Annotated in this window: 47 protein-coding genes (2 of these 47 only partly in view); 26 read left to right on the top strand and 21 right to left on the bottom strand. The window is 48.6% G+C overall.

Annotated elements, in window-relative coordinates; all coding sequences use genetic code 11:
- The 8 genes from AC1RJL_RS04985 to AC1RJL_RS04950 all read right to left on the bottom strand — a co-directional run.
- Positions 1-2,011 carry part of the coding region annotated (locus tag AC1RJL_RS04985) for a beta strand repeat-containing protein (protein WP_492911637.1) on the bottom strand (this coding region is incomplete at its 3' end). The annotated region extends 1,802 nt beyond the left edge of the window, so 2,011 of the 3,813 annotated nt are shown.
- 121 nt (positions 2,012-2,132) lie between these two features.
- A complete protein-coding gene (locus tag AC1RJL_RS04980; RefSeq protein WP_492911636.1) occupies positions 2,133-2,768 on the bottom strand; it encodes a phage tail protein in 636 nt (211 codons plus the stop codon).
- A gap of 271 nt (positions 2,769-3,039) precedes the next feature.
- Positions 3,040-3,525, bottom strand: a complete 486-nt coding sequence (locus AC1RJL_RS04975) for a GNAT family N-acetyltransferase (protein ID WP_492911635.1) — start codon at positions 3,523-3,525, stop codon at positions 3,040-3,042.
- Positions 3,515-4,681, bottom strand: coding sequence for a sulfotransferase family protein (locus AC1RJL_RS04970; RefSeq protein ID WP_492911634.1), 1,167 nt, complete (start codon positions 4,679-4,681; stop codon positions 3,515-3,517). The genes AC1RJL_RS04975 and AC1RJL_RS04970 overlap by 11 nt, the downstream gene beginning before the upstream one ends.
- Positions 4,674-5,318: an aspartyl/asparaginyl beta-hydroxylase domain-containing protein gene (locus tag AC1RJL_RS04965; RefSeq protein WP_492911633.1), complete on the bottom strand. Its 645-nt coding sequence runs from the start codon at positions 5,316-5,318 to the stop codon at positions 4,674-4,676. The genes AC1RJL_RS04970 and AC1RJL_RS04965 overlap by 8 nt, the downstream gene beginning before the upstream one ends.
- 321 nt (positions 5,319-5,639) lie before the next feature.
- The gene (locus AC1RJL_RS04960; protein ID WP_492911632.1) at positions 5,640-12,947 is read right to left on the bottom strand and encodes a fibronectin type III domain-containing protein; all 7,308 of its coding nucleotides are present in this window, start codon (positions 12,945-12,947) and stop codon (positions 5,640-5,642) included.
- An 18-nt stretch (positions 12,948-12,965) separates the two neighbouring features.
- A complete protein-coding gene (locus tag AC1RJL_RS04955) occupies positions 12,966-14,210 on the bottom strand; it encodes a TIGR03032 family protein (protein ID WP_492911631.1) in 1,245 nt (414 codons plus the stop codon).
- Positions 14,210-15,391 carry a S8 family peptidase gene (locus tag AC1RJL_RS04950; protein ID WP_492911630.1) on the bottom strand — a complete coding sequence of 394 codons (1,182 nt, stop codon included), beginning with the start codon at positions 15,389-15,391 and terminating at the stop codon, positions 14,210-14,212. Before AC1RJL_RS04950 ends, AC1RJL_RS04955 begins: the two co-directional genes overlap by 1 nt.
- A 536-nt stretch (positions 15,392-15,927) precedes the next feature.
- Here AC1RJL_RS04950 and cysC point away from each other — a divergent pair.
- Complete coding sequence (gene cysC / locus AC1RJL_RS04945) at positions 15,928-16,524, top strand: adenylyl-sulfate kinase (protein ID WP_492911629.1); 597 nt, start codon at positions 15,928-15,930, stop codon at positions 16,522-16,524.
- Here the strand turns inward: cysC and AC1RJL_RS04940 are convergent.
- Positions 16,508-17,398 (bottom strand): AEC family transporter, encoded by an 891-nt coding sequence (locus tag AC1RJL_RS04940; protein ID WP_492911628.1) that lies wholly within the window; start codon positions 17,396-17,398, stop codon positions 16,508-16,510. The genes cysC and AC1RJL_RS04940 overlap by 17 nt on opposite strands.
- Positions 17,399-17,535: 137 nt before the next feature.
- Here AC1RJL_RS04940 and AC1RJL_RS04935 point away from each other — a divergent pair, with 137 nt between their 5' ends.
- The 15 genes from AC1RJL_RS04935 to AC1RJL_RS04865 all read left to right on the top strand — a co-directional run bounded on the left by AC1RJL_RS04935 (position 17,536) and on the right by AC1RJL_RS04865 (position 38,655).
- Positions 17,536-18,555, top strand: coding sequence for a DUF72 domain-containing protein (locus AC1RJL_RS04935; RefSeq protein WP_492911627.1), 1,020 nt, complete (start codon positions 17,536-17,538; stop codon positions 18,553-18,555).
- 291 nt (positions 18,556-18,846) lie between these two features.
- Positions 18,847-20,874 (top strand): hypothetical protein, encoded by a 2,028-nt coding sequence (locus AC1RJL_RS04930; protein ID WP_492911626.1) that lies wholly within the window; start codon positions 18,847-18,849, stop codon positions 20,872-20,874.
- A gap of 141 nt (positions 20,875-21,015) precedes the next feature.
- Positions 21,016-22,143: an ABC transporter ATP-binding protein gene (locus tag AC1RJL_RS04925; protein ID WP_492911625.1), complete on the top strand. Its 1,128-nt coding sequence runs from the start codon at positions 21,016-21,018 to the stop codon at positions 22,141-22,143.
- Positions 22,144-22,428: 285 nt separating this feature from the next.
- Positions 22,429-23,376, top strand: a complete 948-nt coding sequence (locus tag AC1RJL_RS04920; protein WP_492911624.1) for an ABC transporter substrate-binding protein — start codon at positions 22,429-22,431, stop codon at positions 23,374-23,376.
- Positions 23,377-25,095, top strand: coding sequence for an ABC transporter permease (locus tag AC1RJL_RS04915; protein ID WP_492911623.1), 1,719 nt, complete (start codon positions 23,377-23,379; stop codon positions 25,093-25,095). It abuts the gene before it with no gap.
- Between the two features lie 199 nt (positions 25,096-25,294).
- Positions 25,295-25,585, top strand: coding sequence for a NadS family protein (gene nadS / locus AC1RJL_RS04910; RefSeq protein WP_492911622.1), 291 nt, complete (start codon positions 25,295-25,297; stop codon positions 25,583-25,585).
- A 96-nt stretch (positions 25,586-25,681) separates the two neighbouring features.
- Entirely contained in the window at positions 25,682-28,660 is a 2,979-nt protein-coding gene (locus AC1RJL_RS04905; protein WP_492911621.1) for a type I restriction endonuclease subunit R, read from the top strand.
- 73 nt (positions 28,661-28,733) lie between these two features.
- Positions 28,734-30,833: a RecQ family ATP-dependent DNA helicase gene (locus AC1RJL_RS04900; RefSeq protein ID WP_492911620.1), complete on the top strand. Its 2,100-nt coding sequence runs from the start codon at positions 28,734-28,736 to the stop codon at positions 30,831-30,833.
- The gene (locus AC1RJL_RS04895; RefSeq protein WP_492911619.1) at positions 30,830-32,146 is read left to right on the top strand and encodes a DNA-processing protein DprA; all 1,317 of its coding nucleotides are present in this window, start codon (positions 30,830-30,832) and stop codon (positions 32,144-32,146) included. Before AC1RJL_RS04900 ends, AC1RJL_RS04895 begins: the two co-directional genes overlap by 4 nt.
- A gap of 92 nt (positions 32,147-32,238) precedes the next feature.
- Positions 32,239-33,537, top strand: coding sequence for a restriction endonuclease subunit S (locus tag AC1RJL_RS04890; RefSeq protein ID WP_492911618.1), 1,299 nt, complete (start codon positions 32,239-32,241; stop codon positions 33,535-33,537).
- A 3-nt stretch (positions 33,538-33,540) separates the two neighbouring features.
- On the top strand, positions 33,541-34,401 hold the full coding sequence (locus AC1RJL_RS04885) for a hypothetical protein (protein ID WP_492911617.1): 861 nt from the start codon (positions 33,541-33,543) through the stop codon (positions 34,399-34,401).
- Positions 34,398-35,519 carry an AAA family ATPase gene (locus tag AC1RJL_RS04880; RefSeq protein WP_492911616.1) on the top strand — a complete coding sequence of 374 codons (1,122 nt, stop codon included), beginning with the start codon at positions 34,398-34,400 and terminating at the stop codon, positions 35,517-35,519. Before AC1RJL_RS04885 ends, AC1RJL_RS04880 begins: the two co-directional genes overlap by 4 nt.
- Positions 35,516-37,150, top strand: a complete 1,635-nt coding sequence (locus AC1RJL_RS04875) for a type I restriction-modification system subunit M (protein WP_492911615.1) — start codon at positions 35,516-35,518, stop codon at positions 37,148-37,150. The genes AC1RJL_RS04880 and AC1RJL_RS04875 overlap by 4 nt, the downstream gene beginning before the upstream one ends.
- An 82-nt stretch (positions 37,151-37,232) precedes the next feature.
- Positions 37,233-37,838 (top strand): H-type lectin domain-containing protein, encoded by a 606-nt coding sequence (locus AC1RJL_RS04870; protein ID WP_492911614.1) that lies wholly within the window; start codon positions 37,233-37,235, stop codon positions 37,836-37,838.
- A gap of 166 nt (positions 37,839-38,004) precedes the next feature.
- The gene (locus tag AC1RJL_RS04865) at positions 38,005-38,655 is read left to right on the top strand and encodes a hypothetical protein (protein WP_492911613.1); all 651 of its coding nucleotides are present in this window, start codon (positions 38,005-38,007) and stop codon (positions 38,653-38,655) included.
- Between the two features lie 378 nt (positions 38,656-39,033).
- Here AC1RJL_RS04865 and AC1RJL_RS04860 read toward each other — a convergent pair whose 3' ends face one another.
- Both AC1RJL_RS04860 and AC1RJL_RS04855 read right to left on the bottom strand, forming a co-directional pair.
- A complete protein-coding gene (locus tag AC1RJL_RS04860) occupies positions 39,034-39,810 on the bottom strand; it encodes a hypothetical protein (RefSeq protein WP_492911612.1) in 777 nt (258 codons plus the stop codon).
- Complete coding sequence (locus AC1RJL_RS04855) at positions 39,789-40,898, bottom strand: MarR family winged helix-turn-helix transcriptional regulator (protein WP_492911611.1); 1,110 nt, start codon at positions 40,896-40,898, stop codon at positions 39,789-39,791. The genes AC1RJL_RS04860 and AC1RJL_RS04855 overlap by 22 nt, the downstream gene beginning before the upstream one ends.
- A 177-nt stretch (positions 40,899-41,075) precedes the next feature.
- On the opposite strand from AC1RJL_RS04855, the gene AC1RJL_RS04850 reads away from it, so the two are divergent.
- Positions 41,076-42,026 (top strand): helix-turn-helix domain-containing protein, encoded by a 951-nt coding sequence (locus AC1RJL_RS04850; protein WP_492911610.1) that lies wholly within the window; start codon positions 41,076-41,078, stop codon positions 42,024-42,026.
- A 260-nt stretch (positions 42,027-42,286) separates the two neighbouring features.
- On the opposite strand, the gene fic is transcribed toward AC1RJL_RS04850, so the two are convergent.
- The gene (fic, locus tag AC1RJL_RS04845; RefSeq protein ID WP_492911609.1) at positions 42,287-43,402 is read right to left on the bottom strand and encodes a protein adenylyltransferase Fic; all 1,116 of its coding nucleotides are present in this window, start codon (positions 43,400-43,402) and stop codon (positions 42,287-42,289) included.
- Between the two features lie 481 nt (positions 43,403-43,883).
- On the opposite strand from fic, the gene AC1RJL_RS04840 reads away from it, so the two are divergent.
- The 8 genes from AC1RJL_RS04840 (at position 43,884) to AC1RJL_RS04805 (ending at position 48,551) form a co-directional block, all read left to right on the top strand.
- The gene (locus AC1RJL_RS04840; RefSeq protein ID WP_492911608.1) at positions 43,884-44,156 is read left to right on the top strand and encodes a type II toxin-antitoxin system prevent-host-death family antitoxin; all 273 of its coding nucleotides are present in this window, start codon (positions 43,884-43,886) and stop codon (positions 44,154-44,156) included.
- Positions 44,156-44,569, top strand: a complete 414-nt coding sequence (locus AC1RJL_RS04835; protein WP_492911607.1) for a putative toxin-antitoxin system toxin component, PIN family — start codon at positions 44,156-44,158, stop codon at positions 44,567-44,569. The genes AC1RJL_RS04840 and AC1RJL_RS04835 overlap by 1 nt, the downstream gene beginning before the upstream one ends.
- A 280-nt stretch (positions 44,570-44,849) precedes the next feature.
- Positions 44,850-45,218, top strand: a complete 369-nt coding sequence (locus tag AC1RJL_RS04830; RefSeq protein ID WP_492911606.1) for a glyoxalase superfamily protein — start codon at positions 44,850-44,852, stop codon at positions 45,216-45,218.
- 51 nt (positions 45,219-45,269) lie between these two features.
- Entirely contained in the window at positions 45,270-45,920 is a 651-nt protein-coding gene (locus tag AC1RJL_RS04825; protein WP_492911605.1) for an HNH endonuclease, read from the top strand.
- A gap of 101 nt (positions 45,921-46,021) precedes the next feature.
- Entirely contained in the window at positions 46,022-46,339 is a 318-nt protein-coding gene (locus tag AC1RJL_RS04820) for a hypothetical protein (protein WP_492911604.1), read from the top strand.
- Positions 46,333-47,223 (top strand): hypothetical protein, encoded by an 891-nt coding sequence (locus AC1RJL_RS04815; RefSeq protein ID WP_492911603.1) that lies wholly within the window; start codon positions 46,333-46,335, stop codon positions 47,221-47,223. The genes AC1RJL_RS04820 and AC1RJL_RS04815 overlap by 7 nt, the downstream gene beginning before the upstream one ends.
- A 78-nt stretch (positions 47,224-47,301) precedes the next feature.
- A complete protein-coding gene (locus tag AC1RJL_RS04810) occupies positions 47,302-48,024 on the top strand; it encodes a hypothetical protein (RefSeq protein ID WP_492911602.1) in 723 nt (240 codons plus the stop codon).
- 269 nt (positions 48,025-48,293) lie between these two features.
- On the top strand, positions 48,294-48,551 hold the full coding sequence (locus AC1RJL_RS04805; RefSeq protein WP_492911601.1) for a SymE family type I addiction module toxin: 258 nt from the start codon (positions 48,294-48,296) through the stop codon (positions 48,549-48,551).
- A 167-nt stretch (positions 48,552-48,718) separates the two neighbouring features.
- Here the strand turns inward: AC1RJL_RS04805 and AC1RJL_RS04800 are convergent, their stop codons facing one another.
- Together AC1RJL_RS04800 and AC1RJL_RS04795 are read right to left on the bottom strand one after the other, a co-directional pair.
- Complete coding sequence (locus AC1RJL_RS04800) at positions 48,719-49,111, bottom strand: type II toxin-antitoxin system VapC family toxin (RefSeq protein ID WP_492911600.1); 393 nt, start codon at positions 49,109-49,111, stop codon at positions 48,719-48,721.
- Positions 49,112-49,342 carry a CopG family transcriptional regulator gene (locus tag AC1RJL_RS04795; RefSeq protein WP_492911599.1) on the bottom strand — a complete coding sequence of 77 codons (231 nt, stop codon included), beginning with the start codon at positions 49,340-49,342 and terminating at the stop codon, positions 49,112-49,114. It abuts the gene before it with no gap.
- A gap of 254 nt (positions 49,343-49,596) precedes the next feature.
- Here AC1RJL_RS04795 and ppk2 point away from each other — a divergent pair, with 254 nt between their 5' ends.
- Positions 49,597-50,526, top strand: coding sequence for a polyphosphate kinase 2 (gene ppk2 / locus AC1RJL_RS04790; RefSeq protein ID WP_492911598.1), 930 nt, complete (start codon positions 49,597-49,599; stop codon positions 50,524-50,526).
- Positions 50,527-50,582: 56 nt separating this feature from the next.
- Here ppk2 and AC1RJL_RS04785 read toward each other — a convergent pair whose 3' ends face one another.
- The 7 genes from AC1RJL_RS04785 to AC1RJL_RS04755 form a co-directional block, all read right to left on the bottom strand.
- Positions 50,583-51,281 (bottom strand): glycosyltransferase family 32 protein, encoded by a 699-nt coding sequence (locus tag AC1RJL_RS04785; protein WP_492911597.1) that lies wholly within the window; start codon positions 51,279-51,281, stop codon positions 50,583-50,585.
- The gene (locus tag AC1RJL_RS04780) at positions 51,278-52,438 is read right to left on the bottom strand and encodes a hypothetical protein (protein ID WP_492911596.1); all 1,161 of its coding nucleotides are present in this window, start codon (positions 52,436-52,438) and stop codon (positions 51,278-51,280) included. The genes AC1RJL_RS04785 and AC1RJL_RS04780 overlap by 4 nt, the downstream gene beginning before the upstream one ends.
- Before the next feature lie 153 nt (positions 52,439-52,591).
- Positions 52,592-53,686 (bottom strand): hypothetical protein, encoded by a 1,095-nt coding sequence (locus AC1RJL_RS04775; RefSeq protein ID WP_492911595.1) that lies wholly within the window; start codon positions 53,684-53,686, stop codon positions 52,592-52,594.
- 26 nt (positions 53,687-53,712) lie between these two features.
- A complete protein-coding gene (locus AC1RJL_RS04770; RefSeq protein WP_492911594.1) occupies positions 53,713-54,789 on the bottom strand; it encodes a polysaccharide deacetylase family protein in 1,077 nt (358 codons plus the stop codon).
- A 45-nt stretch (positions 54,790-54,834) separates the two neighbouring features.
- Positions 54,835-56,418, bottom strand: a complete 1,584-nt coding sequence (locus tag AC1RJL_RS04765; protein ID WP_492911593.1) for a carbamoyltransferase C-terminal domain-containing protein — start codon at positions 56,416-56,418, stop codon at positions 54,835-54,837.
- 31 nt (positions 56,419-56,449) lie between these two features.
- The gene (locus tag AC1RJL_RS04760; protein WP_492911592.1) at positions 56,450-57,319 is read right to left on the bottom strand and encodes a phytanoyl-CoA dioxygenase family protein; all 870 of its coding nucleotides are present in this window, start codon (positions 57,317-57,319) and stop codon (positions 56,450-56,452) included.
- A gap of 72 nt (positions 57,320-57,391) precedes the next feature.
- Positions 57,392-57,671: the final stretch of a peptidase domain-containing ABC transporter gene (locus AC1RJL_RS04755; RefSeq protein ID WP_492911591.1), read on the bottom strand. It continues 1,949 nt past the right edge of the window; 280 of the gene's 2,229 nt are visible here — the last part of the coding sequence; its start codon lies beyond the right edge, outside the window; it ends in the stop codon at positions 57,392-57,394.

The raw sequence follows: 57,671 nt of genomic DNA, 5'->3' as shown, positions 1-57,671 counted from the left end.
TTGGTGTGGTAGCGAAGTTTTGTGCACCCGGATTGGTGAAGTTAATAGTTTGATTGCCTTTGGGTGTTACAGAAACAGTTGCTCCCGAAGTCGCACTGGTACCCACGGCATTGGTTGCAATTACCGTAAAGGTGTACGGAGTACCGTTGGTAAGGCCGGTCACAACAATCGGTGAAGTGGTAAAACCATTACCACCGGCAGTAATGCCGCCGGGGTTAGATGTCACGGTATAACCAGTAATCGCTGAGCCACCATTATTAACCGGTGCAGTGAATGCGACTGAAACCTGGCCGTCCCCCGCTGTGGCGGCGCCGATAGTTGGTGCATCAGGTGCAGTTGGAATTGCGACGGTATGGGTTGTACCGCTGGTATAAGCCGCTGGACCTGAGTTACCTGCCGCATCAGCGATATTCGTGGATGCATTCAGGTTTAATTTAATTGTCCCGTTACCAGTGATACCACTCACGGCGACGGTCACACTAGAGCCAGAAGAAGTTGACACACTGGCAATTGTGCCTGCCGCACTTCCGGTAGTTCCCAAAGCAAAGTCGTCGGTAGAGATATTGTTAACCGATTCACTGAAGGTGACAGTAAAGTCCACGCTGGTAGAAGCCGCAGCCGGACTACCGCTTACCACAATACTGGATACCGCAGGCACAACACCGTCAATAACCAGGGCTTTATTGTTGCCTAACGAATTTGCTGCACCCGGTGCTGCCAGGATCAAGATAGCGTTGTTACCGGCAGCATCGCGTATGGCGCCGCCGTTCAGTGCGAGGGAGTTGGTAGCGACATAATCCAGGTCGTTGGAGATATCGCCGGATTGCACGGTATACGTAAAGGTCAAGGTACTGGTGCCAGTGCCGCCGGCATAGTTGACGGCCCTGTCGATTGCCCCGGTTTCCAGGGTTAACTGGGGTGTGCCCGTTACAGTGACAGCTTCACTGAAGTTGACCTGTACGCTGATGACATCACCGATCTTGTAGGTTCCATTGGTTGTACTGGAATTCACCGAGGTGACTGTAGGCACTACGCCATCAATCACAATATTCTTGTTGGCTCCCAAAGAATTTGCAGCGCCGGGGCTGGCAAGGGTCAGGATGGCATTATTATTGGCCGCATCCCTGATAGTGCCGCCGTTCAACGTCAGCGCATTGGTGGCAGTGTAATCCAGGTCTGCGCTGGTATCCCCGGCTTGTACGGTATAAGTGAACGTCAGGGCACTGGAGTTGCTGCCGCCGGTGTAATTAATTGTTCTATCGGTGGCACCGGTTTCCAGTGTTAACTGTGGTGTACCTGTGACGATGACTACTTCATCAAAATTGACTTGAATACTAACAGTATCGCCAAGCTTGTAAGTGCCATTGGCGGTGCTGGAGTTGACTGACGTTATTGTTGGGGGAGTAGTATCGGGTGCTCTCACATCGGTCAGAATGAGCTGTTGCAAATCCATATTTGCAAGTGAAGTTGCTCCATTAAGATTAGTAACTCGCACCTTAAAAGCACTGACGTCATTAAATAAGGTTTCATTGATATTAATGGTCAGTGGGCCTTGAGCACCGCTATAAGTGAAAGATTCAGAAACCGGTGAACCACCGGAGGTCGCACTAAAATCCAGGCGGTAATTTCCACCAAAACTTTGAATGACTAAACCATCCAAATCAAAAGTGCCCAAATCGCTAGCATCAGCAGTCCAGGTCAACTCATAGTAATAATTACTAGAACCATCCGCCACAACACCCGTGCTGTAATAAATGGAATTGGCAGAGCTGGCTCGGGTAGCGCCAGTAGACTCTGTGATCGTAAAGCCATCCACCGTATTACCACCGGTGTTGTTCGCCCAGTAAATATTGCCAAATGACTGTGTAGCCGATGGTAATGCGGCATAAGTATTTTGAGTCGTTGCGACAAGCACTGCACTGCAAAACAGTAATGACCAATGCAGATATTTTTTGAATAACCGTACTAGTCTACTGCTGGCATAAATTCTACTGTGCTTGAACTGCAACATAGTATTTCCCCAATATATAAATTAAAAACTGAATCCCGGTTTTTCGTTTTTATACAAAAAGTACTTTGCTAAACGAAAGGCACATTCCTTTGCGCCCACACAAAACCAACAAAACAATAGTTTAATTACGTGATGGAAATATTCCTTCCAACGCAATAATAAAAGACAACCCCAAATAAGGTTGGGAAACAGGAAGCGGCTGGCTGCCGCCTACCGGTGCAACTGTCACTGTCCCTGTTACTGTAGCCGTTGCTGTCACACCCCCCAAATGCGCAGGGGTGGCAGGTGCGGTACCGGTATAAACCCCATTGAGGGAAACAGCATCCCTACCATAAGCAGCGCTTGCCGCCGTGAGATAGGAAGTTCCGCCCGCAACTGGCTCAACTATCGAAGCACTACTGTCAGTTCCTACAGGAATACTCACAGAAGCATTGGTAACCGTACCTTGAAATGTGGCTGTAGGAGTGTGAATTGGTAATTGGGTAACATTCAATGTTGTTGTTGGAGTACCTGCAACTTCACCCAGAACAACAGCAGGAAGTCCTGGCCCTTGCCCTTGCCCTGTCGGTACACGGCCACGCAAATCCGGTAACGCAAAAGTTGTTTGCCCATTGCCGCCATAGGTAGTACCCAGAATTGAAAAGAGCGCGGAATTTTGTGCAATAGGCAATATTTGCCCCTGGCAAAAAGCCCAGCCACGGGGTGCGAAGTTGCCAGCAAACATACGAATTTCGCCAAGAAACGGTTCAGACATCATTTTTCTCCTTAATAGTTTTTAAGATTAACCTCACATACGCAAATAATCCTTACGCTTCAAAAAGCCTGACAATCCAAGCCAATCAAAACAGCACCACTCCTAGCTATCACCTGCCCTCCAACAAAAAAACATTACTCAACTTTAGGTGATATTTTTCAAAACACCAGCTGGTTGTTTTTCGCACTAAACAGATTAGCAAGATGATCCCGATTCCAGTCTATAAAGACTTGCAAGGGAAACCAATTACGTCTCATAACAGGAAAGGAACAGCCTAACTCCACAATAAAGTATCGTGAGTTGATGATGATTCAATGAGAGTGAAACCGAGTGAGAGGTATAATTTTTTTGCCCGATAATTTTGCTGATCAACCGCCAGGCGCAACGACTGCGCCTGTTGCACGGCAATTTTTTTCAATGCGTGCAATATCGCCGAACCAAAACCTTTGCCACGCATATCATTTATCAAAGCCACATCAATAATATGCAGGCTGGTATTCGTGTTATTCAGAATAATCTTGCCGACAGGCTTGGAATACAGTTCAACAATAAAGGTTTCAGCGGATGGGAATGAACCTGCATAGGAAGCCTGTTGCATCAAATATTGTTGCCTGATTAAAAAATCGACCTGGATTTTTGGTATCGGCATTTGGTAGAGATAATCGCGCGTCGAACCAAATAATATCTCCGCAAATTCCTGATCTTGTGGCCGCATTACACGCAGCGCCAATCCAAAGGGCAAAGAAATATCAGTAAACATTTATAACTTCCGAATAGGGCTTATGCGCCAATTGCATTAGTTGATTATATGCAGGTGCTAATTTTGCTCGAATGCTCTTCTGCTCATCGGCGGCAATACTCTGCTGTTTTTTTAAACTATCCGCAACAAATACCTGCCGGGGTGCTTTTGAATGAAACTGCATCCGGGCTTGTATTTTTAAAAAACCAGGATCATCCACTGCACCCCCTAAAAAAGCCAAAATCGATATAAGATTTTTGGTAGATAACTGGCAGTAATCAACCAACATAATATTTTGATCTGTGCATTTTTCGGTCATCGCTTGCAGTAGAGCATTGAGGACCCGGATACGTTTGTCTAATAGGCGCTGACCGGATGATTGAGCTGAAAATACGGGATGAAAATCAGAAAGTGCCGGATCACCACTCATATGCCGCCCCGCTAAGCGTTGATGTGACGCGAGGATCTCCACCGGATCACGCACCAGAAAAACCGTCGGTACTTGCGGATAAACCTCACGAATTAAATCCCAGCGAAAAATATCCCAGGCATTCCATTTAATAATTATTTTAGGACGATCGGGAAAGGTAGCTGCTTGCAAATTAATAAACCTGCGCAAACAGGATTGCTGCTCATCGGCTGATAAATTTCCATCTAACAACAATTCAGTGAGCAGCGGCGATTCGGAAAATACACAAGTCGTTTCCACTTCGGAAAGACATCCGGACACGAGGGTCGAACCACAGCGGGAGAGATGAAAAATAAATCCGGCCGGCTTTACATCAATAAGATTTGATGCCTGCTGTTGCGCAATGTCCAATGAAGTACAAGGCTGGATAATTTGATTCAGTAATAATTGCTGGCGATAGCGGGAAATCGTTTCATCCTGAAAAGGTTCAGTAGCATGACCTACCGGCAACAACCAATTTACCAAGCGATGTTTAGGTTGATAGCGATATGGCAGCCAGTTGCCCGCTAGCTGGACAAGCGGTGTTGTTATGGGATTTTGGTTTAGGCGAGAAATTTCACCGAGCAATTCATCATCAGCAAGTTGGTTACACTTCCACAAATGTTTAATGCGCGAAAGCAAGCCACTTGGCGATTGCGCCTGTCGACAATAATCAAGCTGATCAGCTGAACTTATCAATGCACAGTAGTGTGAAGCATAGCTATTCATGCACAACACCGGCGATAATTTTTTCGCGCAGCCAATCATTTACTACGCAGTCAATTACCAGATTAACCCGGTCTTCGCTTCCACGGTTATAGACTTCATGAATCTGGTCGGCATTGAAATACCAAAGTTCACCTGCCTGCATCGGAATAGTTTTATTATTGACGATAAAACTGACTGCGTCGCTGGTGTGAATAGGAAGATGTAAACGAGCTTCGCCAAATTCCATCCCCAAACCCTGATCGCGATGTGGTTTGATTTCTGCGCCCGCCGCTAAACGCATCAGGCGTGCCGCTTTTATCGAACAGTGTAGCTGTTTGAAAAGCGATCGTATTTGTGGACAATGTTCCAACACCGGTAAATCTTCCCAGTCGTTACCCGTTTCGATAGCAAAGCTTTGCAGGATGGGATGCGCATTTACATGTTGTTTCTGGCAGCGCAGGGGTAAAACATCCCAGCTACCGGAATAATCATTGCGATTAACATGATCGACCCAGACTGGCTGTTGTAAAGTAGTGACTTCTTCTTGCAGTTGTTTGTATTCCGGAAAACACAACAGGCGCGCAAATGAAATCGTACTGATGTGATTTATTTCACTTGTAGTAATACCTTTCACATCAAAGTTCGCTTCAACCATCATTCCGTGTACCTGCCCGCTAAAATTATTATTCTCTGAAAGGGTTGAGCCTAGCGGGTCATCGCTAAAATTCAAGCAAACCCTGAATTTGATTATCCGTTAATCCGCTGGAGCTTAGCGTTTCACACTAATACGATGCGCACGAATAATCCATGACACGGAATAACCGCATTCTGTATCGTTGTTGAAAGATGGTTAGATAAGAAGTGCGTTAAATGACAAACGCATTGAAATGAGAAAACTAAACGGTTAACTCAAACTGCCCTTTCCCGCCGCCTGATACTTACACATAAGTGCGCAGCGGGAAAGAGACGCGGGTTTTTGTCAGAAGCTGATGCGCCCGGAGAGACCCCAAATTTCAACATTCTGATCATTGAAACGAATAGCGCGCACTCCCACCCCCAAACCAAAATGTTGACTGAGTTGATAATCGAGCCGCAAACCAACCAGCAGATCGGTATTGTTGTCGTAGTCCAATTCAAATTGCGCACCATTGACTTCAATGTCGCCTTGCCAAATAAAAACGCCCACCTCCGGTGAAATACTCCAGTGCTCTGTGAGGGGCAACCGCAAGCCTTGCACCAGGGTAGCACCATCGGCTGAACGCGGATAATGGCGTGCCATGGCTTCACCAAATGCTGTTTGGTCCTCGTCCCCGGCGAGACTGAGATTCACCCGGACATCACCCAAATCGAGATAACCCAATTCGGTATACGCATACTCATTCCACTGGTAGCCAAGGGACACCTGGTACCCTGTGCGCTTGACGTCGTACTTGGTCAGGGTAAAGTCATATCCTTCCATTATCATGTGTCGGTTGAAAGCGTTGGCTTCCTGATTACCTTCAACTTGATACACGTCTACCCGCAAATAGGTTTTTTCCAGTGTATCGGCCTGGGCAACCGACGTGCCCAGTACCAATACCATTACCGCTACCGGTTTTCTGACATAACGGAACATCAGTAATCCTCCCAGCAACGCGAGTATCAATGCTTCTGTACTACCGCCACTGCCTTTGGTTTTTATATCCGTCGGTGGTGTTGGCGGTTGTGGAGGCTCGGGTGGTTCGGGCGGTTCGGGCGGTTCCGGAGTATCAGCTGCGGCACTGACTGCACCGGGATCGACTACCGCTGCGTTCACGATACGATCCGCATCATTAGGGCCACCGTCTTCAATGGTGAGCTGGACGCAGAGATAGCCTTCGATCAAGCCCATCTCCCAATCTTCATCACCGGGTGGTGGGCAGTAACCTTCATTACCTGAGGTAGAGCGCAAAACGTTACTGCCGTTTTCCACAAAGTTAACCCACTGGCCGCTTTGGAATTTGCGATAAACCGCATTGGCCGGAATGGGCGCTTGTTGTGGAATAACGATGTTGACGGATTGACCCGCTGTAGGTAGATCGTTAATCACAAAGTCGAAGATTCCACCGACCGGTGTGAATGCAGCATCAGCAGTAATAGTTCCTTCTGCACCGATTTCTTCCTCAAAGATCTGCACACCACCAGAGTTGCCGCCCAGCACATATTGGCCAAGACCACAACGCACTCCCGGATCACACTCAATGAGGAAGGATTGGGTATTAATGATGATCTGCGGCAATACATTGCTGGAGGGCATATTATCCAGATAATCGGGAATGCCGTTGCCATTGGTATCAGCGGTGCCTTCGGTCAGGTCATCAATACCGTCTTCATCGGTATCAACCCCCGCCTCCAATACTGGCAATGCGGCAACAATCAGGAAGTAAATATCCGCCGTATCGCTGGCACCGGCTGAATCGGTGGTGACTACTTTGACGTAGCGCAAACCGGCTTGCCCCGCCGGATCAAAGACGAAGGTATTGTTGGTCGCATTACCGTCAGAGTCGATCAAGCGTGCATCGCGACCAGACCAGTCGAAGCTGTGGGTATCGGCAGTATTCGGATCAACCACGTTGGCGTTGACCGTGACTGGTCCGCCGCTTGCGGCAACCAGAATCGTATTCGCACCACCCTGGTTCAGCACAAGCCTGGTTTTGGGCGCGACATTGCCTTGCATGATGCTGATGCGATGATGGTTGGCAGCACCGGCGTTAATGTCGTGGATATCCGGATTAACCGCATCGTAGCCGGTCAAAGGTTCACGGTTGGCGGGCGACTGGTCATCAAGTGCAACGACCAGCTCCGTATCCCCGGTAGTACCGGTGCTATTGAAGGCCACATTCAATGTGACTTCGGCCTGACCCTCGTTAAAGGTCGCCGTGCCATTCACCAAATTGTGGTCGCTTGCCGCTGCAGTGCTGGAAGGATCAATGATGTAGGGCACTTGCAGCGGGTAGAACGGCGATGGCCCATTCAGGATGATTCGCACCGGTGCAGTATTGCCTTTGACGGTTACCTGGTTTTTGCTGAAAGATACTAATGGACGCACATTGACGATCTGCACATCCGAACCGGTCAGCCCTGCCCTGTTAGTGGCAGTCCAGGTAACTTCATGGCGGCCGGGGCGCAACAGAATACGGTCACCGTTCACCAATCCTTGGGGACGTGGCGTACAACAACCGGTGCCGTCCCCCGCATCGCTGGCCAATTGCGCAGCCGCAGCCTCGATATCCGCCGGACTGGTGCCAGTCGCAAGGCTCATCAACTGCCGCAAACTGATCGGCGTATAGAGCGCGGAGGCATTGATGGTGATGTCCGCCGGTGCATTCACTACCGGTGTTGCCGGATCAACTGCGGGCGTCACCTTGAGGGTAAACGACGGCAATGAAACGGAAGCAGTGCCATCATCCACGCTCAACACAATGGTCGATATGCTATTCACGGATGCCGCATCCGGTGTGCCGCTTAACTGGCCGGTAATCGGATCCAATACCAGCCATGCGGGCAGCCCGGTTGCACTGAAGGTCAGCGGATTATTTTCTGCATCCGTTGCTGTCGGCGTAAAGCTGTAAAGCGCATTGACAACCGCCGTTAGCGGCGGTGTACCGCTGATCACCGGCGCTGTATTGGCGGCCGAATTCACCGCAAAGGAATAAGTCACTGTCGGTGCCGCAGCCACACTGGCGCTGCCCGGCTGATCAATGTGCAATGTACACATACCGGCGGTGATAAAGGTGACTACTCCGACATCGCTGATGCTGCACACACCCGATGTTGAAGAGCTGTAAATCACCGTCAAACCCGATGAAGACGACGCCGTTAACGTCAGGGGCACGCCCACTTGTTGGGTCGGCGGGTTGGGATTAGCAACCACAATACTTTGTGCTTCCAGCGGAGTGACGGGAGCGGACGCTGCCGACGCGATACTGGTGCCTGCTGCATTAGTCGCTGTTACGGTAAAGGTGTAAGCCACTCCGTTGCCCAAGCCCGCAACGATTATGGGAGAACTGGAGCCGGTTCCGGTTGCACCACCGGGGCTTGCCGTGACGGTATAAGCGGTAATCGCCCCGCCACCATTAAACACAGGCGGTACAAAGCTAACCGATGCCGAAGCCGCATCGGGTGTTGCGATACCAATGGTCGGTGCCGATGGCACAACTGCAGCCACGGTAAAGGATTGGCTGATCGGGCTAGCGGGCAGGAAATTACCATTCCCCGCCTGGCTGGCGGTGACTGTACAGGTTCCGGCCATATTAAACGTCAGTACACCGCCGCTGGTGATCGTACATACACTTGGCGTAGATGAGGTAAAGGTTGCGGCTAAACTTGAATCTGATGTCGCTATCAAGGTTGGTGTAGAACCGAAATTAAAGCTACCGGGATTAACAAAGGTGATCGTTTGCGCTGACGCAGGCGTTATCGAATTGGATGCTGGCGATGCAGAGCTTGTACCAGCTGAATTCGTCGCTGTCACGGTAAAGGTGTAGGCCACGCCGTTGGTTAGTCCGGTCACGGTAATCGGTGAACCCGTACCCGTTGCAGTAGCACCGCCCGGGCTAGCCGTGACGGTATAACCGGTAATCGTGGTACCACCGGTAAATGCAGGCGCGGTAAATACAATTGTCGCTGATGTATCACCCGCGACCGCTGTGCCGATTGTTGGAGCCGCAGGAACAACTGGCGCTACGGTAAAGGACTGGCTTACCGGATTGGCCGCCAGGTAACTGCCGTTGCCTGCCTGATTCGCCGTCACCGTACAGGTTCCGGCACTGATAAATGTCAGCACACCTTCACTGGTGATAGTACAGACAGCAGGCGTAGTAGCGGTAAACGTCGGCGCCAAACTGGAATCAGCAGTAGCCGTCAGCGTCGGCGTAGTGCCGAAATTCTGCGCCCCCGGATTCGCAAAGGTAATGGTTTGAGCCGCTGCCGGGGTAATAGCATTAGACGCGGCCGACGCAACGCCAGTACCAGCCGAATTAGTCGCAGTCACGGTAAAGGTGTAAGCCACCCCGTTCGTTAAACCGGTCACAGTAATAGGTGAGCTTGATCCAGTCGCTGTGGCGCCACCAGGACTGGCAGTAACGGTGTATCCCGTAATGCTTGCCCCGCCACTGCTGGCAGGAGCAGTGAAGCCCACCGTCGCCTGGGTATCGCCGGCCGCCGCAGTGCCAATCGTTGGCGCGTCGGGTACGACCGCACTCACGGTAAATGACTGGCTAATACTAGTGGCTGCGTTGTACACAGAGTCCCCTGCCTGGTCTGCATTTATCGTACAGGTACCTGCCGTCACAAATGTCAAAGTACCACCGGCGCTCACCGTACAAACACCGGTCGTGGATGAAGTAAAGGTCGGTAGCAACGTAGATGTTGAAGTCGCGGTCAGTGTGGGACTGGTTCCAAAGCTCTGCGTACCGGGATTGGTAAATGAAATTGTCTGTACGCCCTTGGGGATAGCTACACCAGACACCGTGGAAGCAACGCTCGTCCCCACGGCATTAGTCGCGGTCACCGTAAAGGTGTAGGAGATGCCGTTATTCAAACCGGTAACGGTAATCGGCGAGGTGGTACCGCTGCCAGTCGCTCCGCCGGGACTTGCCGTTACCGTATAACCGGTAATCACCGAACCGCCGTTATTTCCCGGTGCAGTAAACGCAATGGAAACTTGCCCATCGCCAGGGGTTACACCAGTAATTGCGGGGGCAGCCGGCGCAGTGGGAACAGCGACTGTATGGACAGATCCTCCACTATACGCGGCCACATACCCATTAACGTTGTTACCGTTGCCGGCCAAATCCACAATGTCAGTATTGGCTTTTAAATCCAGCCGTAATGTACCGCTGCCGGCAATCGTATTGACCGTCACTGTGTAGGTAGCGCCTGAGCCGGAAATACCCGCAATTGTGCCGGTGGCTGCACCGGTCCCCGTCACCAGGAAATCATCCGCCGTAACATTGTTAACGCTTTCATTAAAGGTCACGGTGAAATCAATACTTGTATCTGCAGCGGTAGGTGTACCGACTAAAACAACACTACCAATCGCAGCCGGCACATCGTCAACAATGGCAATGGTAAATACTTTTTCGTAAGTGCCGCCTGCACTGTCGGTCGTGCGCACCCGAATGCTGTATACGCCTCCCGCAAGTGTAGCTGCATCGTTAACACGCAACGAATCGCCGCTAATATTAAAGCTCGCGTTATTAGTATCACCAATACCGGAAACCAATGTGTAAGTGTGGGTGTTGCCGGAATCTGCATCGATACTCGCCAAGGTTCCTACTACTGCATTAACACCGGCGCTTTGGTTTACTGATACAGCGGTCAGTGAAATATCGGTGGGCAAATTATTAGGCGCTGCCGGTGTGAGATAACCAGCAACTACACCTGAGTGATAATAAATAGAATAATTAGTACTGAGTTCTGAAATAAACATGACTCGATCTGCAACAGTATTTATTGCAAAGCGATCATTCATCCACCCTGTCATTTTAAAATCGAAACCATCGATCCAGGTAGTGCCATCATAAGAGGACATAAAATAATTATTGTTACCATAGCTGGCAAAATAATTCGTAGTTCCAACCTGTTCAAAACCTTCAACCATTATCTCGGTATGTATACCTTTGCTGATCGGCATCTCTACCCAGGAACCGGAAGCATTAGTAACGTAATAGGACGTTTTATCAGTTAAATTAGCATAGGCATAATGAAGCTTAGTATTGGAATCCAATGCCACGCCGGCTAACCGATATTGTTTCAAATCAACACTGCCATGCTTCAAAATAGTTGGATTGGCAAAATTGTTAGTTGACGACGCAATGTAATAATTATCATTGCCAACATTCTGATTGTCTTCCCTTCGATAAATCACTGTTGCGACTCCCGCAGCATCAGCAACAACGTAACTATCGATGATCTCATCTTGCCCGCCACCTGCAGAGGTAACTGGCGTTATGACCCAGGAGCCCGATTTATTAGTCGCATAATAGAAGACCTCTCCATTGTTACGCTTCATAAACGAGGAGTGGACAAAACCATTCGCATCAACAAAAACGTCGATGTAATCCACACTGCTTCCTGTTTCGGCGATTTTAGTAAAAGTCCAGGCAGTTCCATTGTAATAAGCGTAATACGGGTCACCATCAACATCCCACTGAGATGTGTATCCATTGATTACTGCATAGATTCTTCCGGCGGAGTCGACCTCAAAATCCACACGCCCTTCATTCCCCCAACCAGTGTGGTGCAATCCAGGAATATTGCTAATAGAGGTGTAGTCACTGAAGCCCGCGCCATTCCATTTTTGGAAGCGAATAACACTGTAATTTGCATCTGATTGAGCTGAATAAAAATCGCCAACGCTGTTGGTGCGAATCTTCGGAAACTTCCAGGAGCTGCCAGTACCCGCTATGCTACCGGATTCAAAGGCGGGATTAACTTGCACAGGTATCGGGCTGATTTCCATTGAGGAATCGCGCGCGACAACATATACAATATAATTACCCGCACCCAATCCAGTAAATGAAAGGGTGCCACTATTACTGACGGCCAGGTTTTTTGTTTGTAGAGCTACATTCCCACTCCCATCAGTGCCTGAAATAACCTGTGCACTTGAAGGAGCGACTGCTGAAGTACTCAGCAGGACGGCATATACTGTTGCAGCTTCGCTTGCAGTTACCTGCACATCAAAACTGGTTGGGGTTTTATTCTGCACTGACGCAGAATTAATAAAAGGTTTTGTAGAAGCATCAAACCAAATTCCGGCGTAATTGCTGGTACAAACTGTTTGATCAAGGCCGGACCAACTGCTTACATAATAAGTGCCGAAAGACATATGACAATGCGCTGCTGCCGCCTCATGCGCAAATATTTTTCGCCCTGCAATTTCACCGGAAATATCTGCTGCAATTTCTTTATCGGCTTTTAATAAATCATTTTTTCTCAAAAACTCCAGCGCCGCATTATCAGGCTCTGCTTTTGTGACTTGCATTTTCCGTTGCGACTTCCCGAAGCTGGAAAATGCCTGACGTTTTTCCTTTGCGGGTTGCGTAATACCAACCGGGGAAACCTGTGTATTTTCGGCCACATAGACCACCGCATCCCTGGTCGCCCGTCGGCTAATCGATTGGCTCCCGACAGGCGCAGCTACCGCAGCGCCGCCGCCCAACATCGCAAGCAGTCCGCAATTAATAGCTTTTGAAAAAAGTTTTCCGGAAGACGATTTTGCAGGAATTCCTGAATCATTTACTGGCTTGGATTTATCGAACATATACGTAAACCTCGTTTGCTAGTCCTGTAACGGTGGGTAACAAAAATGATTGCGCATCCGGGGATGCGTAGGCTCAATAATTTCGGGAAAGCTACAACCGGCAAGTACTGCTACGTCGTAAATTTGATCGACATTACCGGTAAAGCTCACAAGACCAACAATGCTGTTGTCATCCAGGTTGACTAACCAAACTCCGGAAAAAGTTTCCGGGTATTTTTTTGCGAGCGGCGCAGGGCGAGTTACATCGCTCGCGCGGACTTTAGATAAGCCAACCAACAGGAACCGGCCATAAAAGGCCATGCCGCGGGTAAAACCGGGAACTTCAATAATGGTCTCGACTTTTTTGGTTAGCGGATCATAACTGCACACCTGCCCATGACCGGAGTTACAAAAGTACACTTTATTGCGATACCAGCGCGGTGAATGCGGCATCGCCAAACCATCAACAAGAATTTCATTGGCTGCCACGTCCATTAAGGTGCCGTTAAAGTCCTTGCTCTTGCGCCACATGCCAACTTCGTTAAAAGTAGAGAAGGTAGTAACGTAGGCGGGTTTGCCATCGCGCAATGTCATTCCGTTTAAATGGCAGCGATCTTCCGGTTTAAGTTCGTCAATAAAATATGGCTTCCAGTGCGGAACAAAACTGTAATCAGGTTCGAGTGTACAGAGGCAGGAAAAACTGGAATTGACTGCCCATAAACCTTCATCGCCCCAAGCAATATCGTGAACATTGATCATGCCGGTGTAGTGCGATGCGCGCGTAATAAAACAACCATCTACCCGTTTATCAACGGGGGCATACATGGATTCTTCGTACAGTCTTTGTTTCTTCTGCGCTGCTTCTTCATCAACTGCATCAAGGACGAATTGATTATCCGAATCAATCAGTTCTTTGGGTTTAATGCGCGGAGCAGTGACATCTTCTTCGATTCGGGTTAGCGGTTTTTTTATCTGCGCCAGCAATCCGTCCTCGCGCTGGAATTGCATCACCTGGGTAAATATTCCCAGTGTTAAACCCTGTTCTGTAGCCGACAACCCCATTGGACGGGCAAAACTTTTGAAATTCACATCCAGACTTTTGCCATCACTGCGCAACAACATCAAGCGACCCGCTTGATACGAGGTAAATGCAACCGAAATATTCAACTGTTTGAAAATGGCTGGCAGGTTGTCGCTGTATTGGCAACTAAAATCCAACTCATTATACAAAGCCTGATGAGCTGCTTTTAATTGTTGCCCATCAACGGATTCCTTGATCGTCATCAGCTATCACCATGCCCTTCTTGATTTGTAAAACCCATGGCGGGTACGACATGGGCGCGCTTTTTTATTTCTTCTTGCAACTGCTGCAAACTGATATCAGGCTGCACACTAATGAGTAGCGCAGACAAACCTGATACTATGGCGGCGGATAATGAGGTGCCGGAAAATGCGTGGTGTCCGCCTTTGTTTGCGGTTGATCGCACCGCGGCGCCATACACTGAAACATCTACAATTTCACCGTAATTACTTGACCGTAATTTCGCACCACCTGCATTCAATGCACCGACAGTAATTGCTGCTGGAATCGTTGCTTCCGTTTTCATCTGCACAAGACTCATACCTTCATTACCGGCCGAAAAAACCACGGCAATGCCTTTACCATTGCGACCATTAGTTGCCATATCATTTACAACATCGGCCACCGGCTCTAATAAAAGTTGAGTATTCCAACTGCAATTGATTACGTCGGCTTTTGCGAGCGCGGCAAGCTGAAACGCAAGTAAGGTATTGGATGTCCAACTATCAGGTTGGCGAATGGCAATCAGTTGTGCCTCGGGCGCTATGCCTTTAAGCGAATCAGAATCATGTGCCGAAAAAATAATGCCTGCGACTTGAGTGCCATGTGTATCAATCGCACTTAATGGCAGTGCGGATAATTCACGCGTGCGAGTATCGAACACAAAATTAATGTCGGTTGTTGCAAAGGCGGGATGTGAAAGATCTATTCCATCATCAATAATGGCAAGCCGAGTACCGGCACCGCGAGTCTGCAGCCACAAAGCCGGAATACGGAGTTGATCAAGATAGGGTTGCCGACTCTGTTTAGTGTGGGAATGTTGGAGAATATGCTCCCGGGAACTGGCTATGGATGCTTTTTTTGTGTATTGCAAAATATCAGGCTGTGCTAACAACACTGAAGGATTATCGCGCAACTGTTCTAGCATAAGCGCCATAGGAATATCTGATTTAAACTCCACCGAAAAATACGTAAATCCTTTACCGGCGTAAAGTTCATTCACCTGCGTTATCGCTGTACCCAAACTCTTGATATGCCTACCATTAATACCCTCAGCAGTTTTTACAATCAACCGATTACTCAACACCACTATCATTCCAGTTTCACGAATGATGTAATCCTGACTCAAACTATGGCGAGTGGAAATTCGCTCAAGAGTTATCATTTGTGAAAAGTTAATAAAGTTGAATTCTGAAACACTGTCTCGTTGATTAAAATATTGTTTTTCAATAGCCTGAACCAATCCAGCAAAAATCAATAAACAAAAAACCAAACCGAATGTGCGCCACCGCACCGATGGACTAAATTTATCGAAATTGATACCCCGAATTAGTGTTTTCAGTTTCTTAATCCCTGTTCTAAATTTTATTAGAAATAAACGCAGCAATAAAAAGTTAAAAAATTTTAAAGCCATGTTTACCACAAAGACCCAGAATTGAGGGTAGCTGGCAAAATTGAAAACTCAATGAATTGTCGTACGGTTTTACAGAACTAATAGGCATTAACAAAACGCTGCTAATTTTTTTATGGATAACTTTCGGCAAGAAAGGAAAATCAAAAGGATATTGTGAGGGGGGAATTTATTTTAGCGACACACATCAGTTTTATCTGTTACCATTTGGCACACTTGATCCAGAACAATTGCCAGATCCAACTAATTATTAATGTCCATAAACAATAACCATAACGCACAAGAATCCAATGCAATTACAACAATCCCCTAATAAACAATTCAGCTGTGCCCCCTGTGTATTCTGGTTTACCGGTTTAAGCGGCTCAGGGAAATCGACCACAGCAGCTGCCTTACAAGCAGCGCTTGCGGCAGAAAACTGTAAAAGCTACTTGCTGGATGGCGATGTATTACGGACCGGTTTGTGTAAGGATCTCAGCTTTAGCATGGCTGATCGCCAGGAGAATATCCGGCGAGTTGGAGAGGTTGCAAAACTGATGGTCGATGCGGGCATCGTAGTCATCACAGCCACAATCTCGCCGCTGCAACAAATGAGGGATGATATTCGCGGACGCTTTTCGCCTACGGAATTTATCGAAATTTTTATTGATACGCCGTTGGATGTATGTGAACAACGCGACCCCAAAGGCTTATACCGTAAAGCGCGCGCAGGGAAAATCACTGAATTTACGGGAATAGACTCAGCCTACGAAGCCCCCTTGAAACCTGAGCTTCATCTACACACCACAGCAAAAACACCGGAAGAAAATGCGCTGGAAATTCTGGATTACATGAAACGTCTAAACAAGTCCTCAGAAATTTCCCAGGCGTTTATAGAATCGCCATAAGCAGAAACGGCAATCCCATAAATGCAACCAAAGTGGATACCATCACCATAGCTGCAATTTCTTCCGGATGGCGGTTGTAACGCAAGGCCAGTAAATAATTGAATACGGCTATAGGCATGGCAGATTGCAATAAAACCACATTACGCGACACCTCCGTCAAGCCCAAAATTTCGCATACGATAAAACCGAATAACAAACCACCGCCGACGCGTACACAACTGAAAAATAAACTGCGCTTCCAAAAATGGATTTTTAATGTCGCCAGTGAAACGCCCAATGCAATAGTCATTAACGGGATGGCAATACCACCTAATAAATCCAGGGTATTACTTATCCAACGCGGTAATCCGGTATCAGTCACCAATAAAAATACCGCGATAATCATTGAATAAATCACCGGTTGTTTGGCGATCGATCCCATGCGTTTGAAGATGCCACCTTCACTCGCGGTCACCAATAACAAGCCTACTGTAAAAGTCGCCACCATCATCACCATGAATGAGCCCAGCGCGAGCGCGAGACCGGTTTGCCCATAGGCGAACAAACACAGCGGCAAACCCATATTGCCGTTGTTGGGAAACACCAGGGGCGGTAGGTAAGTTGCGATTTCCAATTTCATCCAGCGCAACAATGCCCAACCAAATAGCCCCATCGCAGTCATCACGATTGCCGTCGCAAGTGCCACCTGCCCCATCACCGATGGCTGCACATCTACTTTCACCATGGCACTGATAATCAAACAAGGCGTGCCGATATTCATCACGATGCGCGAAATAAAATCCGAGGGGAAATAAGTACCGGTTTTGCCCCAGATAAAACCGGCGCCCACTGAAATAACAATAGGGGCAAGAATGGCGAGCAATTCGCTCAACATAAACAAATCCAATAATCACAACAGAAAGTGCGCATATTACTGGTAACCGGTCTTTTGGCGATAGCTGACACAACAAACCAGCTTCTATATGCTGCCGCTCAACACTCGTTAACGCCTGACCGCTGGACAGATTCTTTATGCAAAATCCTTTATTTGGTGATGCCGACATGCCGACGAAAAAATCCGGCAACAGTGTGGAGCCAGCTATTGTCGATCCGGTGTTGATGGAACTGGCGCAAACCCTGCCTGCCCATCTGCGTCTGGGCACTTCATCCTGGAATTATCCGGGCTGGGATGGATTGGTATGGAACGGTGAATATGCGGAAACCAACTTGTCGCGTTACGGATTGGCCGCCTACGCCCAACATCCCCTGTTCCGTACAGTCAGTGTTGATCGCAGTTTTTATCGGCCATTAAACGTCGCCCAGTTTGCTGAGTATGCGTCGCAAGTCGGGCACGATTTCCGCTTCGTCGTAAAAGCACCAAGTCTTGTGACCGACGCATTGGTGCGCGATGAAACCGGTCGCGGTATGCGGCAAAACCCGAATTTCCTTAATGCAGAACAAGCGGTACAAACATTTGTTGAGCCCGCCCTGGAAGGATTAAAACACCGGCTTGGTGCGCTGGTATTCCAGATCAGCCCGCTTCCCACAGCATGGCTTGGGCAAATGCCAAAAGTGATTGATCGCTTGCATGCATTATTGAAAGCGATTCCCGATTTAAAAAGCGTCGCACCCGACGGCGTCGTCGCAGTAGAAGTGCGCGATCCGCAATGGTTAACCCCGCAATTTGTCCAGGCACTACGCGACACCGGCGCGACCTATTGCATGGGGCTGCACGCCAAGATGCCGCGCATTGCCGAACAACTCCCGATCTTACGCGCGCTTTGGCCCGGTCCATTGGTATGCCGCTGGAACCTCAACCCTTTACACGGCGCCTACGGTTACGAAGACGCGCAGGCTTTGTATTCGCCTTACGATAAAATAATGGATCCCGATCCGGAAACGCGCGCTGCCTTAGTGCGCGTAATTGCGGGTACTGCGGGAGCGGGACAAAATGTTTTCGTTACGCTGAGCAATAAAGCTGAAGGTTCGGCACCGCTATCGGTGATCGAATTGGCCCGCGGCATTCGCCGGTATCAGCAAAATCCTTCTTAGCCTGGACAGGCATGTCATCAAGAATTCACACGGACGTCATCGCACTGTAGCCGGGTTGGTTAAAGATCAAGGTTCTGATCAAGTCCCAAAGAGGATAACAACCTGTGCTTTTTTACCTGTTTGGCGGTAGGCCTGCGGCTGTCCGTACTCCCTGTTCAATCCGCAATCACCACGAGCTTGGTCAGGCGGTGAGCGTTTGCGCTCGCTGTACTTCCATGCATCCCGGAAAAATCCCGTTATTGGCGCTTTCACCGGAATGTTCCCGCGACATGATCAACAGGAGCATTGAACATGCTTAACCGATTTTCCCTCACACTCTTAACCACCGGCCTCGGCCTTTTGGCTTCTCAGAACTTTGCCCTCAGCAATAACGATTTCGCCAGCCTTAACAGCCGGGCCAGCGGCAACCAGCACTACACTACCTCCGCCGGCAAAGGGTTTATGCCCGCCTGGATGCTGTTGACCGGCAACGGCGGCATTATCGAAACCAACGGCGTTCCGGCAGCTACAGATCAAAGTGCGTTTCGCTTCCACACCCTCAACGCCAACTTCGGCGATAACAAACTCGACCAGTGCATTCCGCTGGATGCGAGCAAAGACCTGGGCATCAGCTTCCAGGTGCGCACCAATGTCAACCCGGTGTCCAATGACTTGCGCCTGCGCCTCAACCCGCACTTCTATGCCGATATGGCCACCTGTGAAAAAGATATGCAGACGGATATCACCACCAATCGCCTCGGCAGCGGCCCATTGCACAATGCCGACCGCGATATCCGCCTGGGTTCGGTCAGCGGCATAGCGGCCAACCAGTGGAAAACCATCACCGCCGCAACCCACGGCACCACCGGCCCCCTGACCCAAAGTGCCGGCGATATTCCGGCGGGCACAACGGCCATGCGCTTTTCCCTGCGCATTCGCGATGACTCTGCATCCGCATCCCGTTATATCTGGGTGGACGACATCAAAGTCACCCAAACCGGCAGCAGCACCAACCTGATCCGCAACGGCAACTTCAACCATATCGATGCCAATCACCTGGGTTACTTGCTGGGCTCCAGTGGCTGGCGGGTTGACCGGGACGGCGACACCAGCCTGCGCGCCGGTGCCGGTGCCTTACCCTTTGCCAAGAGCGGCAGCAATGGGTTTTATTTCCAGCAGCTGACCGGCAACTTCGGCAGCAGCAGCCTGGACCAGTGCGTGCCTGTTAACGGCACCATCGACCTGCGCCCGTCAGTGTCGGTGATGAGCCACAGCCCGCACGATCACCTGGGTATCCGCCTCAATGTGGATTTTTACACCAGCAGCAATTGCAGCAGCGGCGTCAACAACGGCTTGCAGTTGCGCGAGGATTTTGCCCTCAACAACCTGCCCGGCGAATGGCTCTACCTGGTCACTACTGAAGCCCGCAGCGCGGCCGCATTAACCGGTATCCAATCCGCGCGCCTGAGTGTTCGCGCCCGCGACCGCAGCAACAGCGCCAATACCGGTCCCGACGGTTTCCAGCGCACCCTGTATGTGGATTCCCTCAACCTGGACTCAGCCCTCTCCTGCGCGGCGCCCGCCGAAATCGGTATGTATGAAGTGAAAGCCTACCTCAACCCGGTGGTGGTGCTGAACGGCAGCCAGAAACTGATCAGCAGTGTGCGCAATGAATTCGACACAGGCTCGTCGGTGAAGAAATTCATGGTGCACTTCCTGGATACCGACAACCTGGACCTGTTCGACAGCGGCTGGAGCATCCGCACCCGCAAACGCGAAGACCAGGGCACCTATCGCCTACAATACAAAAAACGCTACCCGGTGGGCGCCGGTACTTTGGGCAGCACCCTGCAAACCGCTTACGGCCAGGGCATCAACGCCTGTCACGGCAATGAAGTAGAGGTTGATTGGGGCTACAGCAACCGCACCATCAGCTTCCAGCGCAACGATGACCTGACCCTGGGCGGCTACAGCGGCCTGAACCTGCCCAACCTCACCGACACCAAAACCATCGCCACCACCAATGCCATTCCGCTGCTGGTCAATTGGTCTGCACCCGGCTGGGGCCTGGACCAAATTGACAACGCGCGCCTCTACGGCAATGTGTATTTCGAGCGCTACACCGGCGACTTTGATGGCCTGGAATTAACCATCGAAATCTGGCACATCCTCAATGCAACCGGCACCGCTTATGAATATCTGGTCGAAGCCTCCTTCAAAACCGCCAATGCGCTCACCGCCACCCAAAAACGGGCGGCATTGTTGCAATTGTTGAACAACAAAGGCTGGCTGCTGACGGATTCCGCACTCAAGACCGAAACCATTATGGAGCGTTACTAAGCGCTGACACCTTGTCGGGTGCCATTCGCCCGACAAGGCTGACTCGACATGGAAGTGTCATCAAAACGTCACCATAGTGTCACTATCATCCGGGGCTGACGCGGGACATTCCGTCCAGCCCCGATTTTCGACAAAAACCAGATGCTTTCTACCGACATTCCCACATTACCGCTGGCAATCCGCCACCTCGGCAAAGCCTTCGGCGACCATATCGCCCTCGACAACCTCAACCTGACGCTGGAACCCGGCCAGGTGCTGGCCCTGCTCGGCCCGTCCGGCTGCGGCAAAACCACCTTGCTGCGCTGCATTGCCGGGTTGCTGGCAGCCGACAGCGGTGAAATCGACATTCGCGGCAAGCGGGTAACAGGCGACAAACTCAACCTGCCGCCGGAACAGCGCGGCCTGGGTATGGTGTTCCAGGACTACGCCCTCTGGCCCCATATGACCGTGGCTGAAAACCTCGCCTTCCCCCTGCAAATGAAAAAAATGCCACGCGCTGAACAGCAGGAGCGCATCCGCTGGGCACTGGAACTGGTGGGCCTTTCCCACCTGGCGGAACGCAGCCCCGGCACCCTGTCCGGCGGCCAGCAACAGCGCATCGCCCTGGCGCGCGCCATAGTCGCGCAACCGGCGTTACTGTTGATGGATGAACCCCTCTCCAACCTGGATAAAAACCTGCGCGCCCAACTGGCGCTGGAGATTCGCACCCTGATCGACAACCTTGGCCTGACCGCCGTCTTCGTCACCCACGACCAGCAGGAAGCCTTTGCCCTGGCCGATAAAGTAGCGGTGATGCACCAGGGCCGTATCGCGCAATTGGCATCGCCGGAGGAATTGTTTCATCACCCCGCCACACCGGATATTGCGGAATTCCTTGATGCGGGGAGTTTGATCCACAGTGAGCTAACACCTACCGGCGTAAGGCTCGGCAATTGGCAATTCCCGCTAGCAAAACCCTCGGCAACCACTGGATTTATCCGCCTGTTAATTCCCCACCGCGCCCTGGTAATCCACCCCGATGGCCCACTGCACGGGCGAGTACGCAGTCGCCTTTACCAGGGGAATTACTACCAGGCCGAAATCCAGCTCGATCAGGGCGATACCGTGAAATTGCATTTACCGAACTGCCCACCGGCCAACAATCACATCTCGCTCGCCCTCGCCTGCAACTCGCTCCACGCTTGGGATAGCCATGGGCAGCCAGTGCAATTAACACTGCTCCAAACAATTGGAGCTGGAAAAGTTTTGGCTGAAGAAGAGTTAGCCTGATAGGACAGACTTCGTAGCCCGTTTGTCATTAGGTACTGTGTTTCGAAAACGCATGACAAATTGGCAGGATTGCCAATTTGCACAGCGAAGCTGCCCGAAGGGTGAGCCACAGGGATGTGGTGAATGTATCTTCCCTGTAGCTCCCTCAAGTCGTCCCTGACTTGAGGGTTTCGAAACACAGTACCTAACGCCAAACTCACATTGTGCCAACATCAAACTCGTTAAAGCCTTTTAGTTTGACGACCATTTTTTTATTAATGACCAAATCCCGAAGAGGACACACAAATGCGTTACCTGTTTATTCTTATATTGCTAGTCAGCAGCACAGCCGCCGCACAATCACTGACAGTTTACTCCGCCGGTCCCAACGACCTGATCCAGACCCTCGCCGCCAGTTTTGAAAAAAACACCGGCACCAAAGTGCAGGTCTTCCAAGGCACCACCGGCCAGATCATGGCGCGCTTGGAAGCCGAGCGCAGCAACCCGGTGGCCGACGTAGTGATCTCCGCCTCCAGGGATTCCGCCGTCGCCCTGAAACGCGCCGGTGACTTGCTGGCCTACAGCCCCAAGGGTGCCGAGCAGGTACCGGACTCCCTCAAGGACAGCCACTACATCGCCCAAGGCGTAGCCGCCCTAGCGCTGGTATGGAACAACAAAAGCAACACACCCAAACCCGCCGACTGGCAGGACCTGACCCAGCCGGTCTATCGCCGCCAATTGTTGATGCCCGACCCGGCGCAAAGCGGCGCCGCCTTTGAATGGCTCGGCGGCATGTTGGCCAGCAAGGGCGAGCAAGCCACCTGGGACCTGCTGGGCCAATTGCGCCGCAACGGCATGGTCGTCTCCGGCCCCAATGCGCGCGCCCTCAACCCGGTATTGCAAGGCGCCAAGGCGGCGGCCATAGGTGCGGTGGACTATATCGCCTACGGCCAGCAGGCCAGGGGCGAAACCATCGACATCATCTTTCCCGCCAGCGGTACGGTCATCGCCCCGCGGCCCATGATGATCCTCAGCTACAGCCGCCAGCCTGAGCGGGCCAAGGCATTCCTCGATTACCTGCTGTCCGTTGAAGGCCAGCAGGCCGTCGCGGAAGTATTCCTGATACCCGCACGGCAGGATGTACCCGGTCGCCGCCCCGGCTTGCAGGAACTGAAGCTCATCGCGATAGACAGCGAAACCCTGGAGACGCGCCGGGGTGAAATCCTCAGCCAATTCCGCCGGGTGACCCGCTAGATGCGCGCCGCTACTCTTGCTCCCGCCAGCCCGCACCGCTTCTCCGCCATACACCGCCTGACGGCACGGCTGCCGCTCTGGCTTGCACTGGTCAGCCTGTTATTGCTGGTCGGCCTGCCGCTGGTGTTTGTGCTCCTGCAAGTGATCTTCCCCGAACTGACCCGCGGCAGCCTGGCCAACGCCTTCAGCCCGCTGCTGCAAAACCTCGCCGACCCGGAGCTGCTGGAACTGACCGGCAACAGCGTAAAACTGGGTGTGACGGTGGTGATCGCCTCAGCACTGATCGCCGTGCCCCTCGGCGTGCTGCGCGCCCTCACGCGCTTGCCGGGTGCCGCCTGGTGGGACCTGTTGTTGCTGGTGCCCTTTATGATCCCACCCTATATCGCCGCCCTGGCTTGGGTAATGACCCTGCAAACCAACGGCTTCAGCCAGCAGTTGCTGGGCTTCGCGGGTGACGACCTGGTGTTTTCCTTCAGCGGCATCGTACTGGTGATGGCCTTCAATATTTTCCCGGTCATCTACTTTGCCGTATCGCGCACGTTGAGTGCCGTGGGTGGGCGTTATGCCGCCGTGGCGCAAGTCTGCGGCGCCACGCCCTGGACCGCCTTCTGGCGCATCACCCTGCCCCTCTCCCTGCCCGGCCTGGCCGCAGGCCTGCTACTCGCCTTTGCCCTCAGCATCGAAGAATTCGGCACCCCCGCCACCCTGGGCGCCGCCATCGGCTTTGAAGTGCTGGTCACGGGAATTCACCGGCGCTTCTCCGACTGGCCGCTGGATATGCCCGGCGCCGCCGTACTCAGCCTGATCCTGGTACTGCTGGCACTGCTCGCCTTCTGGCTGCAACACTGGCTGATCAACCGCCGCAGCTACGTCAGCCAGACCGGCAAACCCGTGCCCTTCGACAAAGCCGAACTCGGCCCCTGGCGCTGGCCGGTGCTGGCACTGTTCGCATTCATGTGTTTTTTAGCTGTAGGCGTGCCCCTGCTGGCGGTACTGGCCACCGCCAGCACCGACACCCTCTCCGGCGGCTTGCAGTGGAGCAACCTCTCCACCCGCCACTTCACCGCCCTCTTTGCCAACCAGGACGGCGCCCTGGCCGCACTGGTCACCAGCCTCAGCCTCGCCACCGGCACCGCCCTGCTCACCGGCGTTTTGGGCGCACTGGTCGCCTATCTGGTAGTGCGCTCCAGTTTCAAAGGCAAAAGCTGGCTGGACTTCCTTTCGCTGCTGCCCAACACCCTGCCCGCCATCGTTGTTGCCGTAGGCCTGATCCTCGCCTGGAACCAACCCTTCTGGCCGGTAAACGTATACAACACCAGCCTGATGCTCCTGCTCGCCTACAGCTGCCTGCTGCTCCCCTACCCGGTGCGCTACACCAGCGCCAGCCTGCGCCAACTGGGCGAAAACCTCGAAGCCGCCGCCCGCGTCTCCGGCGCCGGATTTACCCGCAGCTTTATCCACATCCTCCTACCGCTACTCGCCCCCAGCCTGCTCGTCGCCATGCTCATGGTCTTCGCCATCGCCTCCCGCGAACTGGTCGCCTCACTGATGGTGACACCGGCGGGGATGCAAACGGTATCCACTTTTGTGTTCGGTCAGTTTGAACAGGGGTCACCGGGAGTGGGTATGGCAATGAGTTTGATGGCGATTTTGACTACCACGGTGATGTTGGTGGGGTTGACGGCATTTAGTCGGAAAAGGTTGCCTAACCTCGGGTAGATACCCGGCTAACTCTGCATACTACAAGCCCCTATGAGCAATGACTTATGGGGGCTTTTCTTTCTACGCCAATCAGAAATGAAATCGGCAAAATCGGTTGTGCTTTGTGCATAGGGTCATCAGGCTGGACGATCTACGTCATTGGCGTATAATCCGGCACATTTACCAATCTCAAACCCCTTGTTGAGAGGTGGTGACCATGAAAAAAGAAATATCTAATGAACGCCTGGAAAGCATCCAAGAGATGGACAAGATTGTTAAAGGCGACAAAAATGCCTCACGCAATGTTGATTTTCCCCATCCTGAAGTAAAAGCAATTCGCGATCGTCTAGGGATTTCCCAGGAAAAGTTTGCGGTCATTTTGGGTGTCAGCAAGCGTACACTGGAAAATTGGGAGCAAGGTCGTCGACATCCAACAGGGGCCGCACGTTCATTGCTGCGGATTGTGGAAGCTGATCCAGAACATGCGCTGCGGGCGTTGCAGACTTAATAAAAATCCGAATGCAAAACCTGGATGATCAATTTTTCAATCAAAATTTATGGTGTGGTCATAAAGCCACTTTTCTGTATTCACTGAGCGTTGCCAATGACCGAACAAAAAATCGAACAGGCTCTGATAGAAAAACTGGCCGATCTCAAATATAGCCCGCGCCCCGATATCCGTGATAGGGCTGCACTGGAAAAGAACTTCCGTGAAAAGTTCGGGGCGCTCAACCGTGTCCACCTGACCGACAGCGAGTTCACCCGCCTGCTGGAACAGATCGTCACCCCGGACGTGTTCGCTGCTGCCCGCACCCTGCGCGAGCGCAACAGCTTCGAGCGCGACGATGGCACGCCACTGTTCTACACCCTGGTCAACCTCAAGGACTGGTGCAAAAACGATTTCGAGGTGGTCAACCAGCTTCGCATCAATACCGACAACAGCCACCACCGTTACGATGTGCTGCTGCTCATCAACGGCGTGCCGGTGGTACAGATCGAGCTGAAAACATTGGCCCTCAGCCCTCGCCGCGCCATGCAGCAGATCGTTGATTACAAGAACGACCCCGGCAACGGCTACGGCAAAACCCTGCTGTGCTTTTTGCAACTCTTCATTGTCAGCAACCGCAGCGATACCTGGTACTTTGCCAACAATAATACCCGCCACTTCAGTTTCAACGCCGACGAGCGCTTTCTGCCGCTCTACCAGTTCGCAGGGGAAGACAACAAGAAAATCACCCATCTGGACGATTTTGCCGAGGCCTTCCTCGCCAAATGCACCCTGGGTCAGATGATCAGCCGTTACATGGTGCTGGTGTCCAGCGAGCAAAAGCTGATGATGATGCGCCCGTACCAGATTTATGCGGTCAAGGCCATCGTCGAGTGCATCCAGCAGCACTGTGGCAATGGCTACATCTGGCACACCACCGGCAGCGGCAAGACGCTCACTTCCTTCAAGGCGTCCACCCTGCTCAAGGACAATCCAGTCATCGAAAAATGCCTGTTCGTGGTGGATCGCAAAGACCTCGATCGCCAGACGCGGGAAGAATTCAACCGCTTCCAGGAAGGCTGCGTCGAAGAGAACACCAACACCGAAACCCTGGTGCAGCGCCTGCTCTCCGACGACTACGCTGACAAGGTAATCGTCACCACCATCCAGAAGCTCGGCCTCGCACTCGATGGCACGCACAAGAAAAACTACAAAGAGCGTCTGGAGCCGCTACGCAACAAGCGCATCGTCTTTATCTTCGACGAATGCCACCGCTCGCAATTCGGCGAGAACCACAAGGCCATCAAGGAGTTCTTCCCCAACGCCCAGTTGTTCGGCTTTACCGGCACGCCCATCTTCGAGCAGAACGCCAGCTATCAGCAGATTGAAGGTCAGCAGGCCAGCTACAAAACCACGCAAGACATCTTCCAGCGGCAACTGCATGCCTACACCATCACCCACGCCATCGAAGACCGCAATGTCCTGCGCTTTCACATCGACTACTACAAACCGGAGGGCAAGAACCCGCCAAAACCGGGCGAAGCCTTGGCCAAAAAGGCTGTGATCGAAGCGATTCTCTCCAAACACGACCAAGCCACCGCCGGGCGCAAGTTCAACGCCCTGCTGGCCACTGCCTCTATCAATGAAGCCATTGAATATCACGCACTGTTCAAGGAAATACAGACGGAAAAACAAGCGGCAGACGAGAACCTCCACCCTCTGAACATTGCCTGCGTGTTCTCGCCACCCGCCGAAGGCAACAAGGACGTGCAGCAGATTCAGGAAGACCTGCCACAGGAAAAATCCGACAACGAACAGGAGCCGGACAAGAAGAAAGAAGCGCTCAAGGCCATCATTGCCGACTACAACATCCGCTTTGGCACCAACCACAGCATCAATGAATTCGACCTCTACTATCAGGACGTGCAAAAGCGCATTAAAGATCAACAATACCCTAATGCCGACCTGCCCCACGCGCAGAAGATCGACATCGTGATCGTGGTGGACATGCTTCTTACCGGCTTCGATTCCAAATTCCTCAACACCCTGTACGTGGACAAGAACCTCAAATACCACGGCCTGATTCAGGCGTTTTCACGCACCAACCGCGTGCTCAACGATACCAAGCCCTACGGCAATATCCTCGACTTCCGCCAGCAGGAAGCTGCCGTCAATGACGCCATTGCCCTGTTTTCCGGCGAATCCGGCAAACCACCAAAGGAAATCTGGCTGGTCGATCCCGCGCCCAAGGTCATCGACAAGTTGCAAACCGCCGTACAGAAACTGGACGACTTCATGCAATCACAGGGGCTGGAAAACAAACCGCAAGACGTGCCCAACCTCAAGGGCGACGCCGCACGCGGCCAGTTCATCAATCTCTTCAAGGAAGTGCAACGCCTCAAGACCCAGCTCGACCAATACACCGACCTGAGCGACGAAAATGCTGAGCAAATCGCGCAAATCATCCCGCCAGAGCAGTTGCAGGGCTTCAAGGGTGTGTATCTGGAAACTGCCCAGCGCCTCAAAGGGCAGCAAAACAAGGGGGGCAATGCAGCAGATTCAGAGGAACAGGCACTGGTCGATCAACTGGATTTTGAATTCGTGTTGTTTGCTTCTGCCGTAATCGACTACGACTACATCATGGCGCTGATCGCCAAATACTCACAGCAGCCCGCAGGCAAGCAGAAGATGAATCGTGAGCAGTTGATTGGTCTCATCCAGTCCGATGCCAAATTCATCGACGAGCGCGACGATATTGCCGAATACATCAACAGCCTGAAAGCTGGCGAAGCGCTGGATGAAAAAACCATCCGCCAGGGCTATGAGCAATTCAAGGCCAACAAGAACGCTAGCGCGCTGGCCGCTATTGCCGACAAGCACGAGCTGGAAGCCACTGCTCTGCAAACCTTTGTGGATAGCATTCTGCGCAGGATGATCTTCGACGGCGAACAGCTCAGCGAATTATTCACAGCCCAAGAACTCGGTTGGAAAGCCCGCACCCAAAAAGAACTGGCACTGATGGACGACCTGATTCCTTTGCTGCACAAGCGCGCCCAGGGGCGAGAGATTTCGGGGTTGGGTGTGTATGAGCAATAAAGCAGATGCAAAGCAACCAAGCTGAAACCAAAATTGATTAGAAACAGGTTTAATGCCCATATAAGGAGTGATCATGAATCGAGCACAAGCCCAGCACCTGCTGCAAACCGCACTGGCTAACCCAGTTGCTCAATTCCGTGACGGTCAGTGGGAAGCCATTGACGCCCTGGTCAATCAGCGGCAGAAACTACTGGTGGTACAGCGCACTGGTTGGGGTAAAAGCTCGGTTTATTTTATCAGCACTAAAATATTCCGTGACCGGGGAATGGGGCCAACAATTATTGTTTCTCCCTTGCTGGCGTTAATGCGTAACCAGATTGATTCCGCCCGACGCCTGGGTATTGTGGCGGAAACAATGAACTCCACCAATACCGCCGACTGGCAAGCAGTCACCCAACGAATTCTGACTAACCAGATCGACTGCCTGTTGATTTCACCGGAGCGCCTAGCCAACGATGAATTTATTGCAACCGTCTTGCAGCCCATCGCTGATCGCATTGCACTGATGGTAATTGATGAGGCGCACTGCATTTCCGATTGGGGGCACGATTTTCGCCCGGATTACCGACGCATTGTGAATATCCTCCGTCAATTACCGCCAAATACGCCGGTGTTAGGTACAACAGCGACAGCCAATAACCGCGTGGTTGACGATATTCAAACCCAGTTGGGTAATATCCAGATTCAACGTGGTCCACTGATTCGTGAAAGCCTGGCACTGCAAAGCATGGTGCTACCTGATCAGGCCTCCCGCCTGGCTTGGCTGGTACAAGTGATTCCAGCGTTACCGGGCACGGGCATTGTCTACACCTTGACGGTGCGCGATGCCGAACAGGTGGCCAATTGGCTAAGCCGCAATGGCATTGATGCCAAGGCTTATCACGGCAGCATTGAGGCCGAAGGGTTTGAAAACAGCAATGCCTATCGCCAGCATCTGGAAGATTTGCTGTTAAACAACCGGCTCAAGGTATTGGTTGCCACCACCGCCCTAGGCATGGGCTACGACAAGCCGGATCTGAGTTTTGTCATTCACTATCAGGCACCAGGCTCGATTGTGGCCTATTACCAGCAGGTGGGCCGTGCCGGGCGTGGCATCGACCATGCGGTCGGTGTGCTGATGTCCGGGGTGGAAGATCGGGACATCCATGAATTTTTCAGGGAATCAGCTTTTCCTTCCGAAACGCAGGTTAACGAGATTTTGCAGGTACTGGAGCAGAGCGATGGCTTGTCGATTCGTTCCATTGAAGAACAAACCAACCTTCGTCACGGCCAGATCGAAAAAGTACTGAAGCTATTGAGTGTGGAAAACCCTGCACCGGTAATTAAAGAGGGCAGCCGCTGGTACAGAACCCCCGTTCATTACCAGATGGATCATGCCCGAATTGCTCACCTTACGCAGCAGCGCGAACAGGAATGGGCTGAAGTACAAGCCTATCTGGCAGATAGTAACTGCAAGATGACCTTTTTGCGCCGCGCTTTGGATGATAATGACCCAACGCTTTGCAGCAAATGTGCCTCTTGCCTTGGTCAGCCTGTAGTGGATTTGCCGATCAATCCCACACTTGCCCATCAGGCCGCCACCTTTCTCAAACATGCAGAAATGGTGATAGTGCCGAAAGCACAAGTGGCTGCCAATGCCTTTATTGAATACGGCTTTCGGGGCAATCTGCCACAACATCTGCGAGCACAGGAGGGTCGTGTGCTGTCACGCTGGAACGATGCGGGTTGGGGCAAAACAGTGGCAGACCATAAACATGCAAGCCGCTTTGGAAATGAATTGGTGGCAGCCATGGCAGAGATGATCCGGCAACGCTGGCAACCAGGCCCCACCCCCGCCTGGGTTTGTTGTGTACCATCACGTAATCACCCTGAGCTGGTACCGGACTTTGCCCGCCGGCTGGCGGCACAACTGGGCTTGCCCTTTGTTAATGCGGTCAGCAAGGTGAAGGACAATCAGCCCCAAAAAGGTCAGCAAAACCGTTTTCATCAGTGTCGTAATCTGGATGGCGCTTTTGCCATTCAACAGCCAGTACCCGATGGACCAGTATTGTTGCTGGATGACATAGTGGATTCCGGCTGGACGCTGACCGTCATTGCCGCCCTATTACAACAAGCGGGCAGCGGTCCTGTTTACCCAGCCGCGCTGGCTTCTTCTTCGGTGAAAGATTCATGAATGTATCGGGTACCTTATCAGAAAACGCACAGGCCACACTGCTGCTGACCAGCTATTTCAGCAAGGCAGGCAGTGTAGACGTCCGGCCGCTCACCAATATTGAATGGGGGCGTTTTGCCGTCTGGCTGAAAGAAAAATCTATCACCCCTGCGGATTTGCTGGTATCGGAACCGGGGGCCTTGCTCAGTGGCTGGCATGATGCGCGTGTTGGTACAGATCGCATTTTACAATTGCTGAGTCGAGGGCACAGCCTAGCACTGGCGGTGGAAAAGTGGCAGCGGGCTGGCTTGTGGGTGGTCACCCGCTCCGACCCGGAGTATCCGAAACGGCTGAAATACCGTCTGAAAACCGATTCACCACCAGTTTTGTTCGGTTGTGGTGATAAAGCGCTGCTCAATGCTGGTGGTCTGGCGGTGATTGGCTCGCGCAAAGCAAGCGAAACGGATCTGGCCTTTACCGAACAGGTGGGCGCTAAAGCCGCCTCGGAATGCATCGCTATCGTATCGGGCGGTGCCCGTGGCGTGGATGAAGCTGCCATGCAAGGGGCAATGAACAGTGGTGGAACAGTCATCGGGGTAATGGCCGACAGCCTGTTGCGTGCAGCGACCAGTGCCAAATGGCGCAAGGGGCTAATGAATGGTCATGTTGTATTGGTTTCGCCCTTTTATCCAGAAGCCGGATTCAGCGCGGGCAATGCCATGGCCCGAAATAAATACATCTACTGCCTGGCAGATAGCGCACTGGTGATTCATTCCGGCAAAAAAAGTGGCACCCTCAGCGGTGCAGAAGAAAACCTGAAAAAAGCCTGGGTTCCTTTATGGGTCAAACCAACCGATGATAGCGATGCCGCCAATGCCAATCTGGTTGCCAAAGGTGGGGGCTGGTGTGAGGCGGATATTCAAACCCTGGATATCTCCCGCTTATTGGCCTCTGACAGCTACATAACCTATCCTGCAAAAAAAGAGCAGCAGGATTTGTTTTCTGTCGGTGAATCTGTCAAGCCAGAACCTCAACCGGGGCTGTTTGATGCTGTAAATAAGCCTTCTCAACAGGAAACACTGAGCAGCAGAAAAAATGCCACAGAAGTGCCGATAAGTGATGTACCTCAGAAAGTGGTACCTCTCGATTTTTATCAGGTATTCCTAAGCACACTTCCGCAACTAGCTGAATCCCCCTCTACGCTGGAGCAATTGCTGGACAGCACCGGTTTGCACAAATCACAACTAAATGACTGGTTGAAACGTGCCACAAACGATGGCGCGATGAAAAAACTCAGCCGTCCGGTACGCTATCTGGCAATAAATAAAAAGTAAGGCTGCAATGATGTGGTATGACCTCAGGATAGTTACAAAATACTTATATAAAAAACGCCCCCAGGGAAGAAAGATTCCAGGGTTGGGTGTGTATGAACAATAAGACAGAAGCAAAGATCATGAAGCAAGCGGCCAAGCGTGAACTCAAACCCCGCCTATGCTTTCCTGAATTTCGAGATGCGGGGGAGTGGGAGGAAAAAACTTTAGGACAAGTAGCCAAGTATGAAAATGGGAAAGCACACGAACAAGATATTGCTGAGTCAGGCGAATTTGTAGTTGTAAATTCAAAATTTATCTCCACCGAAGGCGAAGTCAAAAAATATACAAACACTGCCCTTTGTATTGCCAAAAAGAACGATATTTTGATGGTGCTAAGTGATGTTCCCAATGGAAGGGCTATAGCTAAATGCTTTTATGTCGATTCTGACAATTTATATACAGTGAATCAACGAATCTGCAAACTTACCCCGTATAAAGCTGTAAGCATTATGTTGTTTTATGTGTTAAACAAAAATTCATATTTTTTAGCATTTGATGATGGTGTAAAGCAAACAAATCTTAAGAAAGATGATGTTTTAGATTGCCCAATACTCTTACCCAAAGATATTAAAGAACAACAAAAAATCGCCGACTGCCTGTCTTCCATCGACGACCTGATCACAGCAGAAAGCCAAAAGCTCAACGCCCTCAAGACCCATAAAAAAGGGCTGATGCAACAGCTTTTCCCCCGCGAAGGCGAAACCCTGCCCAAGCTGCGCTTCAAAGAATTTTCTGATGAATGGACGCCCCATAAAATTGGTGATTTCATAGAATCATATAAAGGTGGGGCTGCGCTAACACCATCAGATTTTGTGTCTTGCTCGGACTACGAAGTCATACCTAAAAAAGCTATTGGTGAAGGCTCATGGCTAAAAATTGATACAGATAAATCAACATACTGTAAGGAAGAGTTTTATAGAAACAATCTTCAATCTGTAGTCGACAGCAACTACTTGATAACAACTCTAAGAGATTTGGTTCCGTCTGGTCCAAGTATTGGACATATAGTCAAATATGTAGGAAATAAAAATTATATATTGGCACAAGGGGTTTATGGTCTTAAACCGAAGGAGACAATTATTTCTGATTTTTTAATACACTTTTCTAATACGGAAAAATATCGAAAAATGATGCAATCCGTTATGGTCGGAAGCACACAAGTACATATAAGAAATAGTACCTTTTTAAGTTTGCCTATTAGTGTTCCGTTATTAGAAGAGCAAAAAAAAATCTCTGATTGTCTATCTTCCATCGATGACTTGATTGCCACGCAAGGCCAAAAACTTGACACCTTCAAGACCCATAAAAAAGGGCTAATGCAACAACTTTTCCCTGATATGGCCAAGGATTAAGTCATGGTTCCAGTCATTTTGCCAATTCACTTTGGAAACCCTCAAGGAAAGCATGAGATAAGCTCGGACTCATTGCTTGTGCTTATAGAGTCATACAAGGAGATTTCCGAATTTTTTGGAGTAAGTATTGGTATACAGGTTGGTGTTCCTGAGGAAGGTGGCTGGAAAACAAATTTATTTCTTGTAGTTAGTCTTCTGGGGGCGAATCCGTTTATTGCTTTGCTAACGGGTAAAACTGCCGACGAATGGGCAAAAGAAGGGCATATTCATATTGTTCGAAAAATAAATGAATTTATTACTACAGAAGCCAATTCTACATCTGATGAAATTCCAAGAGATTGCATAAAAAGAAAAAACAAAATTTATCAGCAATTTCAGTCCGATGAATGCATTGATTCATTTAGTCTGGGGAATTTACCCCCAATACCAAAAAATACTTTCCATCTATATATTAAAGAGTTGCCGGATGAGGAGTATATATATCTTGGAGAGACAGATATTACGGTTTCCAGCCCCGACTGGAAAGGCAAGCGATCTTGGCGCGGCAAGATAGATATTGTTGAAGAAAAAGAAAGTGCTTTTTCTTTTGACAAAGATTTGACAGGTAAATTTTGGGAAAAAGTAAAGCTGGATGCACTTCCTTTGCACACAACAGATGTTATGAAAGTTCAGTTAGTCCAACGCCCAATCAATAAAGTCAAGTATCTGGTTATTCGCGTACTAAGTTATAACAACGAGGTGATTGATTCGCCAGTTAGTGAAAAAGATATAAATAAAATGTGTAGCGCTGCTACTACATCTATGGACACAAAAGAAACGATACAGATGGAACTTTTCTCACCTATTGGCGAGGTGAACAGATGAGTAACATTATCTTCACCAGTCTGGACAACTTGGCCGTACACCTGCGCGGTGAAGTGGAAAACAAGAAATACATTCTGCTCTATGCCTACAACGGCACAGGCAAGACACGCCTGTCGATGACGTTCAAGAATATCGGCAAGCAAGGTGATATAGGAGACACTCTTTATTTCAATGCTTTTACTGAAGACCTGTTCACTTGGGACAACGATCTGCAAGGTGATAATGAGCGGGCCTTAAAGCTTAACCATGCGTCCCGTTTTTTTGCAGGGCTTGACGAACTGGAAATGGAAAGCCGTATTCGTCCCTTTCTGCATCGTTATGCCGATTTTGATTTCGCCATCGACTACGATAAGTGGACGGTCAGCTTTTCGCGTGAGGTTATAGCTGGCGAAACGACAGAAACCATTGAAAACATCAAGGTTTCACGCGGGGAAGAAAATCTCTTTATCTGGTGTTTCTTCCTTGCCATCGTTCAGTTGGTTATTGATGGTGCGGAAGCTTATCAATGGGTCAAGCATATCTATATAGACGACCCTATTTCCTCATTGGATGACAATAACGTCATTGCAGTCGCCAGTGATCTGGCCAGTTTGTTGAAAAACGGCAAGGATCGTATCAGTGCTGTGGTTTCTTCGCACCATGCCCTGTTTTTTAATGTCATGCACAATGAGCTGGAAGCAGGCAAATCCAAAAAGACGGCCTCCTATTTCCTGTCGCAACCGAAGGGGGCGGCGAATTACACGCTGCGCTATACAAACGCCACACCGTTCTTTCACCATGTGGCGATGCTGACCGAGCTGTATCAGGCAGAAAAATCCGGGCAGCTTTACACCTATCATTTCAACATGCTGCGCAGTGTCCTTGAAAAATCAGCCAGCTTTCATGGCTTCAAGAATTTCTCCGCTTGCATCAAACAGGATGACGATGACCCAGATGGTGTTTTACATGCACGGCTGATCAATATACTCAGCCACGGCAATTATTCATTGTATGAACCCCAGGAAATGCTGGAAGAGAACAAGGCTTACTTCAAACAAATCCTCGATGATTTCCTGAACCGTTACCCATTCAACCCGGAATTATTTCCGCAGGAAGCTGAGGCAAAAGAGGCTCCATGACCGAAAACGATCAAAAACAACTGGGCAACACCCTTTGGGGTATTGCAGACCAACTACGTGGCGCGATGAATGCCGACGACTTCCGCGATTACATGCTGTCTTTTCTATTCCTGCGCTACCTGTCGGACAATTACGAAACCGCAGCCAAGAAAGAGCTTGGGAAGGACTATCCGAAGACTACCTATGGCGCAGCCACCACACCTCTGCAACTCTGGTACGAGAGTAATTTGGAGGACGTGCCTGAATTTGAAAAGCAAATGCGCCGCAAAATGCACTATGTGATCGAGCCGCAATACCTGTGGGGCAATATCGCAGAAATGGCGCGCACTCAGGACGATGAACTGCTGCACACCCTGGAAGCGGGCTTCAAGTACATTGAGAACGAATCCTTCGCCAGTACCTTTGGCGGGTTGTTCTCGGAAATCAACCTGAACTCGGAAAAACTCGGCAAGCGCTATGCCGAGCGCAATGCCAAGCTTTGTAATATTGTTAAGGCCATTGCCGACGGACTGGCCACCTTTTCCACCGACAGCGATACGCTGGGCGACGCCTATGAATACTTGATTGGCCAGTTTGCCGCCGGTTCCGGCAAGAAGGCTGGGGAGTTCTACACGCCCCAGCAGATTTCCAGCATCCTCTCCGGTATTGTCACGCTGGACAGCCAAGAACCTGCCACTGGTCAGCGCTCACATCTGGATAGCGTGCTGGATTTTGCCTGCGGTTCCGGCTCACTGCTGCTGAACGTGCGCCACCACCTGGGGCCGCATGGCATCGGCAAAATCTACGGCCAGGAAAAGAACATCACCACCTACAACCTGGCACGCATGAATATGTTGCTGCACGGAGTGAAAGATTCCGAATTCGAGATTTTCCACGGCGACACGCTGACCAATGATTGGGAGTTGTTGCGTGAAACCAACCCAGCGAAAATGCCCCGCTTCGATGCCATAGTGGCCAACCCACCGTTCAGCTACCGCTGGGAGCCAAGCGAGGCACTAGGCGAAGATGTACGTTTCAAGAACCACGGCCTAGCCCCCAAATCCGCCGCTGATTTCGCCTTTTTATTGCACGGCTTTCACTTCTTGAAACAGGATGGCGTGATGGCGATCATCCTGCCCCACGGCGTGCTGTTCCGTGGTGGTGCGGAAGCGCGCATTCGCACTAAGCTACTCAAAGATGGGCATATCGATACCGTGATCGGCCTGCCAGCCAATCTGTTCTTTTCTACGGGTATTCCAGTGTGCATTTTAGTGCTGAAAAAGTGCAAGAAGCCGGATGATGTGCTGTTTATCAATGCAACGGAGTATTTTGAAAAAGGTAAACGCCAAAATCGTTTGCTTAGCACGAAAGAAATGCCGAACGGAAAAGTCGGACACATTGAAAAAATTATCGAGACTTACCAATTCCGCAAAGAAGAAGATCGTTATTCGCGGCGCGTTTCCATGGAAGAAATTGAGAAAAACGATTTCAATCTGAATATTTCGCGTTATATCAGCACCACCGTTGCAGAAAAAGAAATTGATTTGAGTTCGGTTAATGCTGACTTGGTGGATATCGAGAAAAAAATTCAGGATGCAACCAAAAGACACAACAAATTCCTCAAGGAGCTTGGCTTGCCACCTTTGCCCTGATTTTGAGTTCACTAAAATAAAGCAATGTACATAGCCTCAATTGTAGAAGCATAGAATTATGGTGGATCAGGAAATAAAACGAATGAAACTTGATGAATCAGATTATGAAAATATCTATTTGAGAGTTAAAGAGAGGCTTTGGCGACAGATTTTCGCAGCCATGGCTATCGTAGTAGCTATTCTTGGCATTACTAGCTACGGAGTTTTTGTTAATAAGATTGAAAAAATTACCGAGGCAGCGATAAAACAGTATGTGGAATCAAAGGAATTTAATGCGGCTGTTGTGGAGTCAACTCAATCTCTACTAAAAGAGCTTGACAAGAAAGCGAGTGAAATTAGCGCCAAGCTTCAACTACAAGAGATACGAGCCGCACAATTGGCTGGAGTACCCCTGGTAGTTGAGGATAACAGCCTGTTTATAACCAGCATTTCCGGAGACTCATTCTTCATACAAACAGGCCATGTATTTCCGGGAGAGCAGATTGTATTTAAACGCCCCTTCAAGGAAACACCGGCAGTTCTATTAACTCTGGATATGGATTCACCTGATGAAGTCATTAGAAGGATTGCAATAAAGACTGGAGATATCAATCCTATACCAATCGCGACCCCAGAAGGATTTGAGATTCAAAGAGGCAGGGCTCCAATACAACAGCTTAAATTTCGCTGGATAGCAATTGGACAATGATTCGCACTTCTATAAAAATTTTATTTTTCAATAACTAAATGCATAACAAATCATTTCATCCAATATCCTCAGCGCGACAAAATTCAAACGTTAACCTTGATCTGTCTTGGCTATCAACATATAAATAAAAATCCAAAAATACTGTTAAGAGTTAAGAACACCAAACATGAGCATCTATAAGAAAGATCAAAAATGTGAAATTTTGTCTCGGCTTGGTTCTTACAGAACAATTGCCATTTCAAAGCTTGAGACTGATGCATTGAATTCTCTTTTAGAAAGCAGAGATTTAGCCATAAAAGAAACAAGAGAAATAGCTGAACGAGAAGGAAATGATTCCTGGAATGTATTCTTTAGTTCAGTAGCCATTGACGAAGCTAATGAAGCAATAGATTTACTCAACGAACTATTGATTTTGGCTAGCCAAAAATCAATAGAACAACATTTAACTAGACTAGCAAAAACGGCTTTCGATCTCCCCAACACAAAAGATCTTTATGTTTTTAAAAAATTAAAATCACACTTCAAAGATAATGGTATCAACATAGAAATAGCGATACATTTCAAATCAATAAACGAGATCAGATTAGTAGCAAACTCAATAAAGCATGGAGCTGTAGTTTCACCCGAATTGGCAACCATATCTGGATGGACACAAGGAAAGCATCTAAGCAACATGCATGAGTTTTACCAACGAGTAAAACCACACATTCCACTATTTATTGAACATATTACCGCTATGGTTGAAGAGAAATGTGGATGCTGCAAAGCCCTATCCTCAAAACTTAAAACAGCACTAGATGTGCAAGAAACGAAGTAGTCTTTCCTTCATTCATCCAGATGTGAGCTAAAAAATCTCCCCCTGCGGTAATACCCGGATATCACTTATCGATAGTCGGCAGGTAATGAGCGCCGATTCCGCTAGGAAGCTGCGCAGGAAAATCTCTTTAGAAAATATCTGAAAGGAAAATAAGGTTAAAGACTAATTCACCTTTAACCTCAATCCTGAACTCAGACTGTAGCATCCGCCAATGTGCAATCAATTTTTCCTTATACTGCACATCCATCGGAAAATTCTTTAATGCTTCCAGCCACAGGCTGCGCGCTGTTCCCAGTAATTTATGATGTGGGAACTAGAGACTCGATAAAAAATCGGCCAATAATCTACGCATCCTCGGAATATGTAAAAAACACCCCGTTAAACTTTCAGCAGATAAATTGCGCGCAAATTTTCCAACACATTGTCAAGGCTATCCGGGATACCGAAATCCTTCAGATTTAACCCCTCCTCACCAACCATGGCAGTCAGAAACTGCGTCATGTCCTGTTTAATGGATTCGGCCATAGCAACCCTTTGATCAGGTGCAAGCAAGACCGACAAACGAAATACATCATTGCGATGCTTTTTAATGGTTTTGCTGTCCACTTGCTCGCCCTGCTGTTTGCGATGAGTGAGATCAAGCCATGCCCTGGCCTTGAAAGGCAGAATAAACGTTACACCTAATACCGGAATATCGTCGATCACGACCTTACCACCCTGAATGCACCGGTAGTAATCATCGTCCAGCAAAATAGCTGACAAACTCGATACGTCTTCATCGGCCAGTATGGGAGTTAAATGGGCATCAGCTGAAACATTCAGGTGATCCGGCACTCTGGAGAACAGCTCCAGCATAAAGGGATAGCCTGCGTTTGTTGGCTTTTCAAACCGGTAATACTGTTTTTCACCGGTACTTTTCTGCCGACTCTGATAACCACCGGTTTTTACAAACGCCCAGAAATGCGCGATAAAAGTGGTATCGAGTGCTTCTGCGCAGAGGACAATATCCAAATCTTTGGTAGCCCTGAAAGCCACACCCGCTTCTTCCATGGCCAAATAGCAGGCCACCCCACCAATTAGAATGTAGCTATCCGGAAAATCCCTGAAATGATCTCTGAATATATCGAGGCCCTTTACCATGGCAATTGACTCCATACCTGTTCCAGCAATGACTCCCGCGCTATTTCAATACGTTCGTCTGTATTTTTCTCAAGGCTCAGCCACAGCGACAGCGGATCAACACACGGTTTATCCAAGGCAATAATATCGGGACTATAAATCCACAACTCCAATTCGGTCACATCGCGGTCATTGCGAAAATGGTTGTGCTCATCCAAGGCGCCGCTTTTCAAAACATGAACACCCGTACGCTTTATAAAAGCAGGCCAGTCACCCGCATTCATTGCCCACTGGCTGATTCCGTTATCGGCCAATGCAGTGTAATGAGCCAGGGCTGCCTCCCCGGATATTTGCCCCCCCAAGGTGGTCCTCCATTGTTCCCGATCTCGCCCGATTACCCACATCCGCTTTTTCACAGGGCTCTGAAGCCTCGGCTGGGCAAGCTCCCACAATGCACGGCCACTGGATGAAAAATGCAGGTGCTTCTCGCGCCCCACTCTCTCCACTCCAGCCAACTGTCGATCTGCCAGCTCCTTAATCGCTCGGGTGATGGTCATCGGGCTGTAACCCAACAGTTGGGCCAGTTCCTTGGCGGGCAAGCCGGAGCAATCGTGCCGCAGGATTTCCCGTAACACTATCGCCTGCGCGGCAGCGCTCAAATAAGTCTTTTCTTCCTGCCTACCGGGTTTGAAATATTCCCGCAAATCCACACCTAACGCAGGCAGGTAGAGCTGATTGCCAGGCACCAGGAAGGGTACCTGCTGCTCAATCAACCGCTTGCGGTTATAGGAGCTGACGACTTCAACCAGGTAGATCACATCACCATTGAAGTGCTTGCTTACTGCCTGCCAATGCTTGCGTACCACGGCAGGGGTTTCCCCTTCCTGGGTGCGACTGAGCATCAGCAAGCAGAGACGGCCAAACAGCTCGGCTTGGTAAAAGGTGTAAGGGTTTTGCAGGAAAAAAGGCAACTGGTTGGCTTCAGGCCAAGGTTTGCCCCAGGTTCCACCAACAACGTGACTGCCCAGTATGTCTTGCAGGTAGTTCCTGGACTCGGTGAGTGTGGTTTCCGCAACCATGGTAAAGGTGCCCCAGTTAATATCTTTAAATTTTAACACTAACATATACAAAGATATTGTGCAATTTTTATGTTATTTAAGAGTCACATAAACCATGCTTTATAGGGGTTTTTCTTTTATCACTGCTTAAAATAGCCAAATCGTATGCGTGGGGGTTCCATTTCCTATAAAATTAAGTAAACCTAAAAATAACTTTACTTAACAATCAATAGAGAGTGAAAAATGGGATCGGCAAATTTAATAAACCTGGTACTTCAACAAACCAACTATTCCCAAAAAGAGCTGGCAGCAAAGCTAAAAGTTTCAGCAGCTCAGGTAAGCAAATGGAAGGCAGGTGAATATATTTCACATGAAATGGAAAAAAAGCTCAAAGTTATGGCGGCAATTGGAGACAGGGATCCTGACGTGGTTTACTGGGCAGGAGGCATAGATCAAGCGGATAAGTGGATGCGGCTATTTGTGCATCTTGCAGAAACTGCTGTTGAAAACGCTGAATGCTCATATGTCTGCGCTCCATTACAAGACGAAATTGAATTTCTTTTGTGGAATGTTTTTAACACTCTGATCGAAGCTGGTGTGACAATTCCTAAAGAGTTTCCTCAGGAAATCGATTTTAATTACGATGCAGACTATGAAGAAAATGAGGCAGCATTTGAAACACTTTACGAAGCTAATACTTATTCAAGTTTGATTTATAAAACGCTAAAAGCTTTTGTAAAGCAATATGATTTTTATGCAGCCTATATTTACAATATTTTGTGGGAAGATGCTCTTGATTTACATGATACGGAAGCTTGTAACATAGAACCCTGCTTGTTCAGTTTAGCATTGGCAAAAGTTGGTGATGATTACCCTATTCTTTCTAATTTCAAAGAATTTAGATATAACGTCTTTAAAGATTACAAGAAATGGCTGGAAATCGTTAAAGATACAGCAATAAAAAATAAAATCCCCCTTAAGGCAGAATTGATGCATCTGGTTTCTGAAGATCCAGAGTATTTAACTCACGAAGCAGAGGCAGAAGCTCTAGGATTTAATTCAAATCGTATTCATCCCGATATATACATGAATGAGATATTAGAAAGCCTAAGACTGATTCATCACGTGTTACCGGCAATCTGCAAAAAACTTGGTATTACCGAGGAAGAATTAAAACTTGATGAATTTAAGTAGCCGTTACGAAGTTCAAGCGGTAATTGATAAAAAACTTTAATTAATGAATATGCGCCGCGTCGATTACGAACGGTGGCCAGCATTCTGACACGGGGAAGGCTTGTGGCTAACTGATTTTGCTGAATTTTTCCAATATTCTTTCTTAAGCCCTGATCCAACCGGGTTGTTGCTAAGGTAACAAGATAAACGAGCCTATAAAGAATTAATCACTGTGAACGACAGTATTGGTCGGTGTGATTTATGGGGCTTCCTGTGTCCGTTTAATTGTTCATATAGGACAAAAAATCGTTGTTGTCACTGCCCAGCAGTTGCAACAGTTTGGGATGCAGAAACAACTTATCGCGACCGGCTTTTTGTTCGCGCAGTACACCAATCGCGTGCAGCTCTTTCAGGTAAACCGAAGCGGTTTGCCGTTTGGCGATGCCCTCCTCTACCAGATTGGCAATGCGGCAGTAGGGCTGGGTAAAAATCAGTTCCACCAGTTCGCGGCTGTAGATTGCAGGTAGACGCTCACGCACATGGTCAGCGGTGTGTTCCTGCAACTGGCGGATGGCCATGATCTTGTTGCGCGTCCAATGGGCGGTACTGCGTACGGCTTCCAGCATATAGAGTACCCAGGGCTCCCAAGCGCCGTGTTCGGTGACATCTCGCAGCAGCCGGTAGTAATCCGCCTTGTGCTGGATGATGTAGCGGCTGAGATACAGCACCGGAATACTGAGCAGTTGCTGTTGCAGCAGATAGAGCAGATTGATAACGCGCCCAGTGCGGCCGTTGCCATCAGTAAAGGGGTGAATGGCCTCAAACTGGTAATGAGCCACCGCCATGCGGATCAGCGGGTCCAAGTGTTCAGCACCGTGCAGAAACTGCTCCCAGTTGGCCAGTTTATCGCGCAGCAGGGCTTCGCCTTCCGGCGGGGTATAGATGGTTTCCCCTGTGGCCGGGTTGCCGAGGGTAGTACCGGGTACTCGGCGGATATCCATGGTCACGCCCTTAATGGTGGAGCAGATAGCCACAGCCGTGTTGGTGGACAAGGGCCGCTCGGCCAGGGATTGATAGCCCTGCCACAAGGCCGTGCGATAGCGCAGTGCCTCTTTGGTGGCCGGGTCGGCGCGCAGCTCGTCAGCCTGGGCGTACTCGAAAAGCTTGTCGGTGGTGGTAACGATGTTTTCGATTTCCGAGCTGCCCTTGGCTTCCAGCAAGGGGATGGTGTTGATCAGCATGGCTTGGTTAGGAATCAGTTCACCAGCCTGCTTGAGTTCGGCCAAGGCACTGCGAGCCTCAATGCAAGCCTTGAGGCAGGCACGAGTCTCCAGTTCCATCGAAGGCGGCAAGGGTGGCAGGTCGTTGTAGGGCCTGTTGGGGTAAAACTCTGGCATAGGCAGTTTGGCACCCCTATCCTAATTATCGTCCTGCGGTATCACCAGGAGGGTTTATGTATGTAGATGCCATGCTCGCACACATATGTCGATTATATCAATATTTTTCGACACATTATATTTATAGGTCGATGATATCGACATATCGTCAGAAACAGCAGGCCTGCCAGTCACCATGCTCATGGTCTTCGCCTCCCGCGAACTGGTCGCCTCACTGATGGTCACCCCGGCGGGGATGCAAACGGTGTCCACTTTTGTGTTCGGTCAGTTTGAACAGGGATCACCGGGAGTGGGTATGGCAATGAGTCTGGTGGCGATTTTGACTACTACGGTGTTGTTGGTGGGGTTGACGGGGTTTAGTCGGAAAAGGTTGCCGGGGATTGGGTAAATCCTCAACTGAACTTCAAATAACCAACACATGGACACCACACCCTAACAAGACCATAATGACCACATCAATCATAATGGTATGGAGGTACCTATGATCACTGAAGTCAACGCCGTTAATTTCCGACAAAACCTGGGCGAGATGCTCAACCAGGTGCAATACCGCAACGACAGTATTGTCATCAACAAAGACGGTAAGCCCGTGGCAGCCCTGGTTGACGCTGAGCTGTTCGCCCGCATCCGGCGTATGCGCGAGCGTTTCGATGCGCTGAGTGACCGAATCGCCGAAGGCTATAGCGATGTGCCCATTGAGGAAGGCCTTGCCGAAATCGACGCCGCCGTGGCAGCCGAGCGGAAGCAAGACTAATGGCGGGGCTGCGTGTCGTACTCGATACCAACGTGCTGGTATCGGGCCTGGCCTATCCGGGCAGCATTCCGGGGCGCATCGTCACAGCCTGGCGCCAGGGCGGGCTGGATGTCGTGCTGTCGCGTTACATTCTGGACGAGATGGTGCGGGTACTGCCGCGACTATCCCGAGTGACATTAAGCGCCACCGAAATCCGCGACCTTGCCGACAGCTTTATGTTCCTGGCCGATGTCGTCGAACCCGCAGGCGCCCAGGACGAACAACTCCGCGACCCAGCCGACCAACCTGTATTGCAAACACTCTTGGCCAGCAAAGCGAATTACCTGATTACTGGCGACAAAGACTTGCTAGCGCTGGTGAATCGCTATCCCATCGTCACCCCAGCCGAGTTTTGGGCACAGCATGGGGGATAAATAAACCTGAGTTACGGTTTATTGTGGTGTCTGCCTCCGCGTAATATGATGAAATTTGTGTCAGCCTGCGAAATAGATAGTATTAATTCAACGTGGGATCTCAACGCGAAAAAATGAGTCGTATATCTTTATTTTTATTAATGTATATAGCTCCAGTTTTACTTGGATTTTTGGCTAAGCTTTTTATTAATTATTTTAAAGAGATGAAAAATAAAACACCGGTAAATATACGGTCTTGGTTAATTAAATAAACTTTTAGGCAAAATAAGGAACAGAAGAAATGCCATTTACCAGAATAGCTCCGCTAATTCGGATCTTCGATGAAGATAAAGCTAAAGAGTTCTATGTTGATTTTTTGGGATTTAAAATCGATTTTGAGCACCGTGACTTTGACGGCGCTCCCTTGTACATGCAAATTTCAAAAGGAGAGTGCCTTTTACTATTGACAGAGCACCATGGTGGTTGTAGTCCAGGTTGTGCAATCAATATAGAAACTGATGAATTAGAATCATTTTGTGAAGAGCTAAATCAAAAGAACTACAAATTCGCCAAACCGGGAATTCAAGAAATGCCTTGGGGTAGTAAAAACATGGCTATTGCTGATCCTTTTGGTAACAAAATAACTTTTACTAATGCAATTAGCACCTAACAATCAGCACCACGGCGAAAACTGGGCGTTAGGGCCACATAGATTCCAGTAATGAAAAATTACAGAAAAAATGAATGGTCTGCCTTTCGGAAAGAGGTCATTGAACTTGATGGAGACCGGTGCCGTGAGTGTGGGCGAGACCAAGAGAATGGCGTTGTATTGCAAGTACATCACAAAGAATATATTCCCGGAAAATTACCTTGGGAATATCCATATAGTTCATGCGAAACACTTTGCAAAGGCTGCCATGCTGCTGAGCACGGAATAATTCCTCCAAAAACTGGCTGGGAATATGCAGGTGATTTTGATTTGGGTGATCTTATTGGTACATGTGAGCTTTGCGGTAGTTCACTTAGGTACGAATTTTATGTATCACATGAAAAGTGGCCAACATTAACAGTTGGCACAGTTTGTTGTGACACTTTGACCGAAACTGAAACCGCATCAACCTTAAGACGAAAAATAGATCGCAAAGAAAAATTCCTCTGCAGTTCTCGTTGGAAGCGAAACGATAACGGTTGTTTATATATTAAACAAAAAGGCGTGTCAGTTCTTATTTCTAAAGAGATAAATGGGTTTCGTTTAGTGCTGAATGAAGTTAAGGGAAAAACCCTGTATGAAACGGAAATAATGGCAATGGAACTCGTTTTTGAATTTATTGACAGCGGAAAGTCCGACCAGTTTTTCAGCAAAAGGCTCTAACAAGCGACTGTGGTAAAAAATCAATATCGCTACGCAAAGCATTATTTTAATTCGTCTCTTACAAAGTGCGGTTAAACATAACACTAACTTCCGAGATAGCTATGGAGCACGAGAAAGTAATTGATATCCTGAAGCGAGCTGAACATGAAACAATCAATAATTTGGTTTGCAAACTGAATACTGACGGAATTGTTTCAGATGAAGATGACTACCTAGTCTCATCATATATGGTCGAACATTGGTCAAAAGAATGTGATTCGTATTTAACGAAAAATGGCTACAATGGCTCTTATTTAACTACGCATGGTAAATTTTTCCAATCTCACGGCGCTGTTTATGTTCTTTTTGATGAAAAGCAACATACCTATGAAACTGCCACTGAATATATGATCAATCATGTAAAGAACTATGAATGTTAAGTTTACAAGCCGTACCAACGGCATATCTGCTGAGCATTAGAACCACCATGTCTTTAGATGACCCAGTTAACGAAGTATTGCGAAAGATTGGAAGAAATATAATGCTCTTCCAACAACTTGAGTATTTGCTGAAGTTTATTGTTGCAAATGGAAAAGTCTCTGGCCATGCAAGTGAATTAGAAAGTATAAAGGCTAAGCAAATTGCTAGTATAAATAAACAAACCATGGGCCAATTAGTTGGTCAGTATATTGAAAACACCAACCCTGATTATGAGGATAAACCAGAAGAGCCTGAAGACATAGAGGAAGCATACGTTTCCTTTAGTTTCCGATTCGAATGCAATTCGACTTACTATAAAGCTAAAAAAGAAGCCTTATCTAGAATGGTTTCCGAAAGAAATGAATTGGTTCATCATCTGCTTCCTGATTTTGACACAAACTCTTTACAAAGCTGTAAGGAAGTCGAAAAAAAACTTGATACCCAAAGCGAAAAAGTACGTCAAGAAATTAGAGAAATAAAAGCTATAGCAAAAGCCCTTGACGAAGGAAGAAGACAGCTCTCTCGCTTTCTCAGCTCAGAGGAAGGTGAAAAACATTTTGAGTTATCTTTTTTAAGACAAAGTCAGTTAGTTCTTTTACTTGTTGACATTGCGATTCAAATGCAAAGATCAGATGGATGGACATTAATGAACACTGCCGGTCAGCTTGTTAAGCAACATGCTCCAGAGGAACTTGCTCTGCTGAAAGAAAGGTATGGCCATAAATCGTTGAAGAGCCTTATTCTTGCATCTGAAATATTTGATACTTATGAAGAAGTGACTCACAAAGGCGGAACTAGAGTTCTATATAGGTTAAAGCCTGATTGGAAGTTATCAAATGCCTAACAAACACATCAAATATACTCCCTTTGGGTGCCAAGCGCCGCTTATGTAAAACGTTATGCGCAAGGAGAATCAATCCTCGTGAAAGAAATAGCAATAATCGCAAATGTGCTTAGCTCCGCATACTTTATGGGTGGGATGTTGGCACAGCATGAAAGAGCTAAAGCATTAGTTGCAAGCTTGGAAAAAGGGTTTATGCATTTGCTTCAAGAATTGAAGGACAAGAAACCTTCAGAAACTGTACGACTGTTGTTTAGACTATTCGGATTCCTAGCTGGCACATCATTCTGCGGGATCATATTAATTAGTATTCTTGGGTTACACTCTCAACAACTAGTCTTTGTACTTTCTATTGTTTTTCTCGTATCTAGCCTGTTTGCAGGGTCTCTATTTTGGGTTCTAAAACATAAGGAGGTTCTAAAAGAAGCTGGCCAGTGGTTACTTTTTTTCGGTGGGGGCTCGCTCCTGTTTCCAATTATGGATGTGTTAACAGACGTTGGATTCACCAACTTACTTTATTCAATTATGCAAATTAGTTTTGCGCCATTAGTCGACTTCCCTAACGGAAATGGCCTCGCTTACGAAGCTTTAATTGTATTTGGAATTTATGTTGGTATTGTGGTTTTTTTCTACTTAATATCTTGGTTTTATGCAGCTCCTACAGCCCTTATCGCATGGAGCGTTGTTGCTGTACCGATACTCAGTGCTCGTATTATAAATCATGTCTTTCCAGAGAAACCAATTGCATTCGTGTTCTTTGCGTTATGGCTGTTTAGTTTTTTGTATCTCGCATACAGCTCCTAACAAATTGCTGCTATAGGAAAAATTACTCGCTACGCTCGCAATTTTCCGGTGAGCAAAGTGTTAAGCGTAAAAACTCTTTTAAATTTCAACCATAAAAAAACACCAAGAAACTGTTGATTTATACAGCTTCTTGGTGTTTCATTGTTTTTGCTTGCAACCCAATCAAAGGAGCATCCAAGCAAAATAGTTACGTAAATTCAAGTCGCTACCCCTGAGTGCTGAGAACACCCAGAGGCAGCTAACCACAACAGACTTTCTAGGAGTCCATCATGGCTAAGCGCAATGATAAGCCAGAGTCCCGCTCGGCTGCAAAATTTCCCTACCACCGCCAGCTCAAAGTCCGCAAAGGGCATTATGAGCATTGCTATCAAGGCAAAACCTTCCAGAAAAACCCCTACCCTGAGCCCGTGCCATTCATTCTCATCAAAGGGTATTGGTTAAGCCAAGCCAACCTCCCTATTGGTACAGAACTGCAAGTCACTATTAATCCGGGCCAAATCATCCTTTCAGCTTCATCCGGTGGGTAGCTTGGTTTATATAGTGCTGGCAACATCAATAACCACTACAGAGCCTAACAAGCTGAGTATATCGCCCCAGTAAACTGGGGCTGGACTTCGCTGTTACTGGGCCTGTGTCAACGACGTTAGCCTAGTCCATGAACAAGTTAGAACTTAATGAATTTCAACTGACTTGGCTAAAACCAATCTTCAAGATCCAGATGTTTAATTCGCTCAAATTCACGTGTGTTGCGAGTCACCAGTGTGGCCTTTTGTGCCAAGGCGGTAGCGGCAATAAGTACGTCGTAAGGCCCTATCGGCTGGCCGTGTTTTTCCAGGCTGGCGCGGATATGAGCGGCGGCCTCAGCTTCTGCTGAACCAAAAGGTAGTAATTGGGTAGCGTCGGTGAGTGCTTTTAGTTGTTGGCGGCGTCTACGCGGCGCAGTGGATTTGGCGATACCGACTTCCAGTTCATAAAGCACAATGGCGGGAATAGCAATGTCGCCGGGGGAATGGCTTAACAGTGTTTCGGATACACGGCCCATGCCCTTGAAGAAGTAGATCAGGGTGTTGGTGTCCAGTACCCACATTTAGAGGCTTTCCCGCTTGCTATCGAGGTGCGCTTCGCCGCGTATTTCTTCGAGTGAGGGAAAGTCCCCCCAGCTACCGGCGGTTTCGCGCACTTCATGTGGCCATTCGTTGGTCAATTTTTCACGAATGACAGCGGCAATCCATTTGCTTTTAGAGAGTTTCCGGGCTTTGGCATCGGCTACCATTTTAGCTTCCAGCTCATCTTCAAGATAAATAGTCACTTGCCCCATTGCGGTTGCCCCATCCAATCAAATATATGTTGGAGTATATGTGGATTGATGGCGCGTATCAAATTGCAATTTTCAGTATCCGCCGATATCGGCCAAGCGGCCATAGGAAAATCACTGTAGAAAATATCCGGAAGGAAAATAAAAATAAGTCAGGCCATAGCCTTAAGCCGGCACTACCATCTCTTGTTATAAAAGTGTCACAAAGCCCCTCTAGGATAGGGTTATAACAACTCCCTTTCTTTATCGAGAACCCCATGAACCTTGCCGACACTGAAATCATGCAGCGGATCAGCGATGACCTGCTCGACAGTTATGACGAAGAGTTTGAGCTGGAATTTGAAGACCAGATGTATGACCAGATACCGGGCATGGAGTATGCCAGGGAGTCGCCCGATGAGGTGCTGCGACGCAAAGAGGCCCGTCGCCAGTATTTCCAGGAGTTGTTTCGCCTGCAAATTGAATTGGTCAAGTTGCAGGATTGGGTTGCCCACACCGGCCACAAGGTGGTGATTTTGTTTGAAGGCAGGGATGCGGCGGGCAAAGGGGGTGTGATCAAGCGCATTACCCAACGGCTTAACCCGCGTGTCTGTCGCGTTGCGGCATTGCCGGCGCCCAACGAGCGCGAGCGCACCCAGTGGTATTTCCAGCGCTATGTGTCGCATTTGCCGGCGGCGGGTGAAATTGTGCTGTTTGACCGCAGCTGGTACAACCGCGCCGGGGTCGAGCGGGTCATGGGGTTTTGCAACGAGAATGAGTACGAAGAATTTTTTCGTACCGTGCCGGATTTTGAACGCATGTTGGTGCGTTCGGGCATCCAGGTGATTAAGTATTGGTTTTCCATTTCCGATGATGAACAGTATCTGCGCTTTATGGGCCGCATTCACGATCCGCTCAAGCAGTGGAAATTAAGCCCCATGGATCTGGAGTCGCGGCGGCGCTGGGAGCAGTACACCAAAGCCAAGGAAGTGATGCTGGAGCGTACGCATATCGATGAAGCGCCCTGGTGGGTGGTGGAGGCGATCGACAAGAAAAAAGCGCGCTTGAATTGTATCCACCATTTACTTACGCAAATGCCTTACACCGAAATCAAGCGCCCGGCCATTGAGCTGCCGCCGCGTGAGCATCACGCAGATTATGTGCGCAGGCCGGTGCCGAAAGAGATGTTTGTACCCGAGGTTTATTAAGCATTTATGTTGGATGCAATGCGATAGCCCGGCATCAAGGGTGCCGAGGCTGGAGATCAACGATAATCTTCAAAGGAAGGCAGAGGTAATCCCTGTAACAATTTATCGGCATATTTCAGGCACAATGGATGCACGATGCTGCCACCGATACCACTCCAGGTTATCGGGTAATGGCTGACCCGGCCCTGATAGCTGACCCCCAGACAATCTTGTGGAAAACGTGCCGGATGTTGTTTCAGTTGCGGTAGCAACTGATCGAGAATCCTGTGCAGGTTTTCCATCCACTCCCTGGTAAAAGCAGTACCGGGCTTAAAGATATAAGCGCCGTTACCCAATAATAATGACCAGTTGCGGCGCAGTGTTTCGCCCAGTTCTCCCGGCAGTATCGCTACGCCGTGCTCACCCACTTCACGATAACCGAGCGCCCACTTCTCCGGATGGTTTTCGAGCCGCTCAAAACAGGGATTCCAGTCGTGGGATATTTTTTTGATGTCGCAATAACCGCCGCCGTAATGGTGCATAAAATAACAACGCAAATAATCTGCTTTGTGTGTTGCCGATAAATAAATATAGGCTGGGTGCAAGGGGTATCCAGCCAGCAGATAGTTGGACAGTGAATCCTTGGTGACCAGATGCACCGGACAACCGATATGGCCTTGCAAACTTGATAGATTGTCGCGTCGGTTCTGCGACATGGGTGTGTCGTCAGTCCAGAAACAAAACACAACTCTTTCTGACATGGTTGCCAGTTTCATAGAAGACCTGCGTCATCCGTTTCCATTTTCTTCGCCCGGGGAACAGCACTGAAAGCAATCAGTAAACCGCGTTGTCCCAGAGATTCGAGCATTTGCATATCATCATTGTTACCTTGAACCAGGGATTTAACGCTGTGCCAGGAAGTGAGTGACCAGCCGAGGGCCACAGTCGCGTACCAGAGATTGTGCAACACATTGCGCGGCTCTGACTGTATGTCAGATGCAATCCGGTGATGCGCAGCCCAGATTGCAGCGCCAATCTCATCGCTGTTAGCGCAGCGTTCACAGGGCAAATTATCTTGGTGAATATGCAATCCGGCATGGTGAACCTGAGCGAGAAAATCATTTCTGCCATCACTCAAGACATGCACATCCATGGGGATATCCGTGGCGCAAAGTTCGCGCAGATAATGCGCTGATCCCATGCCGCGCATGGCGTTATAGCAGCCTGCCGGTGCGAATACCGGTTGCAATGCCTGCAAACGAAACTCCCGGGTATCCATCCTCTTCAGGTTGAGAATATCGCACACATCTTCCAATACTTGATCCGCGTTTGACTTTGGTGCTTCCGGGTGCCAGAGATGCAAGGTTTCAACATAATGACGCTTAACCAAAATGCCGCGTTGCCGCGCCGCAATCAATAAAGCCACATCTTCTGCACCCCATCCGCGGATGTGATCACCACCAGTGGCTTGTACTAATTCCAATAATAATTCTTTGCGTCCGACAAGGTTCCCTGCCGGAATGCCGGCATCTTGCCGCCTGCCAAGTGTATCGGTGTTATGCATAACGCCCAAAGGAGCAACTAATTGATGTGTTTGCAAATGCATTACCGAAGAATAAAGCGATCCCATGATAAAAATAATATCGGCATCAACAAATGCGACAGCTGCTCCGGCAGGTGCAAAATCCAATCCCTTCAACAGGGTTTCATTATGGCTATAGGCACCCTGCTGCCGGTGGGAAATAACCGTGAGTCCCGGTAAATGCCGGGTACTTATGTCCTCTGCAATATTAGTGACCAGTAATATATGCACTCGATTATCGGCGGCATAATGTTGCAATACATTGAGCAGATTCCGGTAACGATATGAACAACCGCGATGGTCATAACCCATGATGGCATAGAGTTTTTCGGCAGCAGGCATGTTTAACATAGATGATTTTTAACCGACATTTTTAACATGCTCAGAATAATTTAAAGAAAATTTTTTTCCAGCTACATATTTTCAAATCTTATAAAGGAACAACAGTCACCCGATTCAGATAAAAATATTATCTATGGGCTAACCATAATTTTTTATAATGATTTAAAAATCTACGTGGTGATCCCAATCGCGTTTGTCATCAGCCACTTTTTGCCATAAGCAGATATTGGAATATTCCGGTGTTTCCACGGCGACAAAATCCGGCCGATTGGTTGCTATGTATCTGATTAAGGTTGGCATGGATGCCAAGTCTTTATCCGGTATCATGATGTAACCGCCCATTTCAGTCATTTGGCTGAGATAGGTAAAATCATTGAAAAAATCTTCGAACTTACAACCACCGGCAACAAAGCTGAATTGAAATTTTTCTTCTGATTCACATAGCTTCGGTAGAGCAAATTGCGAGAGTGATTCAAACAATCGAAGTTGGTCAAACAAGCCAATGACTTTCATATTGTCAATTCCTTTGGTACAAAAGGTCAAAGGATCAATCGCCGTATGTTGTTGGCCGGTTGCTGACATGATAGCCATAGCCGAGGCGCCTTCGCCCAAGCCGACTTCCAGTGTATGGGTGATGTTGTGCTTGGTCAGGAACTCGAATACGAAGTGGCAATTCAACAATTCTATGGCCATATGACCCAAATCCATTTTTTTATAAAGTTCAGCTATTTTGTTATCCGGAGATTTGAATCCCAACAGAGAGAAGTCTTCAATTCTGATGTGTGATTTTCCGCCCTCAAGGGGAAAGTCACCGTAGAAAGAAAATCCAATCACTTCTTCATTGTCGCTAAGCGGATTTCTCTGGTCATTGACAATATTTTCAATCGGCACAACCAGGCTCACCGGTTCAATTACCACAGGGAGCATGATTGAATAAGTGAATTTTTTGCCGGATGCAGGATTTATCGTTTCCATCTTCAGGATCAGATTGGCTCCATTATCCGATGCATAGGTCAATGACAGGCTATTATGCTTGCCTATTTTGGCAGGAATACCACTTTTATAAATAGAACAATAGAGGCTAACCCAAGGCCAGTCATTTTCCGGCTTTCCGACCTGTTCCATAACAACATTAACCCGCGGTTGTCCATTGTGGATACTGACTAGATCTCCACCTTCGGGCAAGGAAACTCCGGAACCAAAATTATCATGGAACGACAACCAGTTTCCATTTTTTATAACGTTGTATTTATCCACGACAGCAGGACTCCTGAAATTAATTGTTAAATATTATCTACCCTGAGGGCGATGATAGATTCAACAGGTTCAACCTCAAACTGAACGCTGTTTCCCATTACACGAAACTCAATTGCTTTTTCTCCCTGGCTCACAAAAACACAACAGCGCCCCTCTTCTATATCAGCGGAGAGGGTAAGTGGATGTAATTGTGGAGATAAGTACGGATCAGAAGAACGCAGATGAAATTCGTAGCGTGAGCCGCCGCCGGGATAATCTTCGTACCAGGTTGAGCGTATGGATGTTGCACTGGCCGCACGATGATATTTTATCGCCTTGGCAAAGGTTGTTATCCATATCTGCTCTTTCAATGAATCAATTGCATTGAGAATATCCTGGAAATGATGTTCATGGATGGCATCATACATATCGGCATCCGACCGATGTACTTCATTATAAATTCCATGAAAAACCAGGGGAACAAGGCCATTATTGTTAACCACACGCTGGATAAACAGTTTGACTTGCGGCGCGCTGACATCCTCACTCATCCTGAATTGATTGACAAAAAAATAATCTTTTTCGCTATCGACAAAATCGTAAAAAAACTTATCTGCATACTGATTCATATGTTCTGGCCATTTGCCGATTTCCGGTGGCATTTCTGAATAAAACGCCCGGGCACCAATATGGCCGTACATAACTTTTTCAATTACATCTTCATTGAATCTGCCAAATGGATAAGCAAAGGTTTCCACCGATGAACCTGCCAAGCGGCTGTCTATGATTTTTTTGGCATCATATATTTCACTCATGCAGTCTGACGCTGATGCTGTGGTCAAATCCTGATGAGTCATCGTATGATTACCGATCTCATAGCCGTGATTCATCAACTCCTGTAATTTTCCCCAGTGATCATAGTTGGGCAGCATCTGCATATTGTGCAAAGTCACATAAAAGCTGGCCGGCATCCCCATGTGCATAAGTGCCGCTGCACCAAGCTCAAACTGCCCTGGAGTCCAGTCATCGAGAGTAATAGCAACAGCAGCAGATTTTCCTTTAAACCATTTTTCCAGTTTGAGTTCAGGAACCTTCATAGAAAATTTTCCGTTATCGACAAACATAAACTGTCATTGATGGTTATCCGATTATTTTTATTCATAATCAATTTATTCTTTAATATAAAATTTATCGTCGATAACAAAACCATCAAGACCAACCTGGCGTGCGTATTTCACGACATCTGAGGTTCTATTGATAAATCCTTTACCCAGGAAATTTAAAGAAGTATTGCACAACACCCCTATTCCGGTCTCATTTCTGAATGCTGTTAATAAATCATGTATCCTTTCATTTTGATCGCGGCGAACAGTCTGTACCCTAGCCGTATTATCGACATGAGTAACTGCCTGTAAAGCGTTGGGAATTCTGACTTTTTGAAAGTGCAACATATAGGGAGACTCGCCCTCCCATTCAAAATAGTCGCTCACATATTCTTCAAGGCAGACAGGCGCAATGGGGCGATACTGCTCACGATTTTTGATAACATTTAAACGCTCTTGCATAGCTTTATGAAAGGGAGCGCCCAGCAAGGAGCGGTTACATAATGCCCGGGGTCCAATTTCGCAGGCCCCTTGTAGCCATGCGATTACCCTGTTGTCGGTGGCCAGGAAATCTGCAAGGAAATCATAGTCCAGTGTTGTTTCTTTGAAGCCAGAAAAATCAGCTTCATCGTGAACAAATTTTTGTCCTGCATAAGGCGACCAGGAAATTTTTGATTTTCCCGTATGGAAATATTGGGCTTCTGCAGCCAAGCCAATGGCCAGACCGGTGTCATTAGTGCATGGGGGAACAAAAACACCAGAGAATATTCCCGATGCTTTCCAGGCACTATTCCAATCACAATTCAGGCCACAGCCCCCACCGATGATCAGCGGCAGCTTTTCGGTGACATGCTCTTTGGCATAGTTATGGAATACTTCAAATATCCTGGTTTGTACGAGATAGGCAAAATCTTTGAAAATCAGGGATTGAACCCCTTCTTTCAGGAAATTGAAATCATCGAAATACGCATCGTTTGGATCGAGTTCAAGACTCCTGAAGTAAAATTCCCGGCTAAATAATTTATCAAGCGCCGTTAAAATAACAGGATCACGTGGCTTATTATCTTTGTTGCCATAGGCCGCCAATGCCATCACTTTACCGGCCAGGGAAATATCATAAAAATCTTCTTTCTTACGGGATGCAAGAAAGAATAATGATGAATAGACCGAGCCAGGACCATACATCAGTGTTCCATGAGCCTCATTCTGGTTTGGCATTTCTAAAATATTCATGTTTTCATCAACATGATAAAAAGTGCCGAGTACGCCTTCCCATATTAATGCATAGAATGGTGTTCCTTCCGGGTAAGGGGACATTGACCAGGATGAAAAAATATGTGATCTGGCATGGGTCGATTCATACGTAAATATTTTTCGATCAAACAACCGGAATTCATCTGATTTTGTCAATGTGTGACTGATGCCGGTATAAAGATGGGAGAAGCCATTACTGTGTTCATATTGGGAAACATAAGCAAGCACATCAACCGGCGGACAATCAGCCAGCAGCCTGAAAAGATCGCCATAATCCCTGCATTCACTGAAACGCGGCATGGAGTCCTTTTCTGCTTCGTATGAAAAGATCAACTTCTGATCTTCTACCAAAGCTACGCCGCCATCATGCCAACTCCTGATACCTAAAAAACGCATAGCACTTTTCCTCTGTTGGGATACAAACAAGTTAATTTTTAGAAATGTCCTGGTCTTCGTTACGCATTTCATTAGCTTCAAGTCTTTCCTTAATTATCGGCCAAGGTTCAAACTGTGTTCCGATAACCGGATAATCTTCACCGGTTACTTCTTCATGCAGCCCAAAGTTGAGTTCATATCCGTATTTAGGCTCATGGAAAACTTTTCCTTTAACAATATGGAAGGCTAATGCGCGCCTTGGCTTGTCACTTAAATTAAGTCCTGAGCCATGCCAGGTAAGGTTATGGTGAAAGTGCAAATGCCCTTTAGGTACGATGCAGCATTCCACTTCAATCGGATTTCCTTCATACCAGTCTGCCAGTGGCAAGTACTGAGGGAGCGAGTGCAGGTAATCGGTAGCTTTGCCCCATTGATGCGAACCTGGCACCATGCGCATACAACCGTTATTTTCATCAACATCATCCAGCGCCAACCATGCGGTAATTTCGGTATAAGGTTCAAGAAAAGGCCAAAACTCAACATCCTGATGCCAACAATTTACTCCACCGATACGCGCAGGCTTGAATTGCAACTGGTCATGATAAAGACGGAAGATGTCATGGCCGAACAGGTTTTTCAGAATCGCATCAAACACGGATGACCGCAAAATTTCCGCAATTTCATCCACTCCATACCAGACGTTGCAAAGTTGCAGTATTACCGAGTCCTTGTCAGTTCCCATCATTGAGAAATTGTCATCGTTGGATTCTTTTTGAATCGTAAGATAGTGTTCAATTTTTTCATTGAGGAGATCAATGGATTCATCGGTCAGTAATTTTCCACCGAGCACAAATCCTTTTTTTTGAAAAGTTTGTGCCATCTCACTGATATTCCAGCGCTCTGTATTTTCAAATTCGATCATTTCAATAGATCTCGAGTATTATTGACATTGACTTCAAACCGTATTTATTTCTGCACCTGGTCAAGTACCTGATTACAGCGCAACCCCACTTATTTCCAATGCTTTTTGCTTGAGTTCATCCAGTGCATCCTTATTGATTTCCCTGGCAGTACCGTTTTCGATAAGAAAGATCCTATTGGCCATACGAATAGTTTCCGGACGATGCGCAATGACAATCGTCGTGATGCCAAGGCGGCGCACCGCATCATTTACCAGGGCTTCATTAGAGACATCCAGATGGCTGGTGGCTTCATCCAGAAAAAGGATTTTGGGTTTTTTATAAAGTGCGCGGGCTAACAGGATACGTTGCTTT

The organism is Cellvibrio sp. GW822-FHT04B05, from assembly GCF_058800985.1.
The sequence above is the reverse complement of the archived record's forward strand: the minus strand, read 5'-3'. Positions and strand labels throughout refer to the sequence as shown.

Coding starts and splice junctions, on each gene's coding strand:
- nadS (WP_492911622.1), top strand. CDS start 25,295: ATGAAAAAAGAAATATCTAATGAACGCCTGGAAAGCATCCAAGAGATG.
- AC1RJL_RS04815 (WP_492911603.1), top strand. CDS start 46,333: ATGTTAAGTTTACAAGCCGTACCAACGGCATATCTGCTGAGCATTAGA.
- AC1RJL_RS04870 (WP_492911614.1), top strand. CDS start 37,233: ATGAAACTTGATGAATCAGATTATGAAAATATCTATTTGAGAGTTAAA.
- AC1RJL_RS04955 (WP_492911631.1), bottom strand. CDS start 14,210: ATGACGATCAAGGAATCCGTTGATGGGCAACAATTAAAAGCAGCTCAT.
- AC1RJL_RS04980 (WP_492911636.1), bottom strand. CDS start 2,768: ATGATGTCTGAACCGTTTCTTGGCGAAATTCGTATGTTTGCTGGCAAC.
- AC1RJL_RS04785 (WP_492911597.1), bottom strand. CDS start 51,281: ATGAAACTGGCAACCATGTCAGAAAGAGTTGTGTTTTGTTTCTGGACT.
- AC1RJL_RS04905 (WP_492911621.1), top strand. CDS start 25,682: ATGACCGAACAAAAAATCGAACAGGCTCTGATAGAAAAACTGGCCGAT.
- AC1RJL_RS04885 (WP_492911617.1), top strand. CDS start 33,541: ATGGTTCCAGTCATTTTGCCAATTCACTTTGGAAACCCTCAAGGAAAG.
- AC1RJL_RS04760 (WP_492911592.1), bottom strand. CDS start 57,319: ATGATCGAATTTGAAAATACAGAGCGCTGGAATATCAGTGAGATGGCA.
- AC1RJL_RS04965 (WP_492911633.1), bottom strand. CDS start 5,318: ATGATGGTTGAAGCGAACTTTGATGTGAAAGGTATTACTACAAGTGAA.
- AC1RJL_RS04880 (WP_492911616.1), top strand. CDS start 34,398: ATGAGTAACATTATCTTCACCAGTCTGGACAACTTGGCCGTACACCTG.
- AC1RJL_RS04930 (WP_492911626.1), top strand. CDS start 18,847: ATGCTTAACCGATTTTCCCTCACACTCTTAACCACCGGCCTCGGCCTT.
- AC1RJL_RS04915 (WP_492911623.1), top strand. CDS start 23,377: ATGCGCGCCGCTACTCTTGCTCCCGCCAGCCCGCACCGCTTCTCCGCC.
- AC1RJL_RS04970 (WP_492911634.1), bottom strand. CDS start 4,681: ATGAATAGCTATGCTTCACACTACTGTGCATTGATAAGTTCAGCTGAT.
- AC1RJL_RS04800 (WP_492911600.1), bottom strand. CDS start 49,111: ATGTGGGTACTGGACACCAACACCCTGATCTACTTCTTCAAGGGCATG.
- AC1RJL_RS04925 (WP_492911625.1), top strand. CDS start 21,016: ATGCTTTCTACCGACATTCCCACATTACCGCTGGCAATCCGCCACCTC.
- AC1RJL_RS04960 (WP_492911632.1), bottom strand. CDS start 12,947: ATGTTCGATAAATCCAAGCCAGTAAATGATTCAGGAATTCCTGCAAAA.
- fic (WP_492911609.1), bottom strand. CDS start 43,402: ATGCCAGAGTTTTACCCCAACAGGCCCTACAACGACCTGCCACCCTTG.
- AC1RJL_RS04795 (WP_492911599.1), bottom strand. CDS start 49,342: ATGGGGCAAGTGACTATTTATCTTGAAGATGAGCTGGAAGCTAAAATG.
- cysC (WP_492911629.1), top strand. CDS start 15,928: ATGCAATTACAACAATCCCCTAATAAACAATTCAGCTGTGCCCCCTGT.
- AC1RJL_RS04840 (WP_492911608.1), top strand. CDS start 43,884: ATGATCACTGAAGTCAACGCCGTTAATTTCCGACAAAACCTGGGCGAG.
- AC1RJL_RS04765 (WP_492911593.1), bottom strand. CDS start 56,418: ATGCGTTTTTTAGGTATCAGGAGTTGGCATGATGGCGGCGTAGCTTTG.
- AC1RJL_RS04895 (WP_492911619.1), top strand. CDS start 30,830: ATGAATGTATCGGGTACCTTATCAGAAAACGCACAGGCCACACTGCTG.
- AC1RJL_RS04825 (WP_492911605.1), top strand. CDS start 45,270: ATGAAAAATTACAGAAAAAATGAATGGTCTGCCTTTCGGAAAGAGGTC.
- AC1RJL_RS04865 (WP_492911613.1), top strand. CDS start 38,005: ATGAGCATCTATAAGAAAGATCAAAAATGTGAAATTTTGTCTCGGCTT.
- AC1RJL_RS04830 (WP_492911606.1), top strand. CDS start 44,850: ATGCCATTTACCAGAATAGCTCCGCTAATTCGGATCTTCGATGAAGAT.
- AC1RJL_RS04920 (WP_492911624.1), top strand. CDS start 22,429: ATGCGTTACCTGTTTATTCTTATATTGCTAGTCAGCAGCACAGCCGCC.
- AC1RJL_RS04835 (WP_492911607.1), top strand. CDS start 44,156: ATGGCGGGGCTGCGTGTCGTACTCGATACCAACGTGCTGGTATCGGGC.
- AC1RJL_RS04975 (WP_492911635.1), bottom strand. CDS start 3,525: ATGTTTACTGATATTTCTTTGCCCTTTGGATTGGCGCTGCGTGTAATG.
- ppk2 (WP_492911598.1), top strand. CDS start 49,597: ATGAACCTTGCCGACACTGAAATCATGCAGCGGATCAGCGATGACCTG.
- AC1RJL_RS04780 (WP_492911596.1), bottom strand. CDS start 52,438: ATGTTAAACATGCCTGCTGCCGAAAAACTCTATGCCATCATGGGTTAT.
- AC1RJL_RS04860 (WP_492911612.1), bottom strand. CDS start 39,810: ATGGAGTCAATTGCCATGGTAAAGGGCCTCGATATATTCAGAGATCAT.
- AC1RJL_RS04855 (WP_492911611.1), bottom strand. CDS start 40,898: ATGTTAGTGTTAAAATTTAAAGATATTAACTGGGGCACCTTTACCATG.
- AC1RJL_RS04850 (WP_492911610.1), top strand. CDS start 41,076: ATGGGATCGGCAAATTTAATAAACCTGGTACTTCAACAAACCAACTAT.
- AC1RJL_RS04950 (WP_492911630.1), bottom strand. CDS start 15,391: ATGATAACTCTTGAGCGAATTTCCACTCGCCATAGTTTGAGTCAGGAT.
- AC1RJL_RS04805 (WP_492911601.1), top strand. CDS start 48,294: ATGGCTAAGCGCAATGATAAGCCAGAGTCCCGCTCGGCTGCAAAATTT.
- AC1RJL_RS04900 (WP_492911620.1), top strand. CDS start 28,734: ATGAATCGAGCACAAGCCCAGCACCTGCTGCAAACCGCACTGGCTAAC.
- AC1RJL_RS04875 (WP_492911615.1), top strand. CDS start 35,516: ATGACCGAAAACGATCAAAAACAACTGGGCAACACCCTTTGGGGTATT.
- AC1RJL_RS04935 (WP_492911627.1), top strand. CDS start 17,536: ATGCAAAATCCTTTATTTGGTGATGCCGACATGCCGACGAAAAAATCC.
- AC1RJL_RS04770 (WP_492911594.1), bottom strand. CDS start 54,789: ATGTTTGTCGATAACGGAAAATTTTCTATGAAGGTTCCTGAACTCAAA.
- AC1RJL_RS04820 (WP_492911604.1), top strand. CDS start 46,022: ATGGAGCACGAGAAAGTAATTGATATCCTGAAGCGAGCTGAACATGAA.
- AC1RJL_RS04940 (WP_492911628.1), bottom strand. CDS start 17,398: ATGTTGAGCGAATTGCTCGCCATTCTTGCCCCTATTGTTATTTCAGTG.
- AC1RJL_RS04890 (WP_492911618.1), top strand. CDS start 32,239: ATGAACAATAAGACAGAAGCAAAGATCATGAAGCAAGCGGCCAAGCGT.